The sequence below is a fragment of the Antricoccus suffuscus genome (assembly GCF_003003235.1).
Taxonomy (GTDB): domain Bacteria; phylum Actinomycetota; class Actinomycetes; order Mycobacteriales; family Antricoccaceae; genus Antricoccus; species Antricoccus suffuscus.
This window is the reverse complement of the sequence record NZ_PVUE01000023.1, coordinates 1-56,697: the sequence shown is the minus strand read 5'-3', so window position 1 is coordinate 56,697 and position 56,697 is coordinate 1. Positions and strand designations below refer to the sequence as shown.

The window sequence follows — 56,697 nt, the reverse complement described above, 5'->3', positions numbered from 1 at the left end:
ACGCAGCGCCGCGGTCACACTATCGACACCGACGACGCGGACCTGATTGCGGTGGCAGCAGACTTCGGGCTGCGCGTGTTCTAACTTCATGCCCGTGAGGCGCGGGGCATGCCTGGCTGTATGCCAGATGCGTAGTGCGGAGCGAGGATGCGTCCGCATCGATGCGACTTCCGCTGAGAGGCGAAAGCGTGCTACTAGTCATGTTAGCCAGAATGGACGATTGTTTTACTTGACGTAACGTCGATTATCGGCTAATTATTAGGCTAGTCAAAGGCCAGATATGAGGCTACTATGGAGCGCATGCACACGGTATCGCTCAGTGAAGCCAAAGACAAGCTCAGTGCGTTCGTCGATGACGCCGAACGCACTCAAGAGATCTACCGCATCACTCGTCATGGCCACGCCTCGGCCGTGATTGTCTCGGCCGACTACCTCGACGCGCTGCACGAGACGCTGGAGCTGCTCTCGCAGCCGGATGTGATCGCGGAGCTACGCGAGTCTGAGGCCGACTTCGCCGCCGGCCGCGTCGTCTCCGGTGACGAACTGCGCGCCGAGTACGGCTTGCCCAGTCGCGAAGCCCATAGCTAGTCAATGGCCGAACCGACTGACCCGTGGCACGTCGAGATCTCCAAGACTGCGCAACGATCGCTGCGGACACTGCCGCACAAATTCGCTGCGGCGATCGTCGAGTTCATCACCGGGCCACTGGCCGAGAACCCTTACCGGCTCTCGAAGCCTCTGCACGCCGAACTGGCCGCGTGGCGATCGGCGCGGCGCGGCGACTACCGCGTCATCTTGCAGATCGACGACGACAGACACCTGGTGCGGGTCGGGCGAATCGAGCACCGCGCCACCGCTTACAAACCGCGATAACGGTAGACCATGCGCAGATCGTCCCAACAGCGTTGGGAGGATTGCCGTGGAGCCACATTCGGTGCCTGTTGGACAAACTCGACAACCAGAACCAGCGCGACCGGTACGGCGCCGAGGCCGCCGAGCACAGTTGGGCCGCTGAGCGTCCTCGAGCACCAGATCAACACGGACCTACGCGGCCGCGCGGCGTGGCGGCACTTCACTCGCCGACGCACTCCCCGACGACACCGAGGAGTGATCCGATGGGGCTGGGAAAGGAATCGGAGACGCCCGGCAGCAACACGCGGCAGCGTTCTGTCAGTACGGCGTGAGAGGGTGCGCGATAAGCAACGGAAGGATGTGGGCGCGATGAGCTTCGAAGATAGCGGCGAGGTCAGCCCGTTAGCGATCCTGGCATTGATCGGTTTGGTGATGGCCGCGGTGGTGTGGCTGGTGCGCGGAGTCATGCGCGGCCGGCCGGCGGCAATCATCATCTTCGCTTTGATCGCGGTACCGGCCGTTCAGATTGCCGTTCGATGAAATCTCCTTGCGACGACCCAGGATCAGGATGGACCTTGGTATCTGGCACGCCTCCACATGGGGCGTATTGCTTTGATACTGGGTTGCAATTTCGTCGCCGCTAGCACTCGCGGGCGAGGCGGTGATGTTTTACGTGCTCAGCTCGGGCGGCGCGAGGGACACGAGGCGCTCACGCACGAGAACGCGCAAGAATCAGACACGCGGCGGCGACGTGAGTGAGTAGGCAGTTGCCGCTACCGCTGATGCCGGCTATTCCGCCGGTTCGGCGCGAGGAGATCAGCGATGAGGTCAATGCGCGCTTCTGGACGCATGTGGTGCGCACGCCAGCATGCTGGTTTTGGGTCGGTGCGATCGCGGCAGACGGATACGGCACGTTCAACTACGCGCGAGCTGACGGTTCACGACGCACGTTGGGAACGCACCGCGCGGCGTTCGAGATCGCGCATCCCGAGTTAGAGGTATACCCGGACGTACTGATGCACGGATGTAATGAGCGGTCGTGTGTGCGCGTCGAGATCGGACACGTTCTGGGCGGGACCTCAGCGTTGAATAACCGGTACGCCGTCGCAACCGGGCGACACCGCGGGCCGCGGCCTGGGATGAATGACCCGCGCGGGGCGCGGGCACGTTCCGTCGCTATCCGTGATGCGCTCCGCACCGGCTACGACCCGGTGCGATTGGCCATCGCTATGACGGTCCGTGATCCTGGCCCGGTGCTGTTCTAGTCCCCGGTTGGTGGTTGCTTCCGGACGCTGGTGTGCCCGACTCCTTGCGCGGTTTCCGCGGTGTGCGAACTTTGCTGGCGGCTGTCAGTTTACTGACCGATGAGTCTACAAACGAGGCGAGCTCGGCAAGGTTCATTAGCTCGTTAGCGCCGCTGATTGCGGCGGCAAGGTCCGTGTCGGTCTGTTTCAGGTGCTCCTGCGCTGCGGCGCGATCGGTCAGACGCTGGCCGACCAACGCGGCGGCTTCGGCGCGCGCTTGAATCCGTTTGCGATCGGCTTGCTCAACGCGCTTCTTGATCTCTTCAACATTCACTGTGCGATCTTCCCTCTCACTCATCCCGCTACTTTCATTCGCCTGACACTAATCGCTACGCACACCACATATGCATGCACTTGCTGTTCGGTGCTTCAAACGTGAAATCTTTTGGGCTATGGTATCCCTACGGGATACGACGATACCGGCTACGCCGCACGAGGTGACATGAGCGCAATCACGACCATCGGGTCTGACCCCGCCCAGGTGGAGTACCGCCTGACGGGCGGCCATGGTTGTGGTGGCCCGAGCGCGGCGGAAGGCCAGTTTTCCTACCACGCTGACGGTGGCGAGCGGCCGTTGCGGTGGATCGGGTCAGGGCTCGCTGCGCATGGTCTCGTCGACGGCGCGACATTCACAGACGAGGATTTAGATAAGGCTCGGGCGCTTATGCGCGGAGCGAGCCCGGCGACCGGTGAGCAGCTGGTGGAGCCGAAAGTTGGCATCTACGCGGACGCGAAAGTGAGTGTCGCTCCCCTGCTCGCGGCAGGCGCCGCGGCTGTCTCAGCTGGCGCCCAGATCGAACAGGAACAAGACCGGAAATTGTGGGCGCGCCTGACCACTGCGCCGTCGATGCAGCGGCGGTCGGCGACGATCCGCGCGGACGAAGCCGGTCGCGTCGCAGCAGCCTTCGGCCTGGACGCGGACGCAGTATGGGGCGACGGCGTATTCGCTAACGCGTACGCGAACCTGACTGAGACCGTGCAGCGAGAAGCCGACGGCCAGGTGCGCGACGTGGTGCAGCCTCGGCGGCAGGTCATTGGTAACGCCGGGTACGACGCGACGTTCACGCTGCCGAAATCGACAAGCGTGCTGATGGCGTTCGCCGACGGCGAGCAGGCCGCGCGGGTCGAGGACACGCTGTACGAGCAGGTCTCGCGGTCGATGAGATGGTACGAGCAGACGACCGCGTACGCGATGCGCGGCAAGCACGGCGGCGTCGATAAGGCCGGCGAGCCGCGGCGCGCGACGGTGGTGAAAGGTGACGGCTTCGCCGGCTGGGTGATGGTGCACCGCGCCGCCCGACCGACCGACGGGCGCATGATCGGCGACCCGCATTGGCACGCACACGTGAGCATCGCGAACATGACGAAAGCGGACGGAAAATACGGCACCGTCGCCGCCGGCGGCCGGGACCTGATACGGCACCTGCCAGCCGCGGACGCGCTCTACCAGGCACTGGTGCGTCGCGAGATGGCGACCCGTTTCGGGGTGCAGTACGCGCGCAGCGAACGCACCCGCCAGTGGGAGATCGTCGGCATACCGGACGCGACCATCAGGCTGTTCTCGAAACGGTCCGACGAGGTCGGCGTGATGCTGCGATCGATGGGAATGGACGAGCAGACGGTGTCCGCGGCCGCGCACCGGTTCGCGGCACAGCGCAGCGCGGCGGCGAAGACGGATCAGGCATACGCGACCGATGCGACACTGCAAGAGGCGTGGCAGAGCGAGGCGCAGGCCGCAGGCCATGACACGCTCCAGATCACGCACGATGCGTTCAGCGGCGAGGTCAGCGCCGAGCAGCAGCTACGCGGCAGCGAGCTGCTGGCGTACGTCATCGAACAGGTCACCCGCGAGGATTATGGGGTCACGAGTCACCAGCGCCGCTTTAGCCGCGCGGAACTAATCGCGAAGGTCGCGGACGCGCTGCCCGGTGGCGTGAGTAGCGCGCAGGAACTTGAACAGATGGTGACACGGGTGCAGCAAGATCCGCGACTCGTAGCGATGCCGCACCCGGTCGAGGGGCACGGCAGTGGCGAGAAGGTGGTGCGGCACGGCGCGCACATGGCGAACGCGGAAACCTTCACGACCGGCGATGTCATTGCCGCTGAGCGTGCGGTACTCGCAGCCGCGAAGGACGGCAGCGTGGTGTCGCGTGCCGTGGTCGAGCGTGACACGCTGCAGATGGCCATCGGTACGGTCGAGGCGCTACAGGACTACGCCCTCAGCACCGAACAGCGTGACGCGTTGGAGTACATCACCACCTCGCCTCGGCGGGTGTGCGCGGTGCAGGGAGCACCCGGCACCGGGAAGACCACGCTGCTGCGTGCGATGCGCGTCGCGATGGAGGCACAAGGGCTGACGGTCCGCGGCGCGGCCACCGCCGCCGTCGCCGCGCAGAACCTGCGCATCGAGAGCGGGATTGAGTCGAGCACCGTCGCATCGCTGGTGTTCGCGGCGACCGAGACGGGTGTGAACCGGTTGAGCGGCGTGGACGTGCTCGTGATCGACGAGGCCAACTTGACTGAGGACCGATCCCGGGCGCGGATCTACCAGATGGCGAAGGAAGCGGGCACCCGAATCGTGGAGGTCGGTGACAGTCACCAGCTGCGCGGCGTGGGCGTCGGGTCGATGTTCGCCGCGGTGCACGCCGAAAGTGGCGGACCGCAGCTGGTGGACAACCGCCGGCAACGGCGAGAGGTCGAACGGTCGGCCGTCGCAGCCTGGCGTGAAGGCCGGCACGCGGACGCGATGGCATCGTGGGCCGGGCAGGGCCGCGTGGTTACTCACGAGGAGGCGATCGAGTCCCGCGGCGCGATGCTCGCGCAGTGGAACCGGCAACGCGCAGGAGCCCCAAGCGCGTATAGCGAACTGCGTGGCGTGCTGATGATCGCCAGCACCAACGTACAGATCGACGCGCTGAATCGTGGCGCGCAAGCGGTCCGGTACGCCGCCGGTGAACTGGGCGAAGGACGCGAGTACACGACATACGGCGGCACTGATCCGATCATGCTGCATGTCGGTGATCAGGTAGCGATGCGGATGAATGACTGGCTCGAGAGGTTGAGTACCGGCGATCCAGTACTCAATGGCTACCGCGGTGTCATTGATGACCTCGGGGAGGATGGATCGGTGAGAGTCAGCTGGCAGCAACCAGCTGATGACGGCGGTATGCAGACCGCGCACGCGGTACTTGCCCGGGAGTATGTGGAAAAGGACGGGCTCCAGCTCGGTTACGCCTTGACCGCGCACCGGGCTGAAGGCCTCACGATCAAAGAAACGTGGACCGCACCTGACGGCGAACAGCGCGGCGGGGCTGTTCTGGTCGCGGCCGCCGGAGGCGATGCCGCGACCTTGCACGTCGCGACCAGCCGGCACCGCGAGAACGTCTGGATCTACTCCTCCCGCGCCGAAGTCGAGGACCTCACCCGAGATCATGAAAGAGGCGTGCCATTGACCGACGAGGAACGGATCGATCGCGTCATAGATGCGATCGCAGACCGGGCGGAGGCATCACTCGAGCGCAACAACGACGTGCCAGTGCTGCAGACGACCGGCGAATACGCCCCAAGCCAGTACGAGCGCGCCGAGATGCAGCCAGAATCGGGATGGCAGGACCTGCTCGACGAGATCGCCCCTGGCTTGAGCGGGGAGGCCGAATGGCCGAAACTGCAGGACACGCTTACTCAGCTCGACGCGCGCGAGATAGATGTGCCGGGCGCGGTACGGGCCGCCGCCGACATCAAGCAGCTGCCCGAAGGCCGGGCTGCAGCAGTCCTTCGTCAACGCCTGATCCGGCAGTACCCCGAAGCCGGGGTGCAGCGGAGTCAGTCAGCTGGAGGCAAGACGCGGCGGCCGAAGAGCGAGCGCGTCTCTAGTCGCGGGCCGGAGCGGTCACGAGGACTGCAACGCTGACGGGTAGTTGCCGACGATCATCAACGCTGCTCACGCGGCTGGTCGCCGATACGCCCAGGCCCAGCGTCACTCCGCCCATAAAGACGCTTGGCTCGACGAGCCAGTTGCTTGCAGGACCGCCATAATGCGCAGCGAAGCGAAGGCATAGTCACCGCTGGCGCTAGCTACCTCTAGCATCGGCGTATGCAGCATTGCCCGTCTCCGATCTCGACCGGCGTTCCGCCGTATGCGGTCGCGTTGGCCAATCGAGCTGATTTGGCAAGCAAACTCGTGATCTACGCAGGCGCAGGCATCAGCCTGTCCCAGCCGACCAACCTCCCGACGGGTGCGGAGTTGGCTGCGCGGATCCATATGCAGCTCAAGGGCGTGTTCCCCGTTATCGTCCCCATTGAGTCGCGGGATCTTGTCGCCGTTGCGGATGCTGTCGCGACTCTGCCGGGCGGCGAGGAGGCGCTGCGTCAGACTTCTGCCAAGTCGGCGGACTTCAAGACTGCAAGGCCTGGATACGCGCACAAGGTCTTGGCGCATCTGATGCTCGAAGGTGCGATTGACGTCATCACCACGAACTGGGACAACTGCATTGAGCGCGGAGCCGGCGAAGAGCTGTTGCCGGTGGTGACTAACGACCATGACCTCGCTGACGTAACCCCGCCGTGGGTCCTGAAGGTTCACGGCTGCGCCTCCAGGCCGGATTCGCTGCTCGTGACGAGTAGAAGCCTCGACAACCCGCCGACGTGGGTGCGAGAGCAAACTCATGCGCGACTTGGCCGTGCTGTGGTGGTCTTCATCGGCATCGGAGACGTTGCGGGGTACGTGAAGCGGCGCATCGAGGAAGCCATCCATGAAGTCGGCTCCGTCGGAAATATCCGGATCGTTGCTCCCGACATAGAAGCGAACTGGGAAGACTCTCAGTGGAAGACAGTCGTGCCGAACCTCCACGGCGACCACAAGATCCCAGCCAACGCCGACTTGTTCATGGAGCAGCTCGCCGCGGCGTACATCACCGGCAGGCTGGCGGACCACAGCGTCACCTTGTCCTCCGCCGAAGTGCTAGCCACCTACCTTGAGGCGGCCAAGAAGGGACTGCTGGAATCCGACTCATTGACAGTCCTTCAATGGGCCCGGTCGGTCGACATCAACCCGCAGGTCGGTGAGCCGGTACTTAAGAGCTCTGAGTTGGGCAAGGTCCTGATTGCGTTGGGTCATCTTGCGGGCGATTCGGCTCGGCTCAACCACAACCACATTTTCGAAACGGCTCAGGGGCCCGTCGAGGTATTGATCTCGACACAAACGGAGTCGCCGCGGCGTCTTATCGATGCAGCCAAAAACCGGCTGCATGACCACGCCAGTCGTGGCGAGCCACATCCGCTGTTCGTTGTCGCCGGTGGGGTGGGCCCGATTCCAAAGCCAGACTCTCTACCTGACAGCATCGTTGGCGAGGCAAGTGACTTGGACATCGTTGATGGTCCTCTTGCTCTGGTGCCTGACGTTCGGCACGCCGATGAGGTGATTGCTTCGTGAAGAGTGATTCACCGTCTACTCGCTCGGACGACGAGCTCCTCCGCATCGTCGAGGCAGTTCTGTCAGAGCAGGGGTTCCACGTCGAGACCGTGAGCGAGGGCATTGACCTGGTCTTAGCGGAGAACAGTTACTTCGTCGTGGCTGCAGCGGCGATGAACACCATCCGTGACTTGATCCTCGCTGAACCCGTCGCCTTTGAGGCTCTCGCACAGCGCGTTAAGTCAGCGGCTCTTGGCCCGAAGAGATGGGACACGTACCTAGTCCTGCTGACCCAGGAGAAGTCTGCGGAAGACGACGGCGTCACCCGAGACTTGTTCGCGATCAACTACGACACGTCACAATTACGCCGCATCGCGCATACCGGCGTAGATCCGACCTCGGAGGCGGTCAGCCACGCCCTTGCTCCATTCGTTGAGCCGGCGACCTCCTCGACGACGGCTGCCGTACAGCCTGACGCGCTCCACTCACTGCTGGATGCTCTTATCTCCCGTGGCGTCGACAGAGAACTGACTCAGCGTGCCATTACCGCTTTCGGACAAGGAGCAACGCTCGATGACGTCCTTTGAGCCCATTATCGACCGGCTGCGTGTCGAAGCTTTCCGGGGTTTTCGCGATGCTCGTGAATTCGACCTGTCGGCGACAGCAGTAGTCATCACCGGACCGAACGGAACCGGCAAGACAAGCTTCTTCGACGCGTTGCAGTGGGGACTGCTCGGTAGCCTTGACCGACTCGAAAGCCTGCGCGCGCGACGCAATGTCGAATACGTTGTGAACCAGTACCGGCTAGGACGCAAGGCTTCCGTCGAGATCGACCTCAATCTTCCGTCAGGGCGTGTAACCCTAAGACGTATCGGCGACCAGGGAGGCAGCACTCTCGAACTTCGCCGGATGGGCGAAACCTCGCTGTTCGGCGACGATGCCGAAGAGGAACTGCGGAGAAATCTGCTGCCCCGTACGGAGCAGACGCTCGAGTCTGCATTGACCACGTCGGGTCTCATGCAGCAAGACGTCATGCGTCGCGTTCTTGAAGCGAAGCCTGATGACCGGTACCGGCAGCTGAGTACCGTCCTTGGACTTAGAGTTCTTGAAGACTTCGAAGACGCCATAAGGTCAGTGGCGAAGCAGGCGTCCGAGCGCGAGAAGAACGCTCGAGTTGAGCGCGGCAGACTTGCTGCCGCTTTGAAGCAAGCGCAGGATCGTTCCGAAGCCGCACAGACGCGGCTGGCTACTCGGCCCCAAGTTGCAGCTGTACGCGAAGAGACACTCGGTATCTTGGCTGCCGCTCCCCTAGGCATCTCTCTCAGCACGAGCCAAGTGGCTCTCGAAGGACCCGACGATGTTCGTCTCGCGGCGACAGCCTTCGGACACGCAGCCGATATCGTCGAATCCGCGCGGACCCTGACCAGGCAGGCGGCCCAACTGCGTGGAGATCTGGGCGAGGGCCCGACTGAGGAACAGGTCAGCGACCTCCAGGCTGAGGTGACACGAGCGGAGGGTGCAAGAGACGCCGCCGAAGGTTCGCGCGCGGCAATGCAAGAGCAGTTGAACGCAGCGCAGCGCACCGCCGCCGATGTGGCTCAGCTTGCCGCCCTAGCCGTGCCGATGCTGTCGGACGACTGCCCCGTTTGCGGGCAGCGCATCGACCGCGACCACGTGGAGCGTCAGTTGCGTGAGCGAGCAGAGGCGACCGGAACCATCCTCGAACTGCAGCAGGGTTTCGACGCGCTGGCAGCAGAACATAATCGCGCTGCAGCGGCTGCGGACGCGGCTCGCGACGCCCTTGCCGCAGCAGAGCAGCAGAGTGGTCGCTGGCAGCAGGTCCGCCGCGCTGATTCTGCGGCCGCCACAGCTGTCGAAAGTCTCGCCGAGGACATCAAGGTCGCAAAGTTCGACCGGTACGACGTGGAATCGTTCGTCGATAGCGTAGGTCCTGCGTTGGAGTACTTCCGCCGTGCTCGACGGGCGCTGCATGATCTCCTGGAAACATTTGACAGACAGTCGGACCAAGGGGCTGTAGACCGCGCCGCCGCGGAGGTCCGCAGCTTGGAAACCGCGCTCGCCTCGGCAGAGGAGCAACTGGACGCAGAGTCGGCGCGATCCGAGAAGCTCCAGGCATTGTCTGAGAAGACGATCAATGCTCGAGTCGAGATCACTGAGGCTCGACTGCGCTCAATCCAGCCGCTGGTCACGAATATCTTCCAGCGCCTTGACCCTCATCCGGCGTTCAAGACCGTCGAGTTCGAGCTGGACACCTACTACCGGAAGGGGACGACGAGCCCTCTGGTCATCGACCCTGTCGAGAATGTCTCGGCAGATCCACTCCTGATCTTCTCCACGTCGCAGTCCAATATCGTCGCGTTGTCCTACTTCATTGCGATGAGCCTGTCTTCCGAAGACCGAGGTCTGCCGTTCCTACTGCTGGATGACCCGGTTCAGTCGATGGACGACGTGAACGTGCTCGGCTTCGCCGACTTGTGTCGGCACCTCCGGCTCCGTCGTCAACTCATCGTGTCGACGCACGAACGTCGTTTTGCGAGCCTACTCAAACGTAAGCTAGCACCGCGATCGGAAGGCTCACGTACGAAGATCATCGAGTTCAAGGGCTGGGACCGCAGCGGTCCTACCGTTGACGAGCGCTTCGTCGAGGCACAGCTGCTCGAAGACCCGATCCGGCTGGTTCACCTGGCTGGTTGAGCGGCGTTGCAAGAGCAAGACACCGGATATCCGGATGGGCTCGCTTCACCTCTTGGCAGGGAGTCACTCCATCTCAGCGCAGCGACACTTTCGATTGCCTCACTGACGCCGAGCGCAGCCCATTAGCGTTGAGGAACGCTTTCACTGCTTCTTTGTTTCCCTTGTGTAGGAGTGGACCGAGGCGGACCCCAGTGATGGCGAGGGGATGAACGAAGTCCCGCTCGCGCGCATCATCTGTGGACGGCGATGGGACTACTCGTCGCAACGCATAAGCATCTGACGCGCCAGCGTTGACGAGATGAACATGCCCGGCAATCCCGTAGGTACCAGCTCGATACCCCACGTGCTGGCCAAACCACATGAACCGCGCCACCACACGCACCTCTTGCTCTCCTTTAAATCCGGGGGTTTTGAGGAGATGTGCGATCAAGGCGAGTTCGTCCGAGGTCTCCTGATCCAGGACCTCTGCTCCGTATTCCTTTTCCTCGTCATCATCGATCTCATCGATGCGCGCAATTTCGCTTTTGGTGTAGCTAGCGAGCGCAGACATGGCAATGTCTAGGTCGTTCTTCTTATACAGCACGTGGTGCCACGGAGCGACGGTCACGAATTCAGTCGCCTTCCCAAACGGCCTGCCGCCTGCCGCGTCCTCTTGGTGGGCGAGTGACACGACATTGAGCGGCACTGACGCGTCGAGCTCGATCGCGTAGCCGCGGCCGGTGTCGGCGTAAAGGCGCCACTGGTTGGCGTCGTCTCTTGCAGTCGTGCCGCTCAGTACGAACACCTGGTGCTTGGGGTCTCTGCGTGAGCGTTTGATGGATCGGCGAAGGTACTTGGTTTCGCGGCTGCCATGCTGCTTTGACAGCCATCGTTTCACGGCATCCCACCCACGCTCAACTTCGGCAAGGTCGTTGAGACTCGAAGCTTCTGACGCTCTGATCTGACACGAGGTCACGATGCCCAGAAGGCCCTCCGACGACGTGTAGTGATACGCCGAGCCATCGAACGGTCGCAGGCCTGAATCTCGTCCAATTCCATACACATTGTGATCATCCCAGACCGCTTACGAAACTCTCGATCGTCGAGGGTCCGCGACACTCAAGCCCTCATCTGAGGTGAGTGTTGGGAAACGATGCCTGCTCTACAGCTCTAGTGGCGAGCTGGAGTAGTCGCGGGAACCGCAGCCTTGACGGCGGGACTGTGTCCCGCCGTCACGTCATCGGCGAATAGCTGCTGACGATCATCGGCGGCTGCGGTCGTTGCCATGGCGCGACTCTCCCCTGGCCATGGGGCGTGCCTGCCCTTGGTGCACTGTGTTGCGCTCTCGGTACCCATGCGCTGGGTGAGCCTGTCGACAAACCGCGGCATTGACCATTGGTGCCACTCCTCCGCCGGCATGGGTGACGCGTCGCGGAATGCCACCCACCGGGCCATGGCCAGCGTCGCCAGTTCGGTGACCAACCAAGGATGCTGCGGCCAGCAGGCGGGCACCTGCTCGGCCGGCCGCCAGCCGTACGTGTGATTGACCCACAGGGCGACGTCATCGAGCCACAGCCAGTACTCCTGACGGACCTGTGGCGGCAGCTCGGCCGGGTCCCACGGGCGCGGTAGATCGACGACCTTGCAGCTGAAAGCGTCGTCGGCGCCGATTTCCGCCTGCTCCTGTTCCTCCGGGTCGGGCGATTTCGCCTGATCCAGCAGAAGCATGATGTACCGGACATCCTTCGGTGGTTCGGGAAAGCGGCCCAAGATGCGTTCGGTCATTCGCTTGTCCTGACTATTCCGCGTGCGCGGGATTCCGCGACGGCGCCCTGGGTCTGGGCCAGCAATGAGGCCGGGGTCGACGGGGGCGTGTTCTGTGGTGTGCTCCGGATGCCGGCGGCGGAGGCCAGCAGCTCCTTACCTGCAGATCCGCGCACCAGCAGGCGGAACCTGCTGATCGCGGGACGGCAACGGCCCGCCAGCACAATCGCGTGATTCTGTGGCAGCGTCAGCAGATCGTGCGGCTCGATCACGGCCTTATCCTCACGGGTGAGCTGCATAGACTGACGCGACCCGCGCATGCCCAGGTCATGCTGAGTCGAGGCGCGCGAGACTTCGACGGTGCCGATCAGGTCCGACAGTTCCTTGTTATAGCGGGAGTCTTTCGACCCGCCGAAAATGCACCATACGTTCGTGGTGGCGCTCAGGGCACGCGCGACGTTCTCCCCGTAGCGGGTCGCTAGCTGCGCGTAGCCTTGCGCGGCATACAGCACGCACAGGCCGCGGCCGCGGCCATCGGCCACCCGTTGCGGCAGCGTCGGGATGGGCGCGGTGTTCGGCAGCTCGTCGATAGCGGCAAGGAATGGCGGAGCCAAGCGACGGTACGCCGAGCGGTCGGCGGCGCTCTCGACACGGTCGAGAATGTCTTCGATTACCGCCGTCAAAAGCGGCGTGACACTTGAGTATTCGTCGTCCTTACCGATGACGAGGATCGGCACGGCTGCGGCGATCGCGGCGTCCAGGTCGGTCGCCGCGCCGTGTTCTGTGGGCGTGCACCGTGCCACGACGTCGTGATGCTGAAACACCGACAATGCCTGCCGCACGGTGGTCCAGGTATTACCCACGGTCCGGTCGTCGCCACCACGCGTCGAGCCGGCTAAAAGGTCCGCCCAGGTCCGCTCGGCATGCGGATGCTGGCGCAAGATTTCTTCCGCCTCGGTCGGTGCCCCGGTCGACCCTGTCGCGGACCACGACACCACATCCTCAATGGTGCGGCCGCTGAGCGCGGCAGCATGTAAAAGCCCGGCGATGACCGTCGATGCCTGCTGCATGTAGAACCGGGCAGCGTCATCGGCATGCCCGCCGCGGGTGACAGTCCCTGCGGCGAAGGCACGCGCCCGTCGTTCGGCAAGGTGCGAGTTGACGCAACCGGCGACCGGATCCCATACCAGCGGAGCGATACCTGCCGACTGGCCGAGCGGATCAAAGATGACCGGGGCCGCGGATGCATCATCAATCGTGGCCGCTGCCAGGTAGATATCGGCCAGCTTCGTCGTCGCGAACAGGCGTCCACCCGGCGCGGCGGCGAACGCGGGCAGCAGCATCGCCAGCGTCTTACCGCTGCCGGGTGGGCCCAGCACCATCGCCGCCTGATCCAGCGGCGCCCACAAGTCAACCCCGCGCGGGATCACCGCCCGGCCAAGGCTGTACGCCACCGGTCGAGGTGAGCGCTTGGGGCGGCTAGGTCGAGATGCGCCCTCCTCGACTGGCGCCGGACCGGCGGCCGGTGGCTCGAAAAGATCGGGCCGCAGCTCACGCGCTTTACTGGCGCGGCGACCTTTCCACAATGCCGCCGGGCCGTACGCCTTGGATAGTTCAGAGGTGGTCGCCATGCCCGGATAGGTGCGAAAGTACGAGACCAGCCATACCGCTGCGACGGTGAGTGCGGCGCCTAGCACCACGAACAGCAGCACCGCGATAATGGCCACCTGCGAGACGGATGCAGGCGACGGGTGCGGCGATGCGCCGGGGCCGGTGAACCACTCCCCCATCGGTCGGCCGGTGATCGCGCGACCGATCCACGTCACGCCGGCCGGAAACCGCCACCGGCCGGCGGATAGGCCCGAGGACAGCCACACCGCGACCGACGCCGACGCCCAGGCCGCCACCACCGCGGCGATCAGCACTCCGATGGCCGCGAGCTGACGCGTCCCGGGATCGGACGAACGGCGGCCCGACGACAACATGACGCGTCGCATCGGTGATCACACTCCCGCGAACAAGTCCGCGGACGGTACGTCCGCGAGTGAGTGGTAGTCGGCGACCATCGCCGCGTCAGAGTTGACCAGGTCCCATTCCGCGGACGGCTTGGGCACGAAATGGTCGATCATGTAGGGCTCGTTACGGATCTGCCACAGCGCGCAGCCTTGTTGCAGCTGCGGTAGAAACTGTGACTGCGCGTCGCTGAGGTCCAGCAGCCGCGCGGTCGCGTCGATCGCGTCCGCGCGTTGCCGGTACACGATCCGGGTCGAGCAGTCACCGAGTAGATCCATCGCGTAGCCGCGGGACTCCGCGCCACCGAGTTCAAGGTCGGTAATGCGGTGTGTGATCAACACTGTCGAGCCCCCGTTCTTGCGGGAAAGGCGCTGCCCGGCGTTGATTCGCCCGACCAGCGCGGGGAACCTCATCAGTCGCCACGCCTCGTCGTACACGATGAATCGGCGGGCGACGCGGTGCGCGGCCGCCAGCTCGATCGTGGACTGCGTGCATGCCATCACCAGGGCGATCGACGCGTCACTCGCCTGCACGCGCGAGAGGTCCACCACGGTCGGGGTTGCCACGTCGATCTGGTTATCCTCCCGCTCATCGTCGACCAGGCCGCCGAGGCTCCCTGCGGTGAGCCGGCGCAACGTGAGGTAGATATCGCGCAGTTCTTCTTTGAGCCGTTCGACGGGCATCCCGATCACGTCTGCCATGTGCTCGTCCGGGTCGCGCAGCTGGTCGACGAGCCTGCCGAGGCTCAACGGCTGCAGCCGGGCGATGGCGCCGCCGACCTCGTCCCACCTGCTTGCTGTGGTCAGCGCGGTCTCGATGGCTGTCGACTCAAACGGCGCCAGTTCGCGCTGGCCCGGAAGCAGCGTCCGGACCAGGCTCGCGATCAGTTCCTCCCAATGTGTGCGGACGGTCATCCACCACTGCTCGGGCGCGATGCCGTCCGGCTTTGCCGGCATTGCCAGGGCGTTGAGCCGTTCGAACATCCCCGGTCCCAACCGCAGGACCGTGCCGCCGACCTTCTCGGCGAGGGTGACCCATTCACCTTTCATGTCGGCGGGAACGGCGAAGCTGTGCCCGAATGCGAGGCTTCGTACCAGCAGGCTCATGCTGAGCGATGTTTTCCCGGAGCCGATAGCGCCGGTCTCAATGATTCCCGCGTCCTCCAGTAGTCCCGCGGCATACAGCTGCCACGGGTCGTAACAGAACCGCTGCCGGGAGAATCGGTCTCGGCCGATCAGCGGACCGAGCTGGGGCAGGCCGGCGCCGGCCAGCCATGGATACAGGCCGCATAAGGACCGAGTCGACTCGGTATGGGTGGGGATCCGCAGCGGCAGTGGCACCCGGCCGGCGTACCGGCCGCGGGGGCCAACGCCTGGACGTGGCAGCCACTTCGGCCAGCCAGAGGCTGGCGGCGGGTCAGCGGCCCGGTCCGGATGCAGCGTGCGCAGCAGCTCGACGCGGCGACTCGGCGAGGTAGCGTCGTTCGGGTCCAGCAGCGGTGAGTCGAGGACGGGTGCGTTCCCGGCGCGCCGGCTCATGACGGGATCCTCGCCAGTGGCAAGGCGCCACAGAACATGGCTTGGTCTTGCTCGACGTACCAGATCTGGCCCTCCAGGGATGCCTTGTTCATCGTGCTGGTGATGCTCGACCCGGCAGCGAGCAGTTTGCCTTCATCACTAGCCGTGCAGGTCACCAGACCGGTGACATTCCACGAGGAGTAACCGTCGACGAGCTCGACCTCACGGCGGTCAACGTCGGCTTCCTCTCGCTGGTCGCGGCGACGACGGCGACGTTTCGCCTTCTCATCCATCTGCCGTTTCGCGTCTTGGGTCGAGGCCTGCAAATCGATCGCGCGTTGCGCCTTACGCCCGGCCAGCGGCGTCAACGTCAGCGATACGGTGTGCCAACAGTTCGCCTCGAGTAGCAGCGGCTGCAGAAAACCTACCGGCACTCCCTCCTTCGCGCGGGGCCATTCGGTCACCCACCAGCTGCGGGTCAGGTAGCCGTCGTGTGCGTAGTAGGACATCGCGGCCTCAGCACGCATCGGGCCGCACATCTCCGGCGCGACACCCGAGGGCAGGCCGTCATCACCGCCGGCCTGGTCCCCGAGCCCGCCGCCGCGGCGGGCGATCATCGACGAGGAGTCCGGGTCAAACGCGCGCCGCACCACGGCGGCGACCCCACGTTCCGGGAGCCAGCCCAGCACACTCAAGCCCGCGTCGCGCAAATCAGTCGCGGCCTGGTTCATCCACTCCCACAGCAACGTGACGGCGCCATATTCGCGGCCACCGTTTGTTTTCACCTGGGAGCGGACCGCGCGGTTCGCTGAGGGGTCGATCCTGATCGCGATATAGCTCTCGTGCGTCCACCCGCCGCGAGTGTCGCGGTTCAGCGCCTCGGAGTAGATCTGGTCCGCGAACTCGTTCACCGAGTCCACCCGCCGCGTCCGCCAGGTCCGGTGCACCTCATCACCATCATCGGGCAGCACCACGGTCAGAAACTGGACCGCGACGATGGGCGAGTCTGGCTGAGCCATCCCATCGAGCCACCGCTGCAGCGCGCGGGCACGGGCCGCGCGCTCGTGCGTACTCAGCAAAGAAAACGTGTCGCCGGCGACCTGCAACACGCCGGTCACCGTGCCGTCCTGGCTATCGCGGGCAACGCCGACGCTTTCCCCGGCACCGACGTCGAACGATTCGAACGAGATGGTCGACAAAGACCCCGGCAACGCTGATCCGGGCAAGTCGCTCGCGCGTGCGTAGGCTGCTCGCGCGGGACCTCCGCGATACGTACGGGCACGGGCGAGCCGGAGCACTCCCTCCCCCACCAACGAGGGAATGTAGTCCGCGAACGGACGACCAAAGTGGCGCACGTACGCGCCCGCGGCAACAACGGTGGCCAGGACGAGCAGCCCCATCCGCACCGGACCGGGCACATCCTGAGTCGCGATCGTGATCAGCGCGACCGCGGCACCCATCAGCACGAGCTGAGGAACGCTCAACCCGAACACTAGGCCCGTGCTGCGGCGTTTCGCGAAAATCACGCGGAGTTCGGATCCTTCAGACTGTGACGTCGTCATGACCTACCACCTTCCGTTAGGGGGAGCTGGGCCGAGCGGCGGCTGCGGCGCCTGCTCGGCTGTTCCAGGCGCTGAGGAACCGCCCGACGGCAGCGGGGTGACCGGTGGTGTGGGCGGTCGCGCGGTCCGGGCCGCTGCGTCCCGTGGCGAGGATTGGTCCGGAACTTGCGGCGAGATCTGCGGATCGCCGCCCGAGTCCGACGCCACCGCGGAGGAGGCCCCCGGCGACGAGGAGGCTCGCGTTTGCTGGGCCTCGGACGACTCGGCTGCGCCCGTAGGGTTCGACGGCTCGTGAGCAGAATCCGCGCCGCCAACGTCCTGAGCTGGACTGGGCGGCTGCGCCGGTGACGAGCCGCGGGAGGCTGACGATGATCCGCCGCCCCTGAATCCTGCGGCAGCGACCGAGGCCGCAGAGGCGAGAGCGGGAGTCATAGATCCTTGGCCCCCGCCGTGGACGCCCCCCGCGCTGCTCACCGCGTCGCCTGCCGCTTTTGCCGCAGCCCCAACCAGTCGAGCTGCACCGCCAGCAGCACCGCCGGCCATCGCCGCCGCGCCGCCCCTCGCGGTGGCACCTTTCGCGCCCACTGAGGCGCCCGGCGCGTTTCGGGCAAACGTGCTCATGCCATACCCGCCCGCAGCGCCGGCCAGGCCCGAGCCAATCGCCGAGGAGCCGCGGCCGGTGAACGAGCCACCCAGCTGGCCGCTGCCTATCGCGCTACCGACCAGCGAGAACAACTTCACTAGCCCCGGCGGCAACACTGCGGCCATGATCAGTACGACGACGCCGCCGATGAAGTCAGACAGCCCGTCGCCATTGCCAATGAGGTTCATCGACACTGCGAACACCAGCACCGTCATCGGCTTCACCAGCAGGACCAGCCATAGGGCATTCAAGGCCCGCGGTGTCCATTTACGGGTGGCTTCCCACCCGGCCAGGCCCGCGGCCTGCAGGATGATCACGGTGATCGCGAGCAGTATCCATACGTTCCGGAAGAAGAACTGGACCCAGATGATGACTGCGGCGATGGTGCCGAAGACGGCGAAGATCGCCACCAACAACACGCCCGAGATCTGGCCGGCGCCGGTCAACTTCTCGATCATCATGTTCTTGAACTGAGTCATCACTGCGGCGGTCCCCTGGCCGCCGGCGATGAAATCCGAGATCGCGTCCGTCACTTCTATGAGCACGGCGACGGCGGTGAGCCCCAACGCGGCGAACACCGCGAACTTCAGCAGACCCACGAAGGAGATCAGGATGTCACCCAAGCGCAGCCGGATCGCTGACAGGATCACCGAGCCGAGGAACAGGATCATCACGAGGTAGAACGCGAGGGTGAGCAGCTGAGACCACAGCGGCGTCAGAGCCGAGTTGGTGAGGTCGGCCACCGAGAACGAGCTGGCCTCGGCGGCCTTCGGTATCAGTTCCAGGCTGGCCACGAACGCCTTCGCCGTCCAGTTCGCGATACAGGTGTCACCCTGGTCGGAGACACACTTGATGATGTCGGCGGCCACTTCGACGATCTTGTACGCCAGCCAGACGGCACCGGCGGCGACGTGATACCCGACGTCGACAATCGCCACCGGCACGGTGGTGATCAACGTGAGGACGGCGGTGAAGGCCTTCGCCATGCCGCCGATGAAGCCGCTCTGGTCATCCAGCGTTAGCGATGACGCCAACTGCCGGATGGTGTAGGCCGTGACGAGATTCCACGCCTTGCAGGTATCGATCGCGTCTTGGTTGCCGGCGCCGGGCTTGCTGCAGTCGAGGAAGGACGCATACCCACACAGCGAGACGCCCGCGCTGCCGTCGCCGTCGCACAGATTGGAGAAGTCGCTCTTGATCCCGAGTGTGCCAGCCCACGCATCCCAGCCCGCGTTCACCTCGTTGTTCGTCGGTGCCGGGTACGGGTCGGTCGCTTTCTTGACGCCACCGGGCCAGCTCGTCGCATGCTGTTCGATGTACTTCACCGACTGCGCATCGGGCTTGCTGATGAAGTCGAAGCCCATCATCGAGTCCGGGTTCGGCGTGCCGAATGTCGCTAGATCGCTGGCGCAGCCTGACTGTAGCGTCTCGGCAAACGGTTCCGGGCTCATCGGCACCGGAGAGACGACACCTGGCGGACCCTTGATTGGATCCTTGTATGGGTTGCGGTAATCGAACTGCGGTGGATCCTCCCCGGACTTCTTCATCGACCAGAACAACAAGCCCCCGGCGTGTGCCGCGAAATCGAGCAGATACTGCCCGGCCGCGAAGCCGCTCCCCTGCTCGCCGGTGATATCCGACGTGCACGGCTTATCGGCGTAGCTGGATGTGTTCTCCGCCGATCCCCACACGAACTTCTTCAAATAGTCCGGGAACTGGTCGGGATACGACGGATTCGCCGCATCGATCGCCTGCGGCGGCGGTGCTGCGTGCGCCACCACCGGGGCCCCCACCGTCAGCGCCACAATGAGCGCGGCGAGGACGAGGAGGCGACGGCGAGAGCGCATCTGGCTAGTCCTTCGCCGACAAGCCAATAAGTGGACCGATGACCGGCCTCAGGCCGTACTGGTCGACAAGGTCAAGCACGGAGTCGATTTGCTCCCACGTCGAGTCCAGGATCTTCCAGTCCTTGTTCTCCCACACGACGGAGTATGTAACCAACGCCGTGGTGAGTCCGGAGGATGCGTCGTCTGTCGCGCCGGAAATAACGCGCACCGTGCCTTTATCGGCGGTCATGTCACTCGAACCCACCCATGTCGGGAAGGTAAAGGAACCCGCGTTGTTCTTGCTGAACACCTTCCCCGGCTTTGCTTTGTCCGAGATCGTGACCGCCCGCGCGTCAGGATCACCGGCCATCTGCGGCGTGTACGTATTGAGGCGGACCCAGTTCACGGCGGCCGCTTCCGCGCCCGCCGCATCATGGGTATAACCCAGCGGAATATTGTTCTTCACGTACGACGGGCCGTGTGGCGTGCCGTCGATCCCGTATTTTTTGTTCTGCGCGGAAAGGTCATCGTTCGGGTTGTGACTATCTGCGGCCGAGGCTTTGGCCGAGCCGGGCCACAGATAGTGCCCGCCGACTACACCGGCCGCTGCCGCCAGAACCACGGCGGCGACGGTGATGATGCGGATCGTGCGGCGCCGGGAGCGTTCCAGTCCTGTAGTCATCGCGATGTCCTCACGCGGTGGCGAACCAGTCGTAACCCGACAGCACCGTCGTGCGAGACAGCGCCACCACAATGCCGATCACAAAGCCACCGACGACGCCTCCGACACCGAGTGCCTTGGCGTGGTGAAACCCGATCCGCGGGCCGGCCACCGCGATCACGATGCCCAAGATCACCGAGATCACCGCGATATAGAGCGCATACACCGCGAGGTTGTTCATGAGTTTTGCCAGGCCGGTGAGGCCGGGCGCATCCTTACCCTGCGTGGGATCTAGCGGTGGCACGATATCGTCCGCGATGACGGTCGAGTACAGCCGCTGAGCAATGAGAAGCATGGGGATCTCCTTCTATCGGGTGAGGGTGGCGCATGCGGCCACCACGCGACCAGCGGCGGTCACCTGGTGGTTTTTCGGAGTTAGTGCTGCCGCTGACGGCACCAATCCCGAGTCAAACGGGAACTTGACTCGGCCGGCGGTCTGGTCGGCCGCCGACGCGGCGGCCGACGCGACATCGGCACCGACTCGCGGCAGTAGGTGGGAGACGGTGAGGACTGCCAGTCGCGTCAGATCGTGATCCACACCCTCGGCGACCTGGCGCAGGTGGGCAGCGCACCGGCGTAGTTCGGCGGCATCGGCACGGCTTGCCCAGACAACTAGTGGCGCTACTTCGAGCGGGATCAGCCGTAAGTACTCGCCCACGGCCTCCGGCCCTGGCGGTAACTCGACGATCACCAGAGTGCGCGACGAGCGTGCAATTCCCTGCGCGACATGTCCGGCCACCCGCGGTCGCGGCACGACCCAGCCTGTCGCCGACCCGACGACCAGCGGCCCTTCGGTCTCGCGCGCCCACTGCTCGGCCTGCTGCTCCAGCCACGCGCCGGGCGGGTCGTGCTGCACAGCTGACCACGGGTGGACCGCTACCCCCAATCGGTCAGCGGCACCGGGCATATCTACGTCGTGCGCATCGACGATGGCTACCGACTGACCCGCATTCACCGCGGCCGCTGCAGCACTGGACGCAACGGTCGATGATCCGGCAGCGTGTGCGGACGAACCGATGATCACCAGCCTGGTCTGATCCCAGCCATCCGCGAGCCGGTCGGCAATCACGGCGTTACGTGCCTTGTCCGTGCCGGATCGTAGAAGGTCCCGTATCGGTGTTTTTCTACGATCCGGCGACGATTGATCAGCGACTACCGGCGACAGTGCGGCAGGAGATGACCGACGCAGATTCGCCGCGGACACGCGGCGTAGATCGACCGCTTTCGCGCCCCAGCGAGATCCGATAGAGCGATTGGCGGTCATTGCGCTCCCTCTCAGTCGGCGACGGGGATGTGCGTGGTCTATGCCTATCACGTGCAGGTGACAAGCACGTTCTGTACTCCACCTTACGGGAAACGCACCTAAAAATGCAATGTATTGCGCAACGCGTATTGAACTTATATTGTTCATAGGAGTCTTACTATCGCCGTGTATTGATCACGGCCTGACAGAATGGCGGCGTGCGCGTGCCGGTGAAAGGATTTCGACCCGCCGCAATGAGACGTGCCCGCAAGAAGCGCGGCTGGACGCAGGAGACACTCGCGGTACGCGCCGGCATCAACCGCGTCACGCTTGGAGAATACGAGAATGGTCGGCTTAGCCCCCAGCCGCGCCGGGTCGCCCAAATAGCGAAAGCGCTGGAGATGCCGGTGCGCAGTCTCATTGCCATCGACCACCGCGCGGCAAGCCTCGCGGACTACCGCGGGCGGTCAGGGCTATCGCAAACTGACGCCGCCGCACAGCTCGGCATCAGCAGCACCAAATGGGGAGCACTCGAACGGGGCGCACAAGCGCCGACGGACGAGGAATGGGCACGGATTGCGAACATCACCGGGGAGAACGAGCAACGCCTGCGTGCCGCGTGGAAACGCACGCGGCGGCGCATCCACGGCGTCTGATCATGGTCAAAATCCTCGCCGGCGCGGCCGCGATTCCTATCGCGATCGTCATCGCGATCGCGATCGTGTTCATGATCTTTTTCGCGGGCGATCCGCAGCAAACCCCCGCGGCCGCAACTAGCTGCACGCCCGCAGCCGGCGGCGGCCTTCGGCCGGGATCCGTGCCGAACGGCTGGGACGCTGACATCCTGGCCGCGGCCAGTAGCGCCGGCATCGACCCGGCGATACTCGCCGCGCAACTCGAAGCCGAGTCGGGCTGGGACGCTAACGCGACCTCTGGAGCAGGCGCACAAGGCCTGGCGCAATTCATGCCGGGGACGTGGCAGGCCTACGGGCAAGGTGACCCGTTCGACCCGCACGCTGCTATTGCCGCGCAAGGCGTCTACATGAAGACCCTCAAAGACAGCGTCGCGGCCATTGCGCAATCCACCGGCGCGGACGCCGTACACCTCGCGTTGGCTGCATATAACGCGGGTCCCGGCGCGGTCGAGAAATACCAAGGCGTCCCGCCGTACAACGAAACCCAGAAGTACGTCACGAAAATCGCAGACCTCGCCCAGTCGAAATTCCGCGCGGACTGCCAACCCGCCGGAGCAGCGCCAGCACCGCAACCGGACGGCGGAGCCTGGACGCACCCGCTACCAGGCAGTGTCCTGACATCCCCCTACGGGCCCCGATGGGGCGTTCTACACGCCGGGATCGACCTCTCCACGCCAGGACATGCCGGCACCGAAGTCGCTATCACCGCCATGACCATCACCTGGGCCGGATGCAAGAGCGACGGGTACGGATGCAGCGTTGTCGGTGTCGCAAACGACGGCAGCGGCTACATGTTCCGCTACGGACACATGGCCGAAGGCACCGTCGCGGTAGCGACTGGCCAGCAGGTCGGCGCGGGCACTGCCCTCGGCACCGAAGGTGCCACCGGCGACGTCACCGGCAGGCACCTGCACCTGGAGATTTACAACGCTGGCGTACCCCAGAATGGCTATGCCAGTAGCGGGTTCTCCACCGACCCGATTCCCATCCTGATCGCGCATGGAGTGAGCGTATGAGACGACGTACATCCATCCTGCTCGGCGTTATCGTCGCGGGGATCATCACTGTCGCCGGGTGCGCGTCCGCACCTGCAGACAACCACTCGACCACGCCAACGCAACCCGCCAAGAGCACAGGCGTGAGCGCGAAGGTGAGCGACGCTCTAGCCCTGGTCGACAGGAGTGATCCGGTGGACGTCGGGCGCGTCTTCTCTGAAATCTCTTGCACCTGGGATCCGGCGATCGACGCCACGGAGACGGCCGCGGTACTGCGCGGCGCTGACTTGATGACTCCCGAACTGGCCGCCCAGACCGTGGAACCCCTGAGATCGGCATCTCAAGCGATCTTCATCCAGGCCTCAGAGGTCGGGGCCATAAGCAGCGCGGCCGCGGTACAACGCGCCGACATCCACGACGGACCATCGGACACCAGTGACACCAAATACCTCGCCTACCAAGTCACCTGGACCTGGGCAACGCCCACTGGTTCAGACGTTGCCGTTGACGACCCCCGCACGCGCACGACCTACCTCATACTCGTCCGACAGCCCGACCAGACGTGGCTCGTCAGCTCCTACAACAGCGTCGACCAATGACATCCGCGAGGAGACGCTAACGGGCGGCCACAGAACGAAGACACTCGGCGCGCTACGGCGTGTCGAACCTATCGGTACCAGTACAACGGCGTAGCGTCGCGGTTATGTCGAACTCAAGCGGGGTGCAGGCAAAACGCGGCCTTCACCTGCGGCTCAGCGAGGACCAACTCGCCCAGATTCGCCAGGAGTCGAAGGCTGCTGGGATGACGATGCAGGCGTACATCGAAACGAAGGTCTTTGGCGACATTCGTCCACGCGGCCGTTACGGTCAACGGCCCTACCTCAAGGGCCAAGACGAGGAACTACCGATGACCGGCTAACACACGGACACAAGAGCCGAGGCCAGGTGTGACCACTCCCCTGCCTCGCAAGCCGTGGCTTTCGTCTTAGAAACGGCGAAAGCCACCCGGAGCTAAAATCTTGGCGGATTTTCCGGGCGGCTTGATCGCACATAAACCAATTCGTCTGCGTAGAGCGTACCTCAAAGCTCCGCAGTTTAGATAGCGACACCCATTTTCGGTTTCGGGTGTGTCGCGCTCATTTCCGGTCCCCTCCGCGCAGACGCCGCTACCCGCTACTCACGCGGGCGAGTTCTGCCGGAGTTTCTTCCATGACTGCTGTCCTACAGCAACCCCGTACCCAGACCATCAGCTCTGTCGACGATGCAGAAGCGGCCTACCGCGCGCTGGAACCCGTCGCCGACCCGACACGCCGCCACGGCGAGCCTTGGCACGGGCTCAGCGCGTGGGCCGCCGACGCGCTCGAGCGCGTCGCGCAGGACCCGCAGCTGCGCCGCGATGCGCGCGGCCGCGCCCGGATCTCCTACGCCCTCTACGCGCAGGTCATCGACGGGATCCTGCTGACCGCGCGCAGCAACGGCGCCCTCCGGGTCGGGATTGACGTCATCCAGGCCTACGCCGGCACCAGCCGCGACGCGGTCAAAGAGGCCCTCCGCGTCCTCACCGCCGGTGGGCTCGCGCGCAGGGCCTTCCGTGGCCGACCCAAGACGATGGATGAGCACGAAGTGATCCAGGCAGCCGGTAAAAAAACCTTCCGGTGGGTCTCGATCTGGGTCCTCACCCACCCCGCCGAGAACGAGCCAGCGACTGTGGATAACCAGTCCAGTCCGCCCCCCTCCGGAGGACGGGACTTCTGGAAAAATTCTTACGTAACACTTAACTCAACTACCTGGATGAAGTGCGCTACGCGCAAGGAGGAAGGCGCTTCGCGCCAGCAACCGCCCAAGAACCCCAAAAATCGGCGGGCCAGGCGTAGTTACACACCCGCCGTCAACGCCCTGTACGCGCGACTGCGCGCCGGAAACAGCCTCTTCCAGGTCTCGACTCCTGGGAGGCTTAAATCGGCGCTCAGCCGCTTCGCGGCCGCCGGATGTACTCCAGCCGACATCCTCCGCGGCCTCAATATCGCCAAGGCCCGCCTCGGCTGGACCACGCCAGACGGCCGCGTGCGGTATGCCGACCGATGGCTCTGCAAACTCCTCAAAGAACTCGACCCGCACGAGCTCCGCAGCCGCGACGACCTAGACCAGCACGCTCGCGATGACCACTGGATCGCGCAGCACATCGACGGCGACTCCCCCACCTGCCCCCACGGCAAACCCGCCGGATCGCAGATCCTCCCCAGCGGCAGGACGTACTGCTGGCAATGCGACAACAAGTTTTAGAACGACTGGAGATTCGTTCTGGACAGGTCGCTCATCGGCGAGTCGTATGTAGCGATTGCCCAGGGAATCGCTTGCATTAATGCACTTGCTAACGCAAGTACTAATGCGCCATCTAGGGCTAGCGCGACCTGATGTAGTAATGCCAGCCATAACGCATGGCACCACGTGCGGTCATAGTGGCGAGCCATAGGAGTGGAGGCAGCGGGCGCGTTGGGTCGAGCACTAGTAGTGCGCATTTGGCGTGTCGTTACCGCGCAGATGTATTGCGGCGCGGCACTATGAGCTTTATGGCATTGCATGACGAACTGTTTCGCGTGGTCACCGTGGCAAACGGCAAGGGCGGAGTGGGCAAGTCCACCGTCGCGGCTAACGTCGCCGGCCTCGCTGCCTCTGCTCAGTGGCGTGTCCTGCTCGTCGACTTCGATCCGCAGGCTAATGCCGGACATATCCTCGGTTACCGATGGCGAGGTGAATCTGATGAAGGACAGCACCTTGTCGACGCGATCATGGGACGGCATTCGTTGTCCCCGCCGCTAATCGAGGTCCGGCCAAACCTAGACGTGATCCCGGGCGGGGAAGCGCTCGACTCGCTCGAGGACCTAATTAGCGGCCAAATCAAGCGCGGACAAGACGTGCAGCAGCGTTTCGCTCAGGCTCTCGCGCCGATTGCTCGGAATTACGACCTCATCGTCATCGACACGCCACCAACCCGCCCGCTTTTGCTGCGGCTTGCGTTGAGCGCGACCCGTTGGATCGTTGTCCCGACTCGGCCCGGGCGCACCAGCATCGAGGGGCTGCGGGCGTTGTCCAACGAGATCACCGCGGTCCGCAACACCCATCCAGACCTCGAACTGCTCGGCGCGCTGCTGTACGACGTAGAGACGGGTGCGACGGCAATTCGACGTAACGCCATCGAGGACATCACCGCCGTCCTTGGGGGAGCGGCCCCCGTGTTCGGACACGTCATCAGACACGCTCTCGCGCCAGTATGTGAGTCGGAGGAGAAAGGTCTGCTCATCCACGAGATCGCCGAACGAGTCAACAACGCAGAGCCGTACTGGAAAGCGCTTCAGGAAGGTCGACGCCCAGAACGCATCGCAGGATCAGCGCCGGCCCTTGCTGAGGACTTCGTCCTGCTGACCCAAGAAATCCTCACCACGATCGCCAAGCGGGAAACCGAGACGCAGGTGACCGCATGAACGCCGAACGTCCGCCCTTAGCAGCCGCGCCTGGCCTCGCCAAAGGAGTCGTGCTGCCGCCGCCTCCGGCTCGTCCGGCTGCGCAGCGGCCGCAGCCACCTACTGAGCCCGCCGAGCCGGTACCCAACGAAACACCGACCCGGGAACCGACGGTTACGGAGGATCCGGCTCCCAGTAATTCGGCGTCCCGACAGCGTCCGGGCCGCCCGCGACCCGTGGGCTCGGCTACTACCAAGGCCGAAGGTGCGATGCAAGCGATCACGCTCTCGCTGCCAGCTGATCTGGTCGTCGTCCTCAAGGCCCGCGCCCGCGAAGATCGTGCCACTCAGCCGGAGACGCTGATGGACGCCCTGAGTGCCACTCGGGAGCGGCTCGCTGACCTGGTTGCCGAGGCGCACGCGCCGACAGTCTCGGACGGGCTGTTCCTGCGTAGACAACCCCGCACGAGCTCTGAGCCGATGGCGACGCTGTCCATGCGGCTGTTGTCTGGGAACGTCGAGGCGATCGATCGGCTTGTCGCGTCGTCTGGTGCTCCGTCTCGATCAGCGCTCTGTGCTGCGGCCCTACGCGCATACCTCGCCGTTTCCTAATGGACGGAGCGCGGCGAGACACTCACTGCCGTCATCATGCCGTCATTCTGAACGGCGTGAACACCCACACCAGCACATACTCGATCGGTACGAGACGCCGCCCGGGTCGCCGGAGGGCTGTTCGCCGTCCCGCAAGCCACGTCATCAGCACAAAGCAAAGTCAGACAAGCATCCGAATCACCGACAGCCAAACGGCAGCGATCGCAGCACTACGCAAGACAATCGGGCTCGACAGGGGGGAAGTCTTCGCAGCAGCGTTACGGCTCAAACTTCGCTAGCCCACTGAGCCTTTCGCGAGCAAACCGCGCATGGCGCGACAGAAGGACAACGCGCAAATGCGTAGTCGCCGCCGTCATCGTGCTGGCAGGTCGCGCTCCGCACGCGTCCGTACGGTACGAGGTGAGGTCACCGGCGGCGCCCACAGAGCGTAACGAAATAGCCCCGGCTGATAGATGTATCGCGACCCCTTGCGGCCAGAACGAACGCGCCAGCACGCATCACGAAATGAGAGACGGCGTACGATATGACAAACGACACGCATAACACATCGCATTAGGCGGACATTAAAAGGACAAATCATGACAGGCGTTGCAGGCGGAACCCGATCGCGGGACCGGTCTCGATACGACAAAGCCCATGCCCAGGCCACCCGACTCGACTTCAGCGACGTCGCGCAGTTTCTCTCCGAAAGCCTGGGCGGGAAACTCACCGCGTTCATCGCCGGAGTCGACGCCAAGACGGTTCACCGCTGGACCTCTGGCGACGGCCAGAGGCCACGCGACGCGCACGAACAACGCCTCCGCGCCGCCTTCCAGATATTCCAACTACTGCAGGCCATGGAATCACCACATACCGTGCGCGCCTGGTTCATGGGCATGAACCCGCAACTCGATGACGCCTCGCCCGCCGAGGCCCTCGCAGACGACCGCCACCGTGACGCCATGGCCGCCGCACGCGCGTTCGTGCAAGGCGGATAACGGGAACTATCGAGAGTGTCGACACCCAGCTCCCCGGTCCTGCCCCTCGAGGCACACGCACCAGACCCACTGTTTCGAGTGGCACGCTCGGACCGACTCCTCGACTTCTCTTACATCGACGCCGCCGATGCCGCCATGGCCAGATCCGGCAACAGGTTCGACGTACCCGGTGGGGGAGTGCTCTACCTCGCCAGCACGCCTGCCGGCTGCTACGCAGAGACCCTCGCACGGTACCGGCCATCCGCACGGATCATCGAAGCTGTGCGCGATGAAGACCCCAGTTTCCTCGTCGCCGGCGCGGTCCCAGCCGATTGGCGGCACCGCCGACTGCTCGTCGAGGTCGACCTCCACGAGCCGCTGTCGTTCATCGATATCGAAGCAGCGGCCACGCACACCTTCCTCACCGGGCAGCTCGCCGCGGAACTGACGACGCTCGGGATCAACGAACTTGACGTAGCCGCGGTACGCGGACCCAACCGCCTGGTCACCAGGCTCGTCGCGGGCTGGGCATATACCGCCAGCGACGAGCAAGGCGACCCGCTGTACGCCGGTATCCGCTACGTCTCACGCTTAGGGAACCACGAATGCTGGGCCGTATTCGACGGCACGGGAGTCACGCAACGCCGCGCACGGACCATCGACCAGAACAATCCGGACCTCCTGCGCGTCGCGGCAGATTTTGGTCTACGCATCTTCTAACCGCTGGACGAGCGGCGATGCGCTCGTGCTCCTTTGCTGCTGCGCAGCCGCCCAAGCCCGCACCGCACTGCGGTCACCGCACACGACATCGAACACGATCGGCGCGGCTGTCTAATAGAGACTTCGCTGACCGCTCAGACTGCCTTCTGCACAAGGGAGTCTCGCCAGCTCGACGCGACCCTTCCCGCTCCCTGCGGTCGCTTACCCCTTGCGGGGCTGCCTACCACCGGCCGACCCTCCGCAAACCAGAACGCCCGGAAATCGTGCTCGGCGCGGTCAGTATTCCTGCTGCGCGCCAAGCCTTCGGCGGCGCGCAGCTGCCACAAGGAACCGCTTATTTCCTCACAAGTTTCCGTGCTAACAACGTCTGGTTTGCGCAGGGAACCCTCTCGGCTCGGTGGCGAAACGGCAGAAGCGGCAGGCCAAGGCTGCCGAGGCGTAAACGCCCCGCAAACACCACAACCAGGGAGGCACCCCATGAACAGCACCGCAACGCTCACCATCAGCCACACCCACCAGAGCGGAACTCTCGCCGAAGGCACCACGCGCGGCGACGGTACCGGCGACATCCTCAAGACGCACCGGTTCCGCTGGTCACGCAACCTCGGCGCCTGGTACCTGCCGCGCAGCCGCGACACATTCGCCAACCAGCACGCCATCACCGAGACGGCCGACGCGCTGCGCGACGCCGGGCACGAGGTGACCGTCAGCATCGACGACGAGCCGCGCGATATCGCCGCCGTCGAGGCCGACGGCGCGCAACGCAGCACCGACCGAGCGGACGCACTCGCCGACAAAGCCGACCGGCGGCACGCCGTAGCCGACGCGCACCGCGACCGGTCCGAGGCGTACCTCGCCCGGTTCGCTGGAGGGCAACCCATTTTGACCGGCCACCATAGCGAAAAAAGCGCGCGCAACGCGCAACGCAAAGGGCACGATGCGATGCGCCGCGCGATCGAGCACGACGAACAAGCCCGCCACACCGACGAACGCGCCCACGCCGCCGCGCAGCACAACGAACTGCGGTACAACCCCGTCACCGTCGCACACCGGATCGAACGGCTCGAAGCAGACGCGCGGAAAATCGACCGCGCCCTGAACGGGCACACCCGCACACTCTGGGCCGACCCGACCACCGGGCAGCGACAGGTCGAGACCACGCACCCCGCGGCCGGCGACCACCGAGACAGGCTCACCGCGCGGCTGGAGCACCTGCGCGACCAGATCGCCTACTGGCAAGGGATCCGCACCGCGCAAGTCGAGAACGGCCAGACAGCCGGCTACACCAAAAACGATGTACAGGCGGGGCAGTGGGTGCAGATCCGCCGCCAATGGCGCGAGGTCGTGCGCGCCAACCCGAAAACCGTATCGGTGACTAATGACGTGTACCCGACCGACGAAGCACGCCGGAAGTACCCGATGAAATACCCGTACGCAGAAATCAGCGGCATCACCGATACCGCACCAGCGACCTAGCCCGGCCGCGTTGCACGGGCGGCCACACCGCGGGCCGCCCGTGCACGCACGGCCTTACCCTCGCGAGCCCGCCTCCGGCCGCTCCAGTCCTACGACGGGCTTCGCTGATCGCTCAGGCAATCCATTCCTGCAAGGAGTCTCGCAGGCTCGACGCGAATGCATCCCGCTCCCTGCGGTCACTCACCCCTCTTGCTGATCGGGGGAAGGAGGGGAGCCGTGCAGGGACGCGAAACGTAGCCCGCTGGGGGCCCGACCGCGCAAGGCACGGTCGAGGATTCCCGACGCGCTTCGCTTATATCGCCGGGAATCCACTCCCTCTACGGCCATTTGCGCGCCCACCCTCAGCAGGCTCCACAACTGCATCTGCACACACCGTGCAAGAACGGCGCGCCGCGCCGACAAACGCAGTGGAGGCAACCATGCAAATCATCACCAACGTGACACTCAGCGCCGCCGGCGAACAGCCAGCGAACATCAGCAGCCACGACGGGCCCGACACCGGGCACGTCCAAGTCCAAGTCCACGGATGCTGGGTCACCGCACTCGACCTCGACGCCGTGATCTCCCACGCCTACGCGTGGAGCACCGCCCGCGCCGAAGCCGTCGGCTACCTCCCGCAGAAAGTCCATGTCGAACCGCTGCAGCTGCCCACCGCAGCGACGGTGATCGTGCGCCACGTCGGATACACCCAACCGCAGGTCTACCTCTCCGCGGACGACCGGCCGCACCTCGAAGTGATCGTCGGATCGCTCCGCGTACGCGCATACGACCTCCTCGCCGTGGAGACCTACTCGCAAGCCTGGGACCGTGCCGTCGCGATCGCCCGGACAATCTGGCGCGGTACGCCGCCACGGATCGACCCGGACGCGGTCACGAAAGTCCTGGCACAGCGCGGCCAACCGGCGATCGCCCGAGACGGACTGCCACCGAACCCCTAACTCGCCAACGCGGTCGGGGCCCGTACCACACGGTGCGGGCCCCTCCGGGCGTTATTCACACCCCGGGCCGCTGTCCACAACAACAGCCCTCAACGGATGCAGCGCACCGGTACGGCGAGGCACGATCACCAGAGCAACCGATCCAGCCCAGCCATTAGGGAGTTAGTCATGCATCGCACCCGCATCCGTCACATCCCCGCCGACCCAGCTCTGCCCGCCAGCGACGACACGCGCAGCCACGCCAGTCCGGGGTTCGCCGGCGGCTACTACTTCCAGACCATCCGCGACGATGCGGCGCTACCAGTCACCCAGCCCGGCGACCTGCTCTACACCGAACTCATCATCGACGACCAGCACGTCAAACAGTCCTGGTGGATCGCCGGCGAGGACTACCTACTACCGATCACCGACGACCAGCTCCTCGACCACCTCACCGCCGGCGTCGTCGAGGCCGCCGAGACCCTGCTATGTCCATAAAACGGGCTCGGCGCACGCGCCTCGCACTCACCAACCGGCCAGCATGCGCCCTCCGGGCGCAAAGCAACAAGGTCGCCCTGCGGGCGCGCTATCCACTCGTGGCCGCACGCGGGCACACCCTTGCTCCGAATCGCCAATTCTTTCACGGTGGATCGCTCCACCAAGGGGAAGTCCTACAGGCAAATCCACTCGGCGCTCCTGCGTCGCTTATTTCCTCGGGGATTTCTCCTGCGGACCGCTACGCGCCCTTGGCGCCGCTCACCACCGCAGAATTTGGCTTGATATCGGAGCAAGGACAGCACCGATCAGGTGACCACAAGGGGACACCCGGACATCACAATGTAGGGAGCAAGTCATGAGCACCACACTGACCGTCGAAGGCAACCTCGTCGCAGACCCCGAGCTGAAATTCACGCCGAACGGGCACGCCCTCGCCACGTTCGCCGTCGCGGTCAACAACCGCGAGAAGAAGGCAGGGGAGTGGGTCGATGCACCCGCGACCTACCACGACATCGAGGCTTGGAAAACCCTTGGCGAGAACATCGCGACCAGTCTCAGCAAAGGCAACGCGGTCATCGTCACCGGCGTGATCCGCACCCACACATGGGAAGACAAGACCACCGGCCAGCAGCGTAGCCGGAACACCATCACCGCGTACAACGTCGCTGCCAGCCTCAAGTACGCCACCGCGGCCGTGCACAAGGCCGAACGCAGAAGCGACAACGAGACCAGCGAACCGGCCCCACAGTCCTAACCGAAAGCTCAGGGGTAGGCCAGCCAATAGAGCGGCCTACCCCGGCCGGCTGCCGTGAGAATGTCGGCCGGATGCGACATGATCAACGACCAACGGCCGCACAAGCCAGAACGTCACAGACTTGGTGTCTCGCCCGCGCGAACTGCCTCCCGTAGCGGGCGAGGCGCCATCACCATGAGCCAACGCACAGGAAGAGGATCGAGGATGCGTACCGCCGACACAGACGCGACGTACTACCTCACCGCCGCCACGATGGCCTACCCCCGCGGCCGAGTACTCCGCCTCACCGCCGACGGAACCCTGGCGGTACATGACCAGCAGCAGTGGCGCGACCTCGGTCGCACCGCCGGCGTACCCGAGGAAGTACGCGCGATCAGCCGCGCAGAAGCGATACAGGTGACAGGGCAGCTGCCATGACCGCGCGGCGCACGGAAAAGCAACGGCTCGCGTACGCGTTCAACCGACTCGCCGACCTCGGCCTACTCATCGGCACCCTCAGCCTCGTCGTGCTCATCATCGCCTGGCAAAAGGACTGGCAACACGCATACAACTGGGTCTTCCCCGGCGTCATGGGCGGCACCATCGCCGTAGCGGCCCGTGTCGTCGCACGCCGCTACGCCAGCACCGACTAGCGGCCGCGAGGTTCACCGCTGTGTCCCGACTCCGAACGACTGCCGTCACCGTGGCGCTGTTGCTCACCGCCACGCTCACCAGCTGCGCCACCGCGGCGCACAACACGCCCCCGCCGCCGGTCATCACCTACACCGATCCGTACGTCATCGACGGCGACACCATCGACGCATACGATCCGGGAGGAAATGAGACCCGGATTCGTATCCTAGGCATCGACGCCGCGGAAGACTCGAAGTACGCCAGCGAATGCGGCGGTGCGGACGCGACCGCCGCCCTCACGCAACTGCTCACCGATCAGCCCGCACTCACCCTCATCACTGACGACACCCAACCAGAACGCGACAAGTACGGCCGCGTCCTCGGCTACCTCGAGCTGGCCGACGGCACCGACATCGGCCTGCGGATGATCGAACTCGGACTTGCCGAAGAACTCACCATCGGCCACCCGCACGCGCGGCAACACGACTACCAAGACGTCCAGCAGGCAGCCGCCGCAGCACCGGTCGGCGTGTGGGCCAACTGCTAGACCCTAGCATCGCACACGCGTTCGATACAGTGGCGTACGCTGATAATCATGGGTGCACAACGTCGCTATGCAACTGAGCCGACGGCGGATCTCGAGCGGGCTTCTGGAGGCCGAGCGGGGGACCTCGTCGCGGCCGCGGAACGCATCGCTGCCCAGCACACCACAAATCCAGTTGGCGGTGTGTACGCAGGGGATGGCAAATATATCGGCAAAGCCGACGATGAGGCCTGGGATCTGCCGGACGCGACCGGAATGCACCGGTACAAGAGGGGAGACCGCGCCGACGGCGCAGACACGCGACTACTCGTCACGCCCGACCAGGATCTCGACGCAATCACCGAGCTGGTGTACCTCGCGCGCGGGTTCGAGTCACCCGCCGCCAGGCAGCACCGCCGGGTCGCGGACGTGCTCTATGCCGCGATCGGCGCAGGCATGCTCGAAGTAGTCCCCACGCAGCAGGTCGAAGACACCGCCGCCCACTACCTCGCGACCATCGACCCCGGCTGGCTCACCGACCACGCCGCCGGACTTCGAACCTACCTCGGCCTCCCCGCCGGTAAATGGACCGACTCCGCCTGGAGAGCCGCGCTGCGCGGCAAAGATCGATGCCGCCAGCAGCAGGCTGAGCCCGCCCTACGAAACGAGCTCGGGAACTAGCCAGCGGCCTATTCGGCGGCAACGTTTATTCAGAGATGTTGTCAACCAAGGCAAATCCTGTCCGATTGAGAGCTTGGTCAAAATCGGTGTCCTGGTGGTTCGCAAGATTGTTCACGAGCCGTGCGAGTGCCACCTGATAGTGCGTGACCTCATACCGCTCCCGTGCGGCCGTACTCCCGACCGCTGTCTCGTTGTAGATAGGGTTCGGGAGCGGTAGATATGTGCGGCTGTCCATGACCGTGTAGAGGTCGCGATCGATCACAGAGCCGTTCCAGAATACGTCGATGAAATAGTAACTAACGGAGTCCACAAGGGGGAACTTGTCAATCCAGTCAGGCGTCATTTCTGGGTGGTTGTCGGCGTACATCGGCATACCCCAGGCAAGTGTCACTCCGACGTCCGGTTTGTATGCGGCGATATGGTCGTGTTCCTGGTGATGCAGTTCCCATGTCGAGTTGGGCCCTGTCATCTTTTCCCATTTCGTGCGGTATGAGGGCCCGGAGTCTGAGCCCCAGCAAGGAACGTAGTTCCAATCGCTCGGTCGGCTGCTCTGGATGATGTCGCGGACATCGGTGAACTTCACAGACTTATCCCCCTTGTTGAGGCTGGCACACGCAGTACTCATCAGGTTATCGAACCGGAACCCTCCGCAACAATGCACGGATCCGGACCCGAGTCGTCCTGCTTGAACTTGGCACCGCCCCGGTCTACGCCAGGTGGACCGCCCGGGCCAGGGAGCGCCTCGCCATCTTAGAAGGGCGGCTCGTTGATTGAGGTAACCCAAGGGTCAGTTAGCTTCGGCAATGCGCTGACTGGCAGCGGCAGGTTCGTGACGACGTACAGGTTCAGGATGTCGTCTCGATCGATGAACATGATCTGGCTGCGTTTTGCGTCATCGAGAGCATTTCCGAGCCAATTCCGCGCGGCTTTAGTGATTTCTCCTCCCGCCACGATGAAGGCGTGGTCGACCAGAACACGACGGTTTATCTCAGGGTCGAAGATTTCGTGTGCCAGCATCATGAGCGCTTGATTGTAAATCTCGGCCATATTGGCGTTACCGGCTTTGGTGACGCCGGAAGCGTCGAGCTTCCCCTTCTTGGCCTGGATGCCGAAGTACAGGAGGTGTTGGGTTGGCAGCATGTAGCGCATCCAGATGTCTTTGCCGTACTCCAAGGCCTTGTCCTTGTGTCCGGCCGCAGTGATTCGGTGAAACCCCAGCTGGCGGAACAGCGGGAGGAGCACCTCTTCGATGAGTTCGTCCTCGCTGCACTTGTCGAGGAAGCCGGCGAGATCGTTACGTCGCTGTACCTCGACAGTAGTAAGTGGTCGGTGCGGGTTGGGTTGCAGGACCGTGACCGTGTTCGTGCCGATATGGCGCAGATAGCAGTGCCGGTCGTCGCCGTAGAAGGCTTCGAAGCCTTCTCTTGCCAACACCTCGTTGAGGTGCCGGAGCGCGTTCGATCGATTCGGTCCTTCGTTCATAGCGTCACTGGGGCTCATCAGCTGATCGATGAGGCGACAGAATCCCTCAGGAGGGTGGCTCGGTCCGTCATGAGGTTCGTTCAGCATGCTTTCGAGAACATCGGCGACCCAGCGGTGTCGTGTCGAGCCGTCGTGCGCCCAGTCGGTGTCAAGCTCCTGGAAGAATTCAGTGATGTAACTGCTCGAGCGGTATGGAAAGTAACTCGGCTCAGCCTCAGCTGTTGGATCATGATTGCCGCAGATCAGATCGGCTAGTGCCTCGGAGTTGCGACGTCTGAACCTCACAGCGACCCCCGGCGGGCAGAAGGCCGACTGGGCAGCCGAAGCCTTTCGTTGGCCTTGACCTCCAAATCCACTTCCACCCAACTGGGTGTGCGTTGGCTGTTCGATGAGGCGCTGCGCGCAATTGGCCCTAGCATCCCAGAATCATCGCATCCAGTCGGTCGCGACTGTAGCTGTCGGGGCGGGAAGTTTGCCCAGTCGAATACCCGGTCGACCGTCCGTAAAGGGATCCCTGACCGGTACACCTTCACGCCCGATGTGGGACTTATGACTGGATCGGTCCAATAGCGCCGCACAACCACTGCCATTCAGCGGATCCAGCCAGAGTTGGACCCGCCATTTACCGCTGACCGTGCAGTACCGAAAACCCGTACCGCAATTAATCCCGATGAAGGGGTCTTATCCGGTACGGTTAGTTCGAGATGATTCCTATCACGAGAGGATCGGGCGCATGGGCGCAGCCACAAGTGAGACCGCGGAATCGTTACGCGCATGGGGGAGCGGAAGCTACGCACTCGAGGCCGCGGTCGAGTTGGTGATCCGGGCCGCCGGCGGTCGTTACGCAGATCCCGGCCAACCGTGGGTTACCGAGGCACACCAACGGCGCGGCGGTGACCGGTACGTGCTGGACGTCGGTGCAATCACTGACCAGACCATCGGGGGCCTGTCCGGGGGAGAGCAGCGGGTCCTTCGGATCGTGGCAAGTCTGGCCGGCGGTGTGCCGGTACGCCTCGATGAGGTATCCGGTCTTGATCGCGGGACGCTGGATCTTGTCTTGGCCGCGATCGCGCACGCCGGCGGTAGTCATGAGCAGTCCGATGCCGCTATCGATCCGGTCAGCGGTAAGTTCGCGATCCTGAGGCTCGACAGCCTGCATCCGTGGCCGGCAGAGTAGATCATGCTGATTGGCTACGCCCGATGCTCGACCGACGAGCAAGACCTGACGGCTCAACGCGCACAGCTCGCACAGCTCGGCGTCGACGAGCGGCACGTGTACGTCGATCACGGGCTCACCGGGAGCAACCGCGACCGGCCCGGTCTACGCGAAGCACTAGCCGCGGTCCGCGACGGTGACACGCTGGTGGTCAGCAAGCTCGACCGGCTCGCCCGGTCGGTGCGCGATGCCCGCGACATCGTGGACGAGCTAACGAGCAGGGGAGTGCGGCTCAGTATCGGCGGATCCGTCCACGACCCTCAGGACCCGGTCGGACGGTTGTTGTTGAATGTGTTGAGTATGGTCGCAGAGTTTGAACGGGACCTGATCCGGCAACGGACTCGCGAGGGCATGGCGATCGCGCGCGCGAAAGGCCGGTTACGCGGGCGCGCACCGAAGTTGTCCGCGAAACAAGAGGCGCATCTGGTGAAGCTGCACGCCGCCGGAGAACATACCGCCAGCGAGTTGGCTGAACTGTTCGGTATCGGACGGACCACGGTGTACCGGGCTATAGAGCGCTCGCGGTCCACGGCGTAAGTACTGCTGTTGCAACATAGATAGGCCTAGCCTCTATCTATGTCGACCGAGATCTGGATCTCCACAGCGAAAAACCCAGATAAGAGGGAGTTGGAGCCCGAATGGCATTACGCGGGCAGATTAGAAGTGAGCAGAGAGACCGACCTATGGAAAGTGGTCCAGGGGTATTTGGGCTTCCGTGCTGTGTCGAGTCTCCGGTCGGTCGATTTCTACGCCGATCTGGATGTAGACAGCCCTGGATATCAGAAGCTGCTTGAAGCCGAGCCAGGTCTGGGGACTACTCATCTGCTCACCAATTCGGAATACCGGTTCTGGCTGGCTCTGAAGTGGTCTGGACCGCCAAGTCGGATCTTTTTCGCCGCGCAGCGTGCTCTTCTCGAACCACCCCAGACACGACATCGGCCGGAACCTCACCCGGGCCGATTGAAAAGGCCGCTGATCGTTGGCATGCGTCTGGCAACCAACGATGGCCGTCTTTTCGACTTCTCGTAAGCGGGTTCAATTCAAGACCGGGCCTACCAGTCTTGGATGTCCGTGCGATTCGGCCATTGTGATGGGGATTCGCCGCGTGGAATGCAGCGTGGGCGCCGTCGTCGCAGATGACGTTTTCCGCGTGGCTCCTGTCCAGCCGACGTCGCTTATCAAGCATCAGACGCACGATCCCGCGTAAACACCCTGGTGGCGCCAATTCCTCAGCCAGCGACGCCGGGGAGAGACGTGCAGGGAGACTTGTTGTCGTAGCGCCGACATAAGATCTCAGCGTGCCGGAAAGTAATGCCGAGAACGGCGATGTGTACAAGGTTTATCGCAAGTCCACTAGTGAGCCTGCCAGGGTTGGCAACGTGGTTCGACCGATGGGCTGCGTTGCGTCTAGACCGTCCGATCCAACTGTTTGGACAGCGATAGCGAGGTCATCCACGGACGGGCGTCCGCATCAGGGCGACCTGTTCAGCGCACTACAGCCCGAGATCGGTTTGAACAAGGAGGGCTACTGGTCGCTCCGGTGGATCCACAGCGTGTACAAAGCAAAGACGGGCGGGAAGGCCTGTGCTTATCTTGGCACGCTCACCGAGTCCGAGAAGTCACAGCTTCTGATGCTGTACCGGGATCGACTGAAGTGATCTCGGGCAGTAACGTAGAACTTCTGCCTAAATGAAGAGGAGCCTCCGTGACGACCATCGAACCGCCACATTCTCTTCGCGTCGACGCTGCGGCTTTATGGCGTCGAGGCACGGGAGAGACGGACATCAGACGAGGTGACCTCTGGGTTCTTTCGTGGGACGGCTCGCCGTGTGGCCACGTCATGGTGGCAGCGAACAAGTCCGACTACATCATCGGCTGGCCGGTAACTCTGGCGGAGGAGCCCTCGTACGCCCCAGGCCTTGTCGTGCGCGTTACGCCGCTTGCCGTCCCCGTGGTCCTGTGGCCGAGTCGCGAAACCGGCCTCGGAAAGCACTTGTTGGATCGGTGTCTCGGCAATCTTCTTAGCGAACGCCAGGTTCTTCAAGTGGCTGCGGCAACGGACGCCGGCGAACTCCCCGGCCTTCCGTTCGCTCGCGGCAGTTCGTCAGACGAGGCGAACAGCGCTTCTGATCGCACTATGACCGAGCACTGGGCCGAACTGTGCTTCAACGATCCGCGGTCGGACACCGGGGAGGTCGTGCTAGACGAGAACAAGATCCGCGCCGCCGGAATCGATGCGCAGACTGTGGGCCGCGCGCTTGGACTGGACGTTGTTGCAACGCGAAATATCTGGTCGGGTACGAAGCCTATTAGTGCACCAGACCTCTCCCGGTTGGCCAGAGCCGTCGGCGTTCCCGAAGTTGACCTGACCGGCGTGGACCCCGCCTCTGAATATTTGTCTGAATTGGCGCGGCCTGTATTCAAATCAGATGTCGTAGATCTCGGCAGGAAGAGGCGCGAACGAGAGGGCACAACTCGGGTAAGGGTATCCCGCGAGGCACTAAGACTAGCTGCGCGAGATGACAGTCGATCCCGACGTCCCGAAAAGTTACGGGACGCGATCGCGCGTCTTCAAGACTCTGGACAGAGTGATGCCTGACTGGGCCCGGCTCGCGGCAGGAGGGCCGGTTACAGAAGTAGCGCGCGCACTGATCGAGACATGCCCCTACCTTGATCTCGGAGTACTGCAGACGGATCCCCGGGCCGGCGTAAATGCAATCGCTGAAATTACTGTCGTCGAGAGGGAACGTCTCCCAGCAGCTTCGTGCGGTGGCGGCTACTACGACGGTGACCTGGGGATCATCTACATCCACCCTGCAGGGAACCGGCGAGACAACTTTACGATCCTGCACGAGCTTGCACACCACATGCAGCAGACGCATCCCGAGTGGGGTTACGTCTTGCTCGACCTGAGTAAAGACGCCCGTCGCAAAATGGAGGAGAATGTCTGCAACGCAATCGCCGCACGGATACTCCTCACGGACCTCCAACCCGCGGACGAGACCAACGTCGACGTCTCTCCCGCGGCCGTGATGGCCGACCTACACGAGAGGTCAGCCGCCTCCCCGTCAGCCGTTCTACAACACATCGCGACAATCATGGAGCACCGCAGTAAGTGGATACTTGCTGTCTCTGGACTCGATGGCACAGTAATGCACTCACGCGCGACGTACGGCGAGAACTATCCGCCGGCGCGGGGGAGAGCGCAGCCAGGATTTGCCGCGTTAGCGGAAGAAGCGCGGACCGGACTCGTTCGGCGACGCTTCACCGAAGGAGTGCACTACGACAAGAATCTAAGACTCCAAGATATGTACGCGCACGCCGCGCTGGATAGCACAGGGCGCTGCGTGTTCATCGCACTCACGCCAGTTGCCAGATTCGGCTACGGGAAACTTGAGGCAGCGACGTACCTCTGTGGCAACCCTGGCTGCGAACGCGACGAATACGCGCTGGATCGCGAACCGATACTCTGCGACGTGTGCGGGGAACCCAAATGCCCGTCATGTAGGCAATGTGAGTGCCCCAACCAGAGGCGTAGCGATGTCTGCGGGAAATGTTCCCTGACGATTTCTCCGTACGAGAAGCAGACCGATACGCATGAGTGCCGTAGGTGAGCTGGGCATCGAGGTGACGGGTTCAGCGCAGTGGAATTCATCCAAGACACTGATGGAGATCAGACAGGGAAGGGCACCTGCCCGACGCGACCAGAGTCGATCGGTACAAAAGGGGAGAGCGCGCCGAGTGCGCGGACACGCGTCTACTCGTCACACCCGACCAGGATCTCGACGCGATTACCGAGCCGGTGTACCTCGCCTGCGGGTATGAGTCACCGGCCGCATGGCGGCATCGCCGGGTCGCGCACGTGCTCTATGCCGCGATCGGCGCCGGCATGCTCGAAGCCGTCCCCACCGCGCAGGTCGAGGAGACCGCCGGCCCTCCGGTAAGTGGACCAGCGCCGCCTGGGATGCAACGATTCGAGGTCGAGGGGCAAGCCGGAGATTCAGCCGATAGCGAGTACGACTTCTACAATTTCGAAGGACGCGGGTTCGACGACGGCGTGGGGCCAGATCTCAATGGGCTACCTTCCGAATCACGACGGTCCACTCGGCAGGCTGTGCCCGCGCTTGATCAGCCCGCGTCCCCTCCTCTCATTCCTTACAGGTCTGCCGGGATGGTCGTGTACTTCTCCCCGTGACGGTCGTAAAGCTTCTTGATCGAGTCGGTGTCCGCCGGCGACTCGTAGACAGCGCGCCGGATCTTCGGGTCCTTCAGGTCGAGTCGGTAGAGCGTGTTGTCCTTCTCGAGACCGACCGCGACGATGCGATCGAACTTCTCTCCGTGCTCGTCGGCGTACTCGGTCAGCGCCTTCAGCTTCGGCGCGGAGTCGCCCAGGTGCGCGCCGTGCGGGTCGACGATCGTGGGCAGAAGATTCCCGTTTTTGTTGTGGAAGAAGGCGAAGTCCGGCTGGACCGACTTCCATACCTCCCCCGACCTGTGGGCGATCCGCAGCGAGTTCTTTCCGGCGGACGGGTTCCGGTACCAGCCTGCGAGGGTTCCGGCGCTATGTTCCTGGGTGATCGTGGCCCGCTCCCAGCGGTTCTTGGCCATCTTCGGCTCAAGCGGGTAGTGACCCTCGGTCGTGGAGAGCAGGTGCTTCTTCTCCGTCGGCAGCCAGTTGCCGTCGGTGTCGACCGAGTCGACCTGCTCGTCGGTCTTGATCTCGATGGTGACCTGCTCCGGCTCGCGGGCCATGTCCTGGATTGCCTCGTAGGTTGGTCTGCGCGAATCGGGCAGGCTCGCGATGGCCTTCGCGTTGGTCGTCAGCCAATAACGAGTGAGCGAGTCGGCGGCATCCTCGACGGGTTTCTGCACGTCGGAGTCGATGAACGCCAGAGCAGCGACCCGGGCACGGACCGCGGTGATGTCGATCGTTGCCAGATCGTTGAAGCTGTCAGCTTCAACGATGGCGGCTTGCATGTTCTTCGTCAGGTAGCGGTTGACCACAGACGCAGTGATGAGCCGGCGCAGGTGCCGCAGGGCATCGTCGACCGTGGCCGCATCGGCGGCGCGCGTGGCAGTGGAGGCTGTTGCCTCGTCCTCTCCGCGCTCAACCAGGATCCGCCTGATGTCGGCCGTCATGATTTTCTTCGCCTGGTCCTCGACCGCATCCACGTGGTCTTCGGTGATGGCGTCGAGCACGTCGAACATCGCGTCGTGCGCGATCTTATCGGCGTACGGCACTAGTTCGTCCTGGGCGAGGGCCTGGGCAGCCTTGAGGATGCGCTTGATCGGTCGCGGAGCGGCAGCGGGCTTCGCGAACGATGGCAGGCCCTCGATCAGCTGGTACACCTCGGTGGGTACATCCGGGTTCCGGGTCAGTGTGACCGGCTGGAGCATCACCTTCGCCACGGATGCGCCGCGTTCGCCCGAGCGGGGTTCCCGCATTCCCATGAGCTCTTCGGCGACGATCTTGGCCGTCTGCTTGTCGAAATATGGTAGGTAGCACGAGGCGATGTTGAGTTGTTCGACGCTGGTCTGTTGGGCGAGTGGTGTGCGCACTATGCGTCCGAGCAGCTGGGTGACGTAGGTGTCGTCCTTCGCCGGGCGCAGCGACACCAGGACCTCGGCCCTCGGGCAGTCCCACCCGGTGGAGACCGCGTCCTTGGCCAGCAGTACACGGATCCGGTGGTCGTGCTGGACGTCCTGCGGAGCGACCTTCGGGATCTCGTAGGCACCGATCTCGATGGTGGCCCGGTCGCCGAGTACGTGGGCGACGCTGCCGGCTGGCATGTCTGGCCGGTGTTTACGGATGGTCTCCAGGACGAGATGGATGAGCTCGTCCTCATCCTTGCGTCCTTTCTCGGTGTCCTTCTCGCCGGCCTGCTTGTTCGGGATCTGCGCCACTAGGAGCGGCACCACCGGGTCGATGTCCTGCTGTTGGCAGTACTCATCCGATTGGTCGCACACGTCAACGAAGTCCAGGGCGGCGTCGCGGACCATGGTCGTCGAGAAGTCACCGGGCTCGTCGGGGATGTCGAGGGTGAGCGCGTTCTTGAGCAGGCCCGACTCGTGTTCCGGCTTCTGCCAAGAGGTTTCACTAACCGGGACTACGCGAGTATCTTGATCCACTGTGGGGGCACCAGCCCAACACTCTGAGCAGCGGGTAGGGAACCTATGACCTGCGCCGGGTACGCCACCATGGGCTCATCGAACGTGTCCCGCACAGTCACCGCTACCGAGTCACCGACGAGGGGCATAGCAGGCGCTGTTCCTCTCCCGCACCCATCACTGTCTGCTCACGGACGGTGACGTAGAAATCAGTGAACCATACCCACCAGCTCACGAAAACTCCGCGCCGCCAGCAACGCCTACGACCGCGCCATCAACGACCTGCTCAACCGCGCCGGACTCGCAACATGACTCAAACTTGACTCACCCTCAACGACAGACACGACCCAAGAAATCTAGCTGCCCGTCCCTCCAGCACAGACCAGTGTGTGCCCCGATACAAAGTTGGCGTCCGCTGAGCAAAGGAATCGGATCGCCGCAGCTGCCTCATCAGCGGTCCCGGCGCGCGCCAGGGCATTGCTGCTCGCTCCTCTAGCGAAGCTCTGATCGTCGAGCGGCGCGACCTCCAGCTTGGAGGGGGCGGCGCGGTCCTCTTCGCTTTCGCCGCCGGTTAAGCGGGTTTCTATCAAACCGAATGCGATCGCGTTGATGTTGATGGCGTACCGACCCCACTCTTTGGCTGCTCCCAGTGTCATACCGATCACGCCGGCCTTCGCCGTCGCGTAGTGAATGGACCCAGGAGTGCCATAGATCCCGGCTACAGAGGAGACGTTGACTATCTTGCGCTGGAGCATCTCGCCGCGATCTCGTTCCTCACGGTGCGCCGCGATGAAGGACGCGCCGACCGTCTGCAGCATCCGGAAACTGGCATCGACGTGGATCGCAAGCATCCGACTCCAACGCGATGGGGTGACGTCACGGATCGGGACACGCTCGACCCACCCGGCGTTGTTGACCAGAATATCCAAACGTCCGAATTCGTCCGTTGCTACTTGCACGACCCGAGTGGGCAGGTCAGTCGCCGTGATGTCTCCTGGAACCGGGACCGCGACACCACCTGCCGCGCCGATGGCGTCGGCGGTGGACTGGCACTCGGCCTCGTCCAAGTCGTTCACGACGACACGAGCACCTTCCCTGGCTAGTCGCAGTGCGGTTGCGCGGCCGATGCCGCGCCCGGCGCCGGTGACGATAGCGACTCTGTCTTGGAACTCTGTCATGAAGCAGCCCTTCTGAATGCGGCCGCGAGGGCCAGTGCGAGGACGAGGGAGATACCTGTGAACACGTTTTGGACCCACGCCGCGAGTCCGAGGAGGCTTAGCCCCGAGACACCGCATGCGAGGAAGAGGAGGCCGACGACAGTCCCTGCTACGTTGAAGTGACCAGGACGGAAACAGGTCGCGCCGAGAAATACGGCGGTGATGGCGGAAATGACCAGGGAGAACCCACCCGAGGTCGGGTTCGCGGCCGCTTCGACCGAGACTTGCAGAACGCCGGCGACGGCCGCCAGGAGCGCCGACAGTACGAACGTCGAGATCACCAGCGTCCGAACCCGCAGCCCTAACAGGCCCGCTGCCCGCCGGTTCGCGCCGATTGCGGCGAGCCTGCGTCCGTACACGGTATGCTCAAGGACGATCCACGCAGCAATCGCGAGAACAGCGACGAAGATCGTCAGGACCGGCACGCCGCCGAGCCGTTGCTGTGACAGGTCTGTCAGCCACGGTGCGATACTGCGGTTCAGCGCCAGGCCGCCGGTGTACTGGTCGATGAACCCGCCCAGGATGGTGGCCATTCCGAGCGTGCCGATGAACGAATTGACTTCGAACCGGGCGGTGAGGAGGCCGGTGACCGTGCCGATACACATCGCTATCAACAAAGCTGCCACGATGGCCAGCACAGACGAAACACCGGCGCCCATCAGCCCCGCAATGACGACGGCACTGCCGGTTGTGACGATACCGACTGTCAGGTCGAACTCACCCACGATCAGCGGCACGGTCAGCGCGAGCGCCGCGGTGAATGGCACTGTCTGCAACAACAAGATCGCGTGCAGATTCGCTGAGGTCATGAACGTGTCGGGTCGCATGATGGAGAACGTCACGACTTCGATCACGAGGAACAGCGCGAGCCAGTACCGGGACAGGATCGTCAGCACGACACCGCGCGTACCCCGCCGCGCCGTAGGCGCGGAGGCCTCGTCGAGGTCCGTTCCGGGAACCACTCCATCGGGGTGGATGACCTCGGCCGGTGCGGATAGGTCCGCGGAAGATGCCGAAGGGTCCTGTAGAGGTCTCATGAATGCACGTCCAAAGCTCCGTAAACGGCATGTCCGATAGCGCTGGCCGAGATGGCCTCGCCGCTGATGGGCTCGCTGAGGACGCCCTGATGGAGCACCTGGATGCGGTCGCACAGCTCGCACAGTTCATCGAGATCGGACGTGACGCACACGGCGGCGGAACCGGCATTCGTTGCCTCACGCACTATGCCGTGCAGGGCGTTGCGGGCTCCGATGTCGACGCCGACGGTCGGTTCGTCCAGCAGGATCAGGCGCGGCGATCGCGACAACCAGCGCGCCATCAGGACCTTCTGCTGGTTGCCGCCAGACAAGGTGAGGATGTCGTCACTCACGCTGCCGACTTTGACCCCGAACTGGCGGACCTTGTTTTTCGCGCGCGACCGCAACCGCCCCGCGATGTCGATCCGTAGCGGCGATTGCACCGCGAGTGATCCCGCCTCCAGGTTCTCCGCGATATTCAGTCCGGGGAACAATCCGTCGTCAGCTCGGTTCTCCGGAATCAGTACGACGCCGGCTCGGAGTGCAGGATGCCCGGGCCAGGTCTCGATCGCGTTGCCGTCGAGCTCGATGACACCCGAATCGGGTCGCAGAGCGCCAGCCAAGTACTTGAGCAGACGGGTACGGCCGGAACCGAGCAAGCCCGCGATCCCGACGATTTCGCCGGGATAGACGGTGAACGACACGTCCCGGAGGGACCCGCCGCTCAGATGACGCACCTGGAGTCTCGGCTCCGCTGTTTTGGGCGCGCGCACCGGGCTCGTGTCGTCGTTCCCGAGAGGTGCAGTCTTTTCCTGTACTTCGAGCGCGGTCGGCGCGATGTACGTGACGAGGTCTCGATGGGTGAGTCCTTCTCGTGACCGCGTCACGACGTGATCACCATCGCGAAGAACCGTGATGGAGTCAGCGACAGTGAGAATCTCATCGAGGCGGTGCGTCACGATGATGACAGTGTTGCCCTGTTCGGTCGTGCGTCGTACCCAGGTCAGCAGTCGGTCGACTTCGGCCTCCGGTAATGCCGAGGTCGGTTCGTCCAGGATCAGGGTCCGGCCGTGACCGGTCATTTCGTTGTCGCCGCTGGTTGCGTCTTCGGCCGATAACGCCCGGGCGATGGTAATCATGGCGCGGACGGCGGGGCCGAGCGTTGACATGATGTCGCTTGGGCGCGCGGAGATCTTCCATCGCTCGAGGACATCGGCGGTACGCCGATGGACCTGCCGCCAAGAGATGGTCTTCGCCCTGTTCGTGGGGTACCGGGCGGTCATGGCGATGTTCTCGGCGACTGAAAGTTCCAGGAACAGTCCGAGGTCTTGATGTACGAAACGCAGCCCGGATTCCCGTGCCCATTGCGGGCTGGGGTCGGTGAGCTGGTGTTCGACGCCTCCGACCGTCACCGTCCCGGTGTCCGCGGTTTCGACGCCGGCGAGTATCCGGATGAGACTGGATTTCCCGGAACCGTTACCTCCGCACAGGGCATGCACGCGGCCCGACGGGACATCGAACGATACGTTGCTCAGGGCACGGGTGGTCCCGAAGGTTTTCGAGACCGCCCGGAATTCCAGCGCGGGGTGTTGCGTGCGGATCATGAGACGCCCCACGCCTTCGGGAAAGCGGCCTGGTAGTCGGTATTGATCACGTAGGGGCCGCTAGCGGGCAGGTTGCGATCCTTGTCCACCAATGTCGAAACCGGGTCGATCTGAATCGTGGGGGCGCCCGCCATGAGGCGGGCGGTGGTGTCGGCGACGAGCCAGGCACTGAGTGCGGTGTCGTTAGCCATAACACCCTCGATAGTGCCGTTCTTGATCATCTCGATGTCCGCCTCGGTACCACCGGAAGCGATGATAGGCAGCTTGATCGTGGATGTCCGCATCGCGTTGGTGACGTACGGCAGCTGGGAGTCCTGGAGAGCGACCAAGAGGTTGGCCTCCGGATGCTGCAGGACGATGCTGTTCAGCTTGGCCGCCGCTGAGCCATTCGCCAGGTCGGCACCGAGCGCGGGGGCCTCAGCTGCGATGGTGCAATCTGGGCAAACCTTGGCAAGTTCCTTCTTGAACTCCTCGAGTTCGACGACGACCACCTGGAAGTCGGGTTCGGTGGCGACGACGATCTTGCCCTTACCTTTGCTTTGCGCCGCGGCGTAGTCAGCAAGTGCGGTCCCGCTGGCGCCGAACTGTTTGCCGGGGGATCCGCCGAGGTCCGCGGACGTGAAGAGCGACTCGCCACCACCCTGGCTGGGGTCGGGGCAGTCGAAGCCTGCAACTGACACGACCTGGATACCGGCCTGCTTGGCCTTCTGCAAGGAGGTTTTGACACTGGAGCAGTCGATGGCGACCAGAACGATTGCGGCTGCGTGTGCGACGATCGCCTGGTTTATGCCGGCGGAGTAAGTCGCGGGAGTGAGCTTCCCGTCGAACATGGTGACGTTCCACTTGAGGTGGTCCTCCATGATCGACTTGATGTCGCCGGCGAGGCCGGCACATCCGACGGCCTCAAGGCTGCAGGAGACGATCCAGACGTTCTTTCCCGCCTCGGTCTTGACCGGTGAAAGGTCGGGGAGTTTCTGCTCGTTGCTGGCAAGGTCCTTGAGTGACGGTCCGTTGGACGTATCAACGCCCGTAGAGGACCCAGCGGAGTTGGAGGTACTACTGCAGCCGGTGAGGACTGCTAACGCGAGGGTGGCGACGACTGCCGCGATTCGGGTTTTGGTATGACCCAGCATGATGGGCTCTTTCTGTGAGCGTGACGGTAGGTGCGCGGTGGAACCGGATCGGTCCGCCCGCGGACGCCAGGTGTTCAATGCGCTGCCGGAATGCCGATCTGAACGGTGTCGATACGTGCGTCCCGCGTGTTGACGGTGAGGTTGGGGTCGGCGCTGGACGCGAGGCAGACGAACAGAGTGTGGCCGTCGCTCCCGCCGATTTCGCAGGCGTACGCGGGCAGGTCGCACTCGACGGTGTCGGTGATAGCGCCGGTGGCATCCACGCGGTGCACCTTGGAACCCATAGGGTCCGAGAGCCAGATCCCGCCCTGTTCATCCATCCGTGAGATTCCGTCGGGACCGAAGCCGAGATCGATGATGCGGCGGTCGCTGAGTACTCCGTCGATCAGCTTGTACTCCGACAACCGCAGGCCGAACGTCTCGGCGACCACATACCTCGTCTGGTCGACGCTGATGGCGGCCCCGTTCGGGAAGCGCAATCCACTGGCGGCAACCGTTGCCTGGCCGTTCTCGACGAGGAACACGTCCGCTTCGTCGAGGGGGGCCTCGGCGAGGATGGCGATTCCGTGCTCTTCCACCTTCGGGACGTTTTCAGCCATCCAAGCATGGACGTCCACTCCGAATTCACCGACATAGCAGCGGTCGTTAGCGTCCATGACGAGGTCGTTGATTTCGTGCTCGGAGTCACCGATGTCGCTCATGTCGCAGTAGGTGGACAGTTCCCCGTCGTGGTACCTCATGATCTTGCGGTTTTGGGTGGCCGCTACTGCGAGGGACCCGTCCTGGAACCAGCCCATGCCGCCGGGCCGCCCGGGTACTGTGATCTCCTCGGTAGAGCCGTCCTCGCTCACCACGACGACAAGGTCGCGATGCATATCGACCATCCACAGCTTGCCGTCGTGCCATCGCGGACACTCCAGAAAGGCGAATCCACCGACGAGGGTCTTCATGGGTTGGGTCATCGTTTTACTCCTGAGGTGGCTTGATTGCGGTCGCCGCCGTCCCGGGCCGCGGCGAGGGCACTGCGGCGGACTTTTCCGGCGTCGTTACGGATGGGCTGGTCGACGAACTCGTAGTCGCGGGGGCACTTGTACCGGTTGAGGCGTTCGCGCATAAACGCGTCAAGGTCTTCAGCGGTGAGGTCCGGCGTTGCGGGTTGCACGATCGCGTACACCCGCTGGCCGAGGTCGTCGTCGCGGAGGCCGACCACAGCGCAGTCCAAAACTTCGGAGTGGGCGCTGAGGACACCCTCGACCTCCGCCGGGTACACGTTCGCGCCGCCGGAGATGATGAGGTCGGCGCGCCGGTCGGCGAGGTACAGATAGCCGTCCTCGTCCATGGACCCGAGGTCGCCGACGCTGTGCCAGCCGCCCCCGACCTCGGGGTCGGGTTCGCCGATATAGAAGAAGGTTCGGGGTGCGCCCACGGGCCGGCGCATGTAGATGGTGCCGACCTGTCCCGGTGGACACTTCTTTCCCTCATCGTCACGGATCTCGAACTCGCCGATCGTCGCGCGTCCGACGGTGCCGGGACGTTCGAGCCATTCCTGACCGGAGACCAGAGTCTGGGCTGACTGCTCCGTGGCGGTGTAGTTCTCGTACACCCGGTCCGGGCCGAGCCATTCGATGAAGTTGCGCTTCAGCTCCGGCGGCATCGGCGCCGCGTTGTGATGGAGCCCAACAAGGCTCGATAGGTCGTATTTGTTGCGGACTTCCGCGGGCAGCCGCCAGATTCGGCTCATCATCGTGGGAACCAGAAGCGTGAACTCGACCCGGTGGCGCTCGATCAGGCGCAGGGTGAGTTCGGCATCGAACCGCCGCTCGAGGACGACGTGGTTGCGCAGGCTCAACCCGGTCAGGATGAGCGTCAGGGCGGTGTTGTGGTACAGCGGGCCGGCCGACAGCATGCACCCGTCCGTCGGGATACCGAGCTTGTGCCCCGGCGTCTCCGCTCCGTCGTCCATCAACGCCGGGGAACCGGCCATGATCAGTTTGGGCCGGCCGGTGCTCCCGCCGGACGTGGGGGCCTTGAACGACGGCGAGATGACTTCGCGAAGATCGTCAGTGGAAACGCCGGTCAGGTCGACGTGCAGGCCCACGGTCGGAATGTCGTCCGGGTAGGCACCGTCCTCGGCGATGACGAGTCGCGGTTTCGCGAGCTCCAGGAGGGGCCGCAACTCATTCTCGGGCATGTTCGCTGAGATGGGGTTGGGGGTCGCACCGAGCTTCACGATCGCGAGGATCGCGCACACTGCCTCGTACGACGTGGGCAGGGAGACGGTGACGATATCGCCGTAGCGGACGCCCTTTTCGGCGTAGACGCGGGCGAACTGGTTGGACGTGCGATGCAACTCGGTCCAGCTGATCGAGGGTTCGTCGCCGACGGTGATTGCCGGTGCGTCCGGTGTTTCCCTCGCGCTACGGGCCCAGCTGGAGACCATACTGTACAGGGCCATACCTTGATACCTCCGTGTGTTACCTGGTGTCGTGGTGTCGTGGGGACGGGACAAAACTTCCGAAGTTGGGTTGGCGTTTCTCGCGGAAGGCCCTTAGCCCTTCCTCGAAGTCCGGGCCTTGGATGCATTCGAGCTGGGCCTGGTCTTCGATGGCCAGTGCCTCATCCAGCTCCGTGACTGCCAGCGACGTGGTGAGGATTTCTTTGGTCTTGCGCAGTGCCAAGGGCGCTACGGCGAGCATCTCCTCAGCGAGTGCGCGGGCGGCGTCGTCGAGCTCGTCGTCGGGTACGACCTCGGAGACCAGACCGACTTTCAAGGCATGGTCGGCATCGATGAACCGGCCGGTCAGCATGAGCTCGCTGGCGATCGTGAGTCCGACGATGCGGGGGAGGAAGTACGAGACACCCATTTCGGCACCGGATACGCCGAGCCGTACGAACGCGTCGTTCATGCGTGCGGACTCGCCGGCGATCCGTACGTCGGAGGCAAGGGCGAAGGCGAATCCGCCGCCGCAGGCTGGTCCGTGTACCGCGCTGATGATGGGTTGGGGACAGGCGCGCATTGCCTTGATGACGTCCGGGAGATGAACGTTCGCCCCAGAATCCTGAGGCTGATCCTGAAGCTCGACGATGTCCAGCCCTGCGCAGAACCCGCGGCCGTTTCCGCGCAAGATGACCACGCGGACGGTGGTATCGCTGGCAAGGTCCTGGAAGGCCGTGAGCAATTCGCGACGCATATTGGGCGTGATGGCATTGAGTCGGTGTGGGCGGTTGAACCGTATCCACATCACCGCTCCGCGGCGTTCGATTTCAAGGTCGGCGGCGGTCATTTCGCGCCGCGCTCGTTCGTGGCGCCCGGGCGCATGAACGAGGGATCGATGAGCGATCCATGCACCGCCAGGTTGTGTGTATGCGCGAGCTGATGCATAGCGAACGCGGTCGACATGGCAGTCACGCGTCCTTGGGCGTCCTGGGCGGTGTTGACTGCTTCCTTGGCGAGTTTGAGGGCGAAGAGTGGCTTCTGCGCGATGTTCTCAGCGAGGGCGAGGACGGTCGACTCGAGCTGATCGACCGCGACGACCTGGTTGACCATCCCCAGCGTGAGCGCTTGAGCGGCGGTGACCGGTTGCGCGGTGAACAGCATCTCCTTGGCCTTGCGGACGCCGACTTCGTAGGCGTGCTGGAAGAACTCCGCACCGGGCACGCCCATGCGCACGGTGTTGTCGATGAACTCGGCATCCTCGGAGGCCACGATGAGGTCGCACGGCCACGCCAGCATCAATCCGCCGGCGATCGTCTTGCCCTGTACCTGGGCGATCGTGGGCTTCGGAATATTGCGCCAGCGCTCGGAGAAGCCGATGTATATCTCCTTTTCGCGGGCCATCTGCCGTTCCGCGCCCTCGCACCCGAATCCGCACCAGGTACCCACGGTTCGGTACTGATCCATCGCCTGGTCCTCGGGCGACTCGCGTAAGTCGTGTCCTGCGGAGAAGTGTGGTCCGTCGGCGGCGAGCACGATGACGGAGATCTCGTCGTCTTGGGCGGCACGGTCGAACGCGTCGTTCAGTTCGTGCAGGAGGCGGGTGTCCTGGGCGTTCCGCGCGTCTGGTCGCGCGAGCGTCACTCGCGCCACCTTGGACCTGGGGACGTCGTAGCGAATCGAGCCGGCAGCGCGTTGAGCCAAGGTTTCGTCCTCTCTGACGAGCGCCCCGAAGAAGGGCATGCGCGGTTTTGGTGCTACCTCGTATCTTTAGTTATGCATCCAATTGGTGCACCGTATCGATTATGCAGGAGCATGCGATGCCTGCAATAGAGGCAAAGTAGCGGATTTACGATCAAACGTCTTTGCGAGTTAGAACTTTCTGAAACTATAGTCGAGATTCACTCCGCGTCAAGGGGTCGCGCTGGCTTGCTGGCAGTTCCGCATGTATGGTCGGCTTTCGGCTCACAGAAGGGGATCGCAGTCACGTCGATAGGAATGCCGAGCAAGGCGCGTGTAAACGGCAACTGTTTAGTCGCGCATCAGTTCCCGTCGTGTACCCAAAGGGTGGCGGCAGTAATTGGGTCCGTACTGCCAGTCGCTGCCGCCACGCCGACAAGAGGTTGAGAGCGAGGGCGGTCGTCGCGATCGTCTACCCTTAAACCTTGCGCCAAAACACCAAACCGATAGGACGGCATGGCTCCAACGCATTCACCTGGTGCCGGTGATCGTCGCATCGCATTTGTTGAGGCAGCTGTCCCGGTTTTCAATAGATTCGGGTTCCGGCGTGCCAGTTTGACTGACCTGACGGCCGGGGCGCAAACCACTGGCACATCGGTCTACCGGCACTTTGCGAGCAAGGAAGATCTTCTCGCCGAAGTGGTGCGGTACGGCACCGCAAGTGTCCGCGAACTTGTGGAGGCAACTCTCGCCGGTACTCAATCCCCCGATGCCAAACTCCGGAAATTTCAGGTCGGTCTCGCTTCCCTGTCGGTGGAGAAACGGGCGTACGGCGCGGTTATCCACCGCGAGATCCGCAACCTCGACGATCCAGTCGCTAAGGACCTTCGCGGTGACTGGCATGCCATTGTCGGCGTTCTAGCCGAACTTCTCGCCGAGTTGCGCCCCGAATGGTCGATCTGGGACGCCGAGCTCATGGCGCGAGTCCAGTTCGCTATCGCTGCGAGCCCCTCGTATACCCGCAAGCTACGAGTGCCCGCCACCAAACAGCGGAAAATCACGCTGAGGGCCCTCCAAGCGGCAACGTCGTCGGACTGTCTCGTTCCCCAGCAGAGGAGGCCTGCACCCGCCGTCCGCGACGTCGCCGCATTCCGGGAGCACGCGACGACTCGGGCCGCCATTCTGAGCTGTGCGACCCGGCTCTTCGGCGAATGCGGCTTCCACAACACCGGGCTTGAGGATATTGCCGAAGCAGCGGGCGTCACTGTTCCGACCGTCTATGCATACTTCAAGGACAAGGCGGCACTCCTCATCGCCGGCCAACTCCCAGGCACTGGTTGGCTCCAGGCGAGCATCACCAATGCTTTGTCAGCGGACACGAGCTCTCGCGAGCGGCTCCTGATGGCGGTGCGGTCGTACGCGGAATTCGGTGTACGGAACACCAGCCTCGTTGCCGTGCTCTCCCACGAGCTCCAAGACATCCCTGACGAAGAAACCGGGCGCTTCGGCCAAAAGTCGTACATCGGCGACCTCGCTGGGTTACTCCGCGCCGACCGTCCGGGGATTGACGCCTCCCACGCTTCGGCGCTCGTTCGCGCGGCACTCGGCGTCGTTAACGAAATCACCAGAACCCGCCGGTACCTGGGGCGCCCGACGCTCATCGACGAACTCGCCGGTCTTAGCGCCCGCGTCATCGGGTCGTGACGGATCAGCCGATCAACGGGCAGCGACGTCGAATCTGATCTCCCTGATCATCGCCCCGCGTGGTCGCGACCGGGCGTCGCAACCCGGGTTCGGTCCAGCGCTTCTGCGGAAGCGCTTCGACATGTGCCGATGAAATTGGTTACCTAGTCCGCGGGCCACGTCGGACACTTCGGAAAATCAAGACAGCCGCTGTAACCGACCCGAGTGCCCCGGCATAGTGCACTCGTCCGCTTGCATCCACTCTGGCCGGAGTTTCCCGGTAGTACGGCTGCGGTCAGTGTTTGCACTGCTCAGAAGTAGATTATGGCCTGGTCGAGTGTATTGCCTAACTACTGTTGTGGGCTTTCAGCGGTGGGTGCGTAGGGGTCGATGCCGACGAGCCGAGCCAGCCGCTGCTGATCGGGGGTCATGTCGGTGAGCATGCGCGGGGGCGGCCCTTGGCGGCGTCATGGAACAGCAGCACGGTCTCTTCACTGCCGGCCAGAGTGGCCAGCGGCTCACGCACCGAGAGGCGCAGTCCGGCGTGGTCGGCTTCGCGGTGCACCAGGCGGGCGATGATCACGCGAGGACGCAGTAGAAGACGTGGACGCGGATTTTGGAGTCGGTCCAGTGGTGCATCGGCCCGAAGGCGACGACGTGGGGTCTTCTATCTGCCGGAAGGAGGATTCGACCTCGTTCTGGGAGCGGTAGGGGCGACGACCTTGGCGCTGGACCAGTCCTCGCGGTTAGTGAACAGGATCCGTTTACTGTCTGTGATCAACTATTTGTAGGTCGTTTCGGCGGGGTTTTCCTGCCGGTTTAGTGGCCGGTTTCCTGCCGAGTGAGCGCTAAGAATCCGGCCAGTCTCGCAGCGTTCGTCTGGTGGACGGTCGCGAGTGTTGATGTAACTCCCTTCCCGATCCTCCTGGCGCGAATGGCGTCGGCTAGTGGTCGGCATAGGTTCCTTCCCGTTGTTACCCGTGTCGTGGTTGTGACGGTCAAAGGGAGCCGGAAAGTAGATGACGATAGGTATGACTGTTCAAGAAGAGATCCGGCGTCTAGACGCCGAGGGAGTCCCCGGCCGTCAGATCGCCCGCACTCTGGGTGTGAGCCGTGACTCGGTCGCGAAATACGCTGAGCTGCAGTTAAGTCCATAGAGTTGGTGTACGACCGATCCGGTGATCGTGTCGATACAACACAGACGCGGTCACCGGGTGGATCCTTCGAGAGAACTGTCTAGATCCCACTCGAAAGGACCGCACCACGATGACCGCTACGCCTCACAGTATTGACCCGCAGGAGTTTCTGCACGAGCACCTCGCCCAAGCCAGCCCCGACCTACTACGTGAACTGATGCAGATGTTCATCAACACACTGCTCTGGGGGCAGGCCGACACGGTGTGCGGCGCCGACTACGGCACGCGCACCGAGGCGCGGACTAACCGCCGTAACGGGTACCGGCACCGCGACCTCGACACTCGTATGGGCACGCTGGATGTCGCGGTCCCGAAATTGCGGGAGGGCACGTTCTTCCCCGATTGGCTGCTGCAACGACGTAAACGCGCCGAAGCCGCCCTCACCAGCGTGGTCGCGACGTGTTACCTGCTGGGTGTGTCCACGCGCCGGATGGACAAGCTGGTGCAGACCCTCGGCATCACGGGCTTGTCCAAATCGCAGGTGTCGGTGATGGCGAAGGACCTCGACGAGCAGGTAGCGCAGTTCCGCACCCGGCCGCTTTCTGATGGGCCGTACTCGTTCATGGCCGCGGACGCGTTGATGATGAAGGTGCGTGAGGGCGGCCGCGTGGTGAAGGTCGCGGTCATGGTGGCGACCGGCGTGAACGGCGACGGGTACCGCGAAGTGCTAGGCGTGCAGGCCAGTTCATCGGAATCCGGGTCCGGCTGGCTGGGCTTCTTCCGGGACCTCCTCGCCCGTGGCCTCACGGGTGTGGCGATGGTGACTAGTGACGCGCACGCCGGCCTCATCGACGCGATCGGCGCGACACTGCCGAACGCGTCGTGGCAACGGTGCCGTACGCATTACGCGAAGAACCTCTCCGACGCGACTGCGAAGACCTCGTGGGGATGGGTCAAAGCGTTGCTGCACAGCGTGTATGACCAGCCCGATGCCGACGCGGTGCGGGCCCAGTTCGACCGCGTCATCGACGCGCTGAGCGAGAAACTGCCCGCGGTGGCCGAGCACCTCGAGGCAGCCCGCGAGGACGTGCTGGCGTTCACGGCGTTCCCGAAGGTCGTGTGGAAGCAGGTCTGGTCGAACAACCCCAATGAGCGGCTGAACCGGGAGATCCGCCGGCGTACTGATGTGGTCGGGATCTTTCCCAACCGGGACGCGGTCATCCGGCTGGTCGGTGCCGTGCTGGCCGAGCAGCACGACGAATGGGCCGAGCAACGACGCTACCTCGGCATCGATGCCCTCGCGCAAGCACAAGCCGTCCTCACGCGCCGGACCGCAGCACTATCAAAGGAGGAGACGATCGAACCCGCGACCACAGGAGAACTGACCGCCTAAACCACAACAGAAGGATTCATCTCTTTCGTACACCAATCAACGGGACTTGACCACCGCTAGCAGTGCTACTCGGCAACGGTGGAGGCATACGTACTCGGGCCTCAGGTACGTCCCGCGGCTCAGTGATCACGAGTGTTGGGCAGTATT

The 56,697-nt window shown here is 63.8% G+C and carries 54 protein-coding genes; 32 read left to right on the top strand and 22 right to left on the bottom strand.

The window, feature by feature from the left end; genetic code table 11:
- The first annotated feature begins 300 nt into the window (after positions 1-300).
- The 4 genes from CLV47_RS19705 (at position 301) to CLV47_RS19690 (ending at position 2,117) form a co-directional block, all read left to right on the top strand.
- Complete coding sequence (locus tag CLV47_RS19705; RefSeq protein ID WP_106350842.1) at positions 301-588, top strand: type II toxin-antitoxin system Phd/YefM family antitoxin; 288 nt, start codon at positions 301-303, stop codon at positions 586-588.
- 3 nt (positions 589-591) lie between these two features.
- Positions 592-873 carry a type II toxin-antitoxin system RelE family toxin gene (locus CLV47_RS19700; protein WP_106350840.1) on the top strand — a complete coding sequence of 94 codons (282 nt, stop codon included), beginning with the start codon at positions 592-594 and terminating at the stop codon, positions 871-873.
- Between the two features lie 348 nt (positions 874-1,221).
- Positions 1,222-1,392: a hypothetical protein gene (locus CLV47_RS22160; RefSeq protein ID WP_170111175.1), complete on the top strand. Its 171-nt coding sequence runs from the start codon at positions 1,222-1,224 to the stop codon at positions 1,390-1,392.
- Positions 1,393-1,607: 215 nt separating this feature from the next.
- Positions 1,608-2,117, top strand: a complete 510-nt coding sequence (locus tag CLV47_RS19690) for a hypothetical protein (protein WP_146135461.1) — start codon at positions 1,608-1,610, stop codon at positions 2,115-2,117.
- On the opposite strand, the gene CLV47_RS19685 is transcribed toward CLV47_RS19690, so the two are convergent.
- Positions 2,080-2,454, bottom strand: coding sequence for a hypothetical protein (locus CLV47_RS19685; protein WP_146135460.1), 375 nt, complete (start codon positions 2,452-2,454; stop codon positions 2,080-2,082). The two genes, CLV47_RS19690 and CLV47_RS19685, sit on opposite strands and share 38 nt — an antisense overlap.
- A gap of 144 nt (positions 2,455-2,598) precedes the next feature.
- Here CLV47_RS19685 and mobF point away from each other — a divergent pair, with 144 nt between their 5' ends.
- The 4 genes from mobF to CLV47_RS19665 all read left to right on the top strand — a co-directional run bounded on the left by mobF (position 2,599) and on the right by CLV47_RS19665 (position 10,281).
- Positions 2,599-6,066: a MobF family relaxase gene (mobF, locus tag CLV47_RS19680; RefSeq protein WP_106350836.1), complete on the top strand. Its 3,468-nt coding sequence runs from the start codon at positions 2,599-2,601 to the stop codon at positions 6,064-6,066.
- A gap of 183 nt (positions 6,067-6,249) precedes the next feature.
- The gene (locus CLV47_RS19675; RefSeq protein ID WP_106350835.1) at positions 6,250-7,587 is read left to right on the top strand and encodes an SIR2 family protein; all 1,338 of its coding nucleotides are present in this window, start codon (positions 6,250-6,252) and stop codon (positions 7,585-7,587) included.
- Complete coding sequence (locus CLV47_RS19670; protein WP_106350834.1) at positions 7,584-8,153, top strand: hypothetical protein; 570 nt, start codon at positions 7,584-7,586, stop codon at positions 8,151-8,153. The genes CLV47_RS19675 and CLV47_RS19670 overlap by 4 nt, the downstream gene beginning before the upstream one ends.
- Positions 8,140-10,281, top strand: coding sequence for an ATP-binding protein (locus CLV47_RS19665; protein ID WP_106350833.1), 2,142 nt, complete (start codon positions 8,140-8,142; stop codon positions 10,279-10,281). The genes CLV47_RS19670 and CLV47_RS19665 overlap by 14 nt, the downstream gene beginning before the upstream one ends.
- A gap of 73 nt (positions 10,282-10,354) precedes the next feature.
- On the opposite strand, the gene CLV47_RS19660 is transcribed toward CLV47_RS19665, so the two are convergent.
- The 9 genes from CLV47_RS19660 to CLV47_RS19620 all read right to left on the bottom strand — a co-directional run bounded on the left by CLV47_RS19660 (position 10,355) and on the right by CLV47_RS19620 (position 21,570).
- Complete coding sequence (locus tag CLV47_RS19660) at positions 10,355-11,158, bottom strand: DUF2971 domain-containing protein (protein WP_170111173.1); 804 nt, start codon at positions 11,156-11,158, stop codon at positions 10,355-10,357.
- 272 nt (positions 11,159-11,430) lie between these two features.
- Positions 11,431-12,045, bottom strand: coding sequence for a hypothetical protein (locus tag CLV47_RS19655; protein WP_106350831.1), 615 nt, complete (start codon positions 12,043-12,045; stop codon positions 11,431-11,433).
- The gene (locus tag CLV47_RS19650; protein WP_106350830.1) at positions 12,042-14,021 is read right to left on the bottom strand and encodes a type IV secretory system conjugative DNA transfer family protein; all 1,980 of its coding nucleotides are present in this window, start codon (positions 14,019-14,021) and stop codon (positions 12,042-12,044) included. The genes CLV47_RS19655 and CLV47_RS19650 overlap by 4 nt, the downstream gene beginning before the upstream one ends.
- Positions 14,022-14,027: 6 nt before the next feature.
- Positions 14,028-15,575, bottom strand: a complete 1,548-nt coding sequence (locus CLV47_RS19645) for an ATP-binding protein (RefSeq protein WP_106350829.1) — start codon at positions 15,573-15,575, stop codon at positions 14,028-14,030.
- Positions 15,572-17,116 (bottom strand): SCO6880 family protein, encoded by a 1,545-nt coding sequence (locus CLV47_RS19640; RefSeq protein ID WP_106350828.1) that lies wholly within the window; start codon positions 17,114-17,116, stop codon positions 15,572-15,574. Before CLV47_RS19640 ends, CLV47_RS19645 begins: the two co-directional genes overlap by 4 nt.
- Positions 17,117-17,119: 3 nt before the next feature.
- Positions 17,120-19,606, bottom strand: a complete 2,487-nt coding sequence (locus tag CLV47_RS19635; protein WP_106350827.1) for a TrbL/VirB6 family protein — start codon at positions 19,604-19,606, stop codon at positions 17,120-17,122.
- A 4-nt stretch (positions 19,607-19,610) separates the two neighbouring features.
- Complete coding sequence (locus CLV47_RS19630; RefSeq protein WP_106350826.1) at positions 19,611-20,267, bottom strand: hypothetical protein; 657 nt, start codon at positions 20,265-20,267, stop codon at positions 19,611-19,613.
- Positions 20,268-20,277: 10 nt separating this feature from the next.
- Positions 20,278-20,601, bottom strand: coding sequence for a hypothetical protein (locus tag CLV47_RS19625; RefSeq protein ID WP_106350825.1), 324 nt, complete (start codon positions 20,599-20,601; stop codon positions 20,278-20,280).
- A gap of 12 nt (positions 20,602-20,613) precedes the next feature.
- A complete protein-coding gene (locus CLV47_RS19620; RefSeq protein WP_106350824.1) occupies positions 20,614-21,570 on the bottom strand; it encodes a hypothetical protein in 957 nt (318 codons plus the stop codon).
- Positions 21,571-21,803: 233 nt separating this feature from the next.
- Between CLV47_RS19620 and CLV47_RS19615 the strand changes: the two genes are divergently transcribed.
- The 17 genes from CLV47_RS19615 to CLV47_RS19540 all read left to right on the top strand — a co-directional run bounded on the left by CLV47_RS19615 (position 21,804) and on the right by CLV47_RS19540 (position 34,448).
- Entirely contained in the window at positions 21,804-22,205 is a 402-nt protein-coding gene (locus CLV47_RS19615; RefSeq protein WP_146135459.1) for a helix-turn-helix domain-containing protein, read from the top strand.
- A gap of 2 nt (positions 22,206-22,207) precedes the next feature.
- Positions 22,208-23,260 carry a transglycosylase SLT domain-containing protein gene (locus tag CLV47_RS19610; RefSeq protein WP_170111172.1) on the top strand — a complete coding sequence of 351 codons (1,053 nt, stop codon included), beginning with the start codon at positions 22,208-22,210 and terminating at the stop codon, positions 23,258-23,260.
- The gene (locus tag CLV47_RS19605; RefSeq protein WP_106350821.1) at positions 23,257-23,838 is read left to right on the top strand and encodes a hypothetical protein; all 582 of its coding nucleotides are present in this window, start codon (positions 23,257-23,259) and stop codon (positions 23,836-23,838) included. Before CLV47_RS19610 ends, CLV47_RS19605 begins: the two co-directional genes overlap by 4 nt.
- Positions 23,839-23,942: 104 nt before the next feature.
- Positions 23,943-24,158 carry a hypothetical protein gene (locus CLV47_RS19600; RefSeq protein WP_106350820.1) on the top strand — a complete coding sequence of 72 codons (216 nt, stop codon included), beginning with the start codon at positions 23,943-23,945 and terminating at the stop codon, positions 24,156-24,158.
- 290 nt (positions 24,159-24,448) lie between these two features.
- Positions 24,449-25,522, top strand: coding sequence for a hypothetical protein (locus CLV47_RS19595; protein ID WP_106350819.1), 1,074 nt, complete (start codon positions 24,449-24,451; stop codon positions 25,520-25,522).
- Positions 25,523-25,809: 287 nt separating this feature from the next.
- On the top strand, positions 25,810-26,721 hold the full coding sequence (locus CLV47_RS19590) for a ParA family protein (protein ID WP_106350841.1): 912 nt from the start codon (positions 25,810-25,812) through the stop codon (positions 26,719-26,721).
- On the top strand, positions 26,718-27,311 hold the full coding sequence (locus CLV47_RS21890) for a ribbon-helix-helix domain-containing protein (protein ID WP_146135458.1): 594 nt from the start codon (positions 26,718-26,720) through the stop codon (positions 27,309-27,311). Before CLV47_RS19590 ends, CLV47_RS21890 begins: the two co-directional genes overlap by 4 nt.
- Positions 27,312-27,889: 578 nt before the next feature.
- Positions 27,890-28,288, top strand: coding sequence for a hypothetical protein (locus CLV47_RS19580; protein WP_106350817.1), 399 nt, complete (start codon positions 27,890-27,892; stop codon positions 28,286-28,288).
- 15 nt (positions 28,289-28,303) lie between these two features.
- Positions 28,304-28,987 (top strand): RES family NAD+ phosphorylase, encoded by a 684-nt coding sequence (locus tag CLV47_RS19575; RefSeq protein WP_202862705.1) that lies wholly within the window; start codon positions 28,304-28,306, stop codon positions 28,985-28,987.
- 477 nt (positions 28,988-29,464) lie between these two features.
- Complete coding sequence (locus CLV47_RS19570; RefSeq protein WP_106350815.1) at positions 29,465-30,463, top strand: DUF3560 domain-containing protein; 999 nt, start codon at positions 29,465-29,467, stop codon at positions 30,461-30,463.
- A 419-nt stretch (positions 30,464-30,882) separates the two neighbouring features.
- On the top strand, positions 30,883-31,401 hold the full coding sequence (locus CLV47_RS19565) for a hypothetical protein (protein ID WP_106350814.1): 519 nt from the start codon (positions 30,883-30,885) through the stop codon (positions 31,399-31,401).
- 168 nt (positions 31,402-31,569) lie between these two features.
- On the top strand, positions 31,570-31,878 hold the full coding sequence (locus tag CLV47_RS19560) for a hypothetical protein (protein WP_106350813.1): 309 nt from the start codon (positions 31,570-31,572) through the stop codon (positions 31,876-31,878).
- Positions 31,879-32,233: 355 nt separating this feature from the next.
- On the top strand, positions 32,234-32,632 hold the full coding sequence (locus CLV47_RS19555) for a single-stranded DNA-binding protein (RefSeq protein ID WP_106350812.1): 399 nt from the start codon (positions 32,234-32,236) through the stop codon (positions 32,630-32,632).
- 204 nt (positions 32,633-32,836) lie between these two features.
- The gene (locus tag CLV47_RS19550) at positions 32,837-33,049 is read left to right on the top strand and encodes a hypothetical protein (protein WP_106350811.1); all 213 of its coding nucleotides are present in this window, start codon (positions 32,837-32,839) and stop codon (positions 33,047-33,049) included.
- A complete protein-coding gene (locus tag CLV47_RS22155) occupies positions 33,046-33,264 on the top strand; it encodes a hypothetical protein (RefSeq protein WP_170111171.1) in 219 nt (72 codons plus the stop codon). The genes CLV47_RS19550 and CLV47_RS22155 overlap by 4 nt, the downstream gene beginning before the upstream one ends.
- 20 nt (positions 33,265-33,284) lie before the next feature.
- The gene (locus CLV47_RS19545) at positions 33,285-33,791 is read left to right on the top strand and encodes a thermonuclease family protein (protein WP_170111170.1); all 507 of its coding nucleotides are present in this window, start codon (positions 33,285-33,287) and stop codon (positions 33,789-33,791) included.
- Positions 33,792-33,839: 48 nt separating this feature from the next.
- Entirely contained in the window at positions 33,840-34,448 is a 609-nt protein-coding gene (locus tag CLV47_RS19540) for a hypothetical protein (RefSeq protein WP_106350809.1), read from the top strand.
- Positions 34,449-34,473: 25 nt separating this feature from the next.
- Here CLV47_RS19540 and CLV47_RS19535 read toward each other — a convergent pair whose 3' ends face one another.
- Entirely contained in the window at positions 34,474-35,073 is a 600-nt protein-coding gene (locus CLV47_RS19535) for a hypothetical protein (RefSeq protein ID WP_106350808.1), read from the bottom strand.
- 125 nt (positions 35,074-35,198) lie between these two features.
- Entirely contained in the window at positions 35,199-36,296 is a 1,098-nt protein-coding gene (locus CLV47_RS19530) for a PDDEXK family nuclease (protein WP_238145529.1), read from the bottom strand.
- 367 nt (positions 36,297-36,663) lie between these two features.
- Between CLV47_RS19530 and CLV47_RS19525 the strand changes: the two genes are divergently transcribed.
- The 5 genes from CLV47_RS19525 (at position 36,664) to CLV47_RS21885 (ending at position 41,341) form a co-directional block, all read left to right on the top strand.
- Complete coding sequence (locus tag CLV47_RS19525) at positions 36,664-37,107, top strand: hypothetical protein (protein ID WP_106350806.1); 444 nt, start codon at positions 36,664-36,666, stop codon at positions 37,105-37,107.
- 3 nt (positions 37,108-37,110) lie between these two features.
- Positions 37,111-37,683, top strand: a complete 573-nt coding sequence (locus CLV47_RS19520; RefSeq protein ID WP_106350805.1) for a recombinase family protein — start codon at positions 37,111-37,113, stop codon at positions 37,681-37,683.
- Positions 37,684-37,722: 39 nt separating this feature from the next.
- Positions 37,723-38,175, top strand: a complete 453-nt coding sequence (locus tag CLV47_RS19515) for a hypothetical protein (protein ID WP_106350804.1) — start codon at positions 37,723-37,725, stop codon at positions 38,173-38,175.
- A gap of 1,490 nt (positions 38,176-39,665) precedes the next feature.
- Positions 39,666-40,760: an ImmA/IrrE family metallo-endopeptidase gene (locus CLV47_RS19500; RefSeq protein ID WP_146135457.1), complete on the top strand. Its 1,095-nt coding sequence runs from the start codon at positions 39,666-39,668 to the stop codon at positions 40,758-40,760.
- Positions 40,761-40,948: 188 nt separating this feature from the next.
- Positions 40,949-41,341 (top strand): hypothetical protein, encoded by a 393-nt coding sequence (locus CLV47_RS21885; protein WP_146135456.1) that lies wholly within the window; start codon positions 40,949-40,951, stop codon positions 41,339-41,341.
- On the opposite strand, the gene CLV47_RS19495 is transcribed toward CLV47_RS21885, so the two are convergent.
- The 9 genes from CLV47_RS19495 to CLV47_RS19455 all read right to left on the bottom strand — a co-directional run bounded on the left by CLV47_RS19495 (position 41,302) and on the right by CLV47_RS19455 (position 52,362).
- On the bottom strand, positions 41,302-43,275 hold the full coding sequence (locus CLV47_RS19495) for a hypothetical protein (RefSeq protein ID WP_106350800.1): 1,974 nt from the start codon (positions 43,273-43,275) through the stop codon (positions 41,302-41,304). The two genes, CLV47_RS21885 and CLV47_RS19495, sit on opposite strands and share 40 nt — an antisense overlap.
- 335 nt (positions 43,276-43,610) lie before the next feature.
- Complete coding sequence (locus CLV47_RS19490) at positions 43,611-44,432, bottom strand: SDR family NAD(P)-dependent oxidoreductase (RefSeq protein WP_170111169.1); 822 nt, start codon at positions 44,430-44,432, stop codon at positions 43,611-43,613.
- Complete coding sequence (locus CLV47_RS19485) at positions 44,429-45,508, bottom strand: ABC transporter permease (protein WP_106350798.1); 1,080 nt, start codon at positions 45,506-45,508, stop codon at positions 44,429-44,431. The genes CLV47_RS19490 and CLV47_RS19485 overlap by 4 nt, the downstream gene beginning before the upstream one ends.
- A complete protein-coding gene (locus CLV47_RS19480; RefSeq protein WP_146135455.1) occupies positions 45,505-47,091 on the bottom strand; it encodes a sugar ABC transporter ATP-binding protein in 1,587 nt (528 codons plus the stop codon). Before CLV47_RS19480 ends, CLV47_RS19485 begins: the two co-directional genes overlap by 4 nt.
- Positions 47,088-48,224 carry a sugar ABC transporter substrate-binding protein gene (locus CLV47_RS19475; RefSeq protein WP_146135454.1) on the bottom strand — a complete coding sequence of 379 codons (1,137 nt, stop codon included), beginning with the start codon at positions 48,222-48,224 and terminating at the stop codon, positions 47,088-47,090. Before CLV47_RS19475 ends, CLV47_RS19480 begins: the two co-directional genes overlap by 4 nt.
- Positions 48,225-48,298: 74 nt before the next feature.
- Complete coding sequence (locus CLV47_RS19470; protein ID WP_106350795.1) at positions 48,299-49,186, bottom strand: SMP-30/gluconolactonase/LRE family protein; 888 nt, start codon at positions 49,184-49,186, stop codon at positions 48,299-48,301.
- Entirely contained in the window at positions 49,183-50,679 is a 1,497-nt protein-coding gene (locus CLV47_RS19465; RefSeq protein ID WP_106350794.1) for an AMP-binding protein, read from the bottom strand. Before CLV47_RS19465 ends, CLV47_RS19470 begins: the two co-directional genes overlap by 4 nt.
- A 19-nt stretch (positions 50,680-50,698) precedes the next feature.
- Entirely contained in the window at positions 50,699-51,508 is an 810-nt protein-coding gene (locus CLV47_RS19460; protein WP_106350793.1) for an enoyl-CoA hydratase/isomerase family protein, read from the bottom strand.
- A complete protein-coding gene (locus CLV47_RS19455) occupies positions 51,505-52,362 on the bottom strand; it encodes an enoyl-CoA hydratase (protein ID WP_202862704.1) in 858 nt (285 codons plus the stop codon). Before CLV47_RS19455 ends, CLV47_RS19460 begins: the two co-directional genes overlap by 4 nt.
- A gap of 492 nt (positions 52,363-52,854) precedes the next feature.
- On the opposite strand from CLV47_RS19455, the gene CLV47_RS19450 reads away from it, so the two are divergent.
- Positions 52,855-54,042: a TetR/AcrR family transcriptional regulator gene (locus tag CLV47_RS19450; protein WP_106350791.1), complete on the top strand. Its 1,188-nt coding sequence runs from the start codon at positions 52,855-52,857 to the stop codon at positions 54,040-54,042.
- A 406-nt stretch (positions 54,043-54,448) separates the two neighbouring features.
- Here CLV47_RS19450 and CLV47_RS22150 read toward each other — a convergent pair whose 3' ends face one another.
- Complete coding sequence (locus tag CLV47_RS22150) at positions 54,449-54,586, bottom strand: hypothetical protein (RefSeq protein ID WP_170111168.1); 138 nt, start codon at positions 54,584-54,586, stop codon at positions 54,449-54,451.
- A 701-nt stretch (positions 54,587-55,287) separates the two neighbouring features.
- On the opposite strand from CLV47_RS22150, the gene CLV47_RS19445 reads away from it, so the two are divergent.
- Positions 55,288-56,550, top strand: a complete 1,263-nt coding sequence (locus tag CLV47_RS19445) for an IS256 family transposase (protein ID WP_106350790.1) — start codon at positions 55,288-55,290, stop codon at positions 56,548-56,550.
- Positions 56,551-56,697 lie beyond the last annotated feature (147 nt).

Coding starts and splice junctions, on each gene's coding strand:
- CLV47_RS19705 (WP_106350842.1), top strand. CDS start 301: ATGCACACGGTATCGCTCAGTGAAGCCAAAGACAAGCTCAGTGCGTTC.
- CLV47_RS19700 (WP_106350840.1), top strand. CDS start 592: ATGGCCGAACCGACTGACCCGTGGCACGTCGAGATCTCCAAGACTGCG.
- CLV47_RS22160 (WP_170111175.1), top strand. CDS start 1,222: ATGAGCTTCGAAGATAGCGGCGAGGTCAGCCCGTTAGCGATCCTGGCA.
- CLV47_RS19685 (WP_146135460.1), bottom strand. CDS start 2,454: ATGAGTGAGAGGGAAGATCGCACAGTGAATGTTGAAGAGATCAAGAAG.
- mobF (WP_106350836.1), top strand. CDS start 2,599: ATGAGCGCAATCACGACCATCGGGTCTGACCCCGCCCAGGTGGAGTAC.
- CLV47_RS19675 (WP_106350835.1), top strand. CDS start 6,250: ATGCAGCATTGCCCGTCTCCGATCTCGACCGGCGTTCCGCCGTATGCG.
- CLV47_RS19665 (WP_106350833.1), top strand. CDS start 8,140: ATGACGTCCTTTGAGCCCATTATCGACCGGCTGCGTGTCGAAGCTTTC.
- CLV47_RS19655 (WP_106350831.1), bottom strand. CDS start 12,045: ATGACCGAACGCATCTTGGGCCGCTTTCCCGAACCACCGAAGGATGTC.
- CLV47_RS19650 (WP_106350830.1), bottom strand. CDS start 14,021: ATGCGACGCGTCATGTTGTCGTCGGGCCGCCGTTCGTCCGATCCCGGG.
- CLV47_RS19645 (WP_106350829.1), bottom strand. CDS start 15,575: ATGAGCCGGCGCGCCGGGAACGCACCCGTCCTCGACTCACCGCTGCTG.
- CLV47_RS19640 (WP_106350828.1), bottom strand. CDS start 17,116: ATGACGACGTCACAGTCTGAAGGATCCGAACTCCGCGTGATTTTCGCG.
- CLV47_RS19635 (WP_106350827.1), bottom strand. CDS start 19,606: ATGCGCTCTCGCCGTCGCCTCCTCGTCCTCGCCGCGCTCATTGTGGCG.
- CLV47_RS19630 (WP_106350826.1), bottom strand. CDS start 20,267: ATGACTACAGGACTGGAACGCTCCCGGCGCCGCACGATCCGCATCATC.
- CLV47_RS19625 (WP_106350825.1), bottom strand. CDS start 20,601: ATGCTTCTCATTGCTCAGCGGCTGTACTCGACCGTCATCGCGGACGAT.
- CLV47_RS19620 (WP_106350824.1), bottom strand. CDS start 21,570: ATGACCGCCAATCGCTCTATCGGATCTCGCTGGGGCGCGAAAGCGGTC.
- CLV47_RS19615 (WP_146135459.1), top strand. CDS start 21,804: ATGAGACGTGCCCGCAAGAAGCGCGGCTGGACGCAGGAGACACTCGCG.
- CLV47_RS19610 (WP_170111172.1), top strand. CDS start 22,208: ATGGTCAAAATCCTCGCCGGCGCGGCCGCGATTCCTATCGCGATCGTC.
- CLV47_RS19605 (WP_106350821.1), top strand. CDS start 23,257: ATGAGACGACGTACATCCATCCTGCTCGGCGTTATCGTCGCGGGGATC.
- CLV47_RS19600 (WP_106350820.1), top strand. CDS start 23,943: ATGTCGAACTCAAGCGGGGTGCAGGCAAAACGCGGCCTTCACCTGCGG.
- CLV47_RS19595 (WP_106350819.1), top strand. CDS start 24,449: ATGACTGCTGTCCTACAGCAACCCCGTACCCAGACCATCAGCTCTGTC.
- CLV47_RS19590 (WP_106350841.1), top strand. CDS start 25,810: ATGGCATTGCATGACGAACTGTTTCGCGTGGTCACCGTGGCAAACGGC.
- CLV47_RS21890 (WP_146135458.1), top strand. CDS start 26,718: ATGAACGCCGAACGTCCGCCCTTAGCAGCCGCGCCTGGCCTCGCCAAA.
- CLV47_RS19580 (WP_106350817.1), top strand. CDS start 27,890: ATGACAGGCGTTGCAGGCGGAACCCGATCGCGGGACCGGTCTCGATAC.
- CLV47_RS19570 (WP_106350815.1), top strand. CDS start 29,465: ATGAACAGCACCGCAACGCTCACCATCAGCCACACCCACCAGAGCGGA.
- CLV47_RS19565 (WP_106350814.1), top strand. CDS start 30,883: ATGCAAATCATCACCAACGTGACACTCAGCGCCGCCGGCGAACAGCCA.
- CLV47_RS19560 (WP_106350813.1), top strand. CDS start 31,570: ATGCATCGCACCCGCATCCGTCACATCCCCGCCGACCCAGCTCTGCCC.
- CLV47_RS19555 (WP_106350812.1), top strand. CDS start 32,234: ATGAGCACCACACTGACCGTCGAAGGCAACCTCGTCGCAGACCCCGAG.
- CLV47_RS19550 (WP_106350811.1), top strand. CDS start 32,837: ATGCGTACCGCCGACACAGACGCGACGTACTACCTCACCGCCGCCACG.
- CLV47_RS22155 (WP_170111171.1), top strand. CDS start 33,046: ATGACCGCGCGGCGCACGGAAAAGCAACGGCTCGCGTACGCGTTCAAC.
- CLV47_RS19540 (WP_106350809.1), top strand. CDS start 33,840: ATGGGTGCACAACGTCGCTATGCAACTGAGCCGACGGCGGATCTCGAG.
- CLV47_RS19535 (WP_106350808.1), bottom strand. CDS start 35,073: ATGAGTACTGCGTGTGCCAGCCTCAACAAGGGGGATAAGTCTGTGAAG.
- CLV47_RS19525 (WP_106350806.1), top strand. CDS start 36,664: ATGGGCGCAGCCACAAGTGAGACCGCGGAATCGTTACGCGCATGGGGG.
- CLV47_RS19520 (WP_106350805.1), top strand. CDS start 37,111: ATGCTGATTGGCTACGCCCGATGCTCGACCGACGAGCAAGACCTGACG.
- CLV47_RS19515 (WP_106350804.1), top strand. CDS start 37,723: ATGTCGACCGAGATCTGGATCTCCACAGCGAAAAACCCAGATAAGAGG.
- CLV47_RS19500 (WP_146135457.1), top strand. CDS start 39,666: ATGACAGTCGATCCCGACGTCCCGAAAAGTTACGGGACGCGATCGCGC.
- CLV47_RS19490 (WP_170111169.1), bottom strand. CDS start 44,432: ATGACAGAGTTCCAAGACAGAGTCGCTATCGTCACCGGCGCCGGGCGC.
- CLV47_RS19485 (WP_106350798.1), bottom strand. CDS start 45,508: ATGAGACCTCTACAGGACCCTTCGGCATCTTCCGCGGACCTATCCGCA.
- CLV47_RS19480 (WP_146135455.1), bottom strand. CDS start 47,091: ATGATCCGCACGCAACACCCCGCGCTGGAATTCCGGGCGGTCTCGAAA.
- CLV47_RS19475 (WP_146135454.1), bottom strand. CDS start 48,224: ATGCTGGGTCATACCAAAACCCGAATCGCGGCAGTCGTCGCCACCCTC.
- CLV47_RS19470 (WP_106350795.1), bottom strand. CDS start 49,186: ATGACCCAACCCATGAAGACCCTCGTCGGTGGATTCGCCTTTCTGGAG.
- CLV47_RS19465 (WP_106350794.1), bottom strand. CDS start 50,679: ATGGCCCTGTACAGTATGGTCTCCAGCTGGGCCCGTAGCGCGAGGGAA.
- CLV47_RS19460 (WP_106350793.1), bottom strand. CDS start 51,508: ATGACCGCCGCCGACCTTGAAATCGAACGCCGCGGAGCGGTGATGTGG.
- CLV47_RS19450 (WP_106350791.1), top strand. CDS start 52,855: ATGGCTCCAACGCATTCACCTGGTGCCGGTGATCGTCGCATCGCATTT.
- CLV47_RS19445 (WP_106350790.1), top strand. CDS start 55,288: ATGACCGCTACGCCTCACAGTATTGACCCGCAGGAGTTTCTGCACGAG.